Origin of the sequence: Chthonomonas calidirosea T49, from assembly GCF_000427095.1 — a bacterium.
Taxonomy (GTDB): Bacteria; Armatimonadota; Chthonomonadetes; order Chthonomonadales; family Chthonomonadaceae; genus Chthonomonas; species Chthonomonas calidirosea.
Genome location: NC_021487.1, coordinates 2,248,495 through 2,306,044, shown reverse-complemented (window position 1 = coordinate 2,306,044; position 57,550 = coordinate 2,248,495). Strand labels below are relative to the sequence as shown.

At 56.2% G+C, this 57,550-nt stretch carries 48 protein-coding genes, 1 tRNA gene and 1 riboswitch (1 of these 50 cut by a window edge); of the genes, 20 read left to right on the top strand and 29 right to left on the bottom strand.

Features of this window, described 5'->3' with window-relative positions; translation table 11 throughout:
* The 13 genes from CCALI_RS09585 to recF all read right to left on the bottom strand — a co-directional run.
* Positions 1-1,492: the 5' portion of a long-chain-fatty-acid--CoA ligase gene (locus tag CCALI_RS09585; RefSeq protein WP_016483284.1), read on the bottom strand. The gene continues 92 nt to the left of window position 1, outside the view; only the first 1,492 of its 1,584 coding nucleotides appear in the window; its start codon is at positions 1,490-1,492; the stop codon falls past the left edge of the window.
* Positions 1,479-2,210 (bottom strand): endonuclease III domain-containing protein, encoded by a 732-nt coding sequence (locus tag CCALI_RS09580; protein WP_016483283.1) that lies wholly within the window; start codon positions 2,208-2,210, stop codon positions 1,479-1,481. The genes CCALI_RS09585 and CCALI_RS09580 overlap by 14 nt, the downstream gene beginning before the upstream one ends.
* Positions 2,211-2,248: 38 nt before the next feature.
* Entirely contained in the window at positions 2,249-3,340 is a 1,092-nt protein-coding gene (locus CCALI_RS15255; RefSeq protein ID WP_081648351.1) for a glycosyltransferase family 4 protein, read from the bottom strand.
* Positions 3,331-4,395, bottom strand: coding sequence for a glycosyltransferase family 4 protein (locus CCALI_RS09565; protein WP_016483281.1), 1,065 nt, complete (start codon positions 4,393-4,395; stop codon positions 3,331-3,333). The genes CCALI_RS15255 and CCALI_RS09565 overlap by 10 nt, the downstream gene beginning before the upstream one ends.
* An 8-nt stretch (positions 4,396-4,403) precedes the next feature.
* Complete coding sequence (locus CCALI_RS09560; protein WP_016483280.1) at positions 4,404-5,441, bottom strand: glycosyltransferase family 9 protein; 1,038 nt, start codon at positions 5,439-5,441, stop codon at positions 4,404-4,406.
* On the bottom strand, positions 5,441-6,433 hold the full coding sequence (locus CCALI_RS09555) for a lysophospholipid acyltransferase family protein (protein WP_016483279.1): 993 nt from the start codon (positions 6,431-6,433) through the stop codon (positions 5,441-5,443). The genes CCALI_RS09560 and CCALI_RS09555 overlap by 1 nt, the downstream gene beginning before the upstream one ends.
* Entirely contained in the window at positions 6,427-7,575 is a 1,149-nt protein-coding gene (gene lpxK, locus CCALI_RS09550; protein ID WP_016483278.1) for a tetraacyldisaccharide 4'-kinase, read from the bottom strand. The genes CCALI_RS09555 and lpxK overlap by 7 nt, the downstream gene beginning before the upstream one ends.
* On the bottom strand, positions 7,572-8,894 hold the full coding sequence (locus tag CCALI_RS09545) for a 3-deoxy-D-manno-octulosonic acid transferase (protein WP_016483277.1): 1,323 nt from the start codon (positions 8,892-8,894) through the stop codon (positions 7,572-7,574). Before CCALI_RS09545 ends, lpxK begins: the two co-directional genes overlap by 4 nt.
* A gap of 144 nt (positions 8,895-9,038) precedes the next feature.
* Positions 9,039-11,021 (bottom strand): 1-deoxy-D-xylulose-5-phosphate synthase, encoded by a 1,983-nt coding sequence (gene dxs, locus CCALI_RS09540; protein WP_016483276.1) that lies wholly within the window; start codon positions 11,019-11,021, stop codon positions 9,039-9,041.
* Between the two features lie 226 nt (positions 11,022-11,247).
* A complete protein-coding gene (locus CCALI_RS09535; RefSeq protein ID WP_016483275.1) occupies positions 11,248-12,186 on the bottom strand; it encodes a ComEC/Rec2 family competence protein in 939 nt (312 codons plus the stop codon).
* Position 12,187: 1 nt separating this feature from the next.
* Positions 12,188-13,768, bottom strand: coding sequence for a ComEC/Rec2 family competence protein (locus CCALI_RS09530; RefSeq protein ID WP_016483274.1), 1,581 nt, complete (start codon positions 13,766-13,768; stop codon positions 12,188-12,190).
* Positions 13,765-14,382, bottom strand: coding sequence for a DciA family protein (locus CCALI_RS15250; RefSeq protein ID WP_081648349.1), 618 nt, complete (start codon positions 14,380-14,382; stop codon positions 13,765-13,767). Before CCALI_RS15250 ends, CCALI_RS09530 begins: the two co-directional genes overlap by 4 nt.
* Before the next feature lie 100 nt (positions 14,383-14,482).
* Positions 14,483-15,802: a DNA replication/repair protein RecF gene (recF, locus tag CCALI_RS15245; RefSeq protein WP_016483272.1), complete on the bottom strand. Its 1,320-nt coding sequence runs from the start codon at positions 15,800-15,802 to the stop codon at positions 14,483-14,485.
* Between the two features lie 829 nt (positions 15,803-16,631).
* Here recF and CCALI_RS09515 point away from each other — a divergent pair.
* Together CCALI_RS09515 and CCALI_RS09510 are read left to right on the top strand one after the other, a co-directional pair.
* Positions 16,632-20,123 carry a family 14 glycosylhydrolase gene (locus CCALI_RS09515; RefSeq protein ID WP_044949083.1) on the top strand — a complete coding sequence of 1,164 codons (3,492 nt, stop codon included), beginning with the start codon at positions 16,632-16,634 and terminating at the stop codon, positions 20,121-20,123.
* A 44-nt stretch (positions 20,124-20,167) separates the two neighbouring features.
* Complete coding sequence (locus CCALI_RS09510; RefSeq protein WP_016483270.1) at positions 20,168-22,195, top strand: alpha-L-fucosidase; 2,028 nt, start codon at positions 20,168-20,170, stop codon at positions 22,193-22,195.
* Positions 22,196-22,415: 220 nt separating this feature from the next.
* On the opposite strand, the gene CCALI_RS09505 is transcribed toward CCALI_RS09510, so the two are convergent.
* A complete protein-coding gene (locus CCALI_RS09505) occupies positions 22,416-22,871 on the bottom strand; it encodes an SRPBCC family protein (RefSeq protein WP_016483269.1) in 456 nt (151 codons plus the stop codon).
* Between the two features lie 63 nt (positions 22,872-22,934).
* Here CCALI_RS09505 and CCALI_RS09500 point away from each other — a divergent pair, with 63 nt between their 5' ends.
* Positions 22,935-23,384 carry a peptidylprolyl isomerase gene (locus CCALI_RS09500; RefSeq protein ID WP_016483268.1) on the top strand — a complete coding sequence of 150 codons (450 nt, stop codon included), beginning with the start codon at positions 22,935-22,937 and terminating at the stop codon, positions 23,382-23,384.
* Here CCALI_RS09500 and CCALI_RS09495 read toward each other — a convergent pair.
* The 3 genes from CCALI_RS09495 to zwf all read right to left on the bottom strand — a co-directional run bounded on the left by CCALI_RS09495 (position 23,320) and on the right by zwf (position 28,127).
* Positions 23,320-25,503: a peptidase associated/transthyretin-like domain-containing protein gene (locus CCALI_RS09495; protein ID WP_016483267.1), complete on the bottom strand. Its 2,184-nt coding sequence runs from the start codon at positions 25,501-25,503 to the stop codon at positions 23,320-23,322. The two genes, CCALI_RS09500 and CCALI_RS09495, sit on opposite strands and share 65 nt — an antisense overlap.
* A gap of 135 nt (positions 25,504-25,638) precedes the next feature.
* Positions 25,639-26,427, bottom strand: a complete 789-nt coding sequence (locus tag CCALI_RS09490) for an RDD family protein (RefSeq protein WP_016483266.1) — start codon at positions 26,425-26,427, stop codon at positions 25,639-25,641.
* A gap of 8 nt (positions 26,428-26,435) precedes the next feature.
* Positions 26,436-28,127, bottom strand: a complete 1,692-nt coding sequence (gene zwf, locus CCALI_RS09485) for a glucose-6-phosphate dehydrogenase (protein WP_016483265.1) — start codon at positions 28,125-28,127, stop codon at positions 26,436-26,438.
* A gap of 354 nt (positions 28,128-28,481) precedes the next feature.
* Between zwf and CCALI_RS09480 the strand changes: the two genes are divergently transcribed.
* Positions 28,482-29,690 carry a DNA double-strand break repair nuclease NurA gene (locus CCALI_RS09480; RefSeq protein ID WP_016483264.1) on the top strand — a complete coding sequence of 403 codons (1,209 nt, stop codon included), beginning with the start codon at positions 28,482-28,484 and terminating at the stop codon, positions 29,688-29,690.
* Here the strand turns inward: CCALI_RS09480 and folB are convergent.
* Positions 29,687-30,055, bottom strand: coding sequence for a dihydroneopterin aldolase (gene folB, locus CCALI_RS09475; protein WP_016483263.1), 369 nt, complete (start codon positions 30,053-30,055; stop codon positions 29,687-29,689). The two genes, CCALI_RS09480 and folB, sit on opposite strands and share 4 nt — an antisense overlap.
* A gap of 117 nt (positions 30,056-30,172) precedes the next feature.
* Here folB and CCALI_RS09470 point away from each other — a divergent pair.
* The 6 genes from CCALI_RS09470 (at position 30,173) to CCALI_RS09445 (ending at position 34,546) form a co-directional block, all read left to right on the top strand.
* A tRNA-Ala gene (locus tag CCALI_RS09470) sits at positions 30,173-30,245 on the top strand.
* Positions 30,246-30,393: 148 nt separating this feature from the next.
* On the top strand, positions 30,394-31,110 hold the full coding sequence (locus tag CCALI_RS09465; RefSeq protein WP_016483262.1) for a CADD family putative folate metabolism protein: 717 nt from the start codon (positions 30,394-30,396) through the stop codon (positions 31,108-31,110).
* A 261-nt stretch (positions 31,111-31,371) separates the two neighbouring features.
* Entirely contained in the window at positions 31,372-31,836 is a 465-nt protein-coding gene (locus CCALI_RS09460) for a DinB family protein (protein WP_016483261.1), read from the top strand.
* The gene (locus CCALI_RS09455) at positions 31,814-33,307 is read left to right on the top strand and encodes a gluconokinase (RefSeq protein ID WP_016483260.1); all 1,494 of its coding nucleotides are present in this window, start codon (positions 31,814-31,816) and stop codon (positions 33,305-33,307) included. The genes CCALI_RS09460 and CCALI_RS09455 overlap by 23 nt, the downstream gene beginning before the upstream one ends.
* A gap of 74 nt (positions 33,308-33,381) precedes the next feature.
* The gene (locus tag CCALI_RS09450) at positions 33,382-33,657 is read left to right on the top strand and encodes a hypothetical protein (protein WP_016483259.1); all 276 of its coding nucleotides are present in this window, start codon (positions 33,382-33,384) and stop codon (positions 33,655-33,657) included.
* Between the two features lie 37 nt (positions 33,658-33,694).
* Positions 33,695-34,546, top strand: coding sequence for a fumarylacetoacetate hydrolase family protein (locus CCALI_RS09445; protein WP_016483258.1), 852 nt, complete (start codon positions 33,695-33,697; stop codon positions 34,544-34,546).
* A gap of 59 nt (positions 34,547-34,605) precedes the next feature.
* On the opposite strand, the gene CCALI_RS09440 is transcribed toward CCALI_RS09445, so the two are convergent.
* The 7 genes from CCALI_RS09440 to mnmA form a co-directional block, all read right to left on the bottom strand.
* Positions 34,606-36,288 carry a ribonuclease J gene (locus CCALI_RS09440; protein WP_016483257.1) on the bottom strand — a complete coding sequence of 561 codons (1,683 nt, stop codon included), beginning with the start codon at positions 36,286-36,288 and terminating at the stop codon, positions 34,606-34,608.
* Between the two features lie 153 nt (positions 36,289-36,441).
* On the bottom strand, positions 36,442-37,476 hold the full coding sequence (gene tdh / locus CCALI_RS09435) for an L-threonine 3-dehydrogenase (protein ID WP_016483256.1): 1,035 nt from the start codon (positions 37,474-37,476) through the stop codon (positions 36,442-36,444).
* A complete protein-coding gene (locus CCALI_RS09430; protein ID WP_016483255.1) occupies positions 37,473-38,852 on the bottom strand; it encodes an AI-2E family transporter in 1,380 nt (459 codons plus the stop codon). Before CCALI_RS09430 ends, tdh begins: the two co-directional genes overlap by 4 nt.
* Positions 38,853-38,855: 3 nt before the next feature.
* On the bottom strand, positions 38,856-39,137 hold the full coding sequence (locus tag CCALI_RS09425; protein ID WP_016483254.1) for a YtxH domain-containing protein: 282 nt from the start codon (positions 39,135-39,137) through the stop codon (positions 38,856-38,858).
* An 86-nt stretch (positions 39,138-39,223) separates the two neighbouring features.
* Entirely contained in the window at positions 39,224-39,676 is a 453-nt protein-coding gene (locus CCALI_RS09420; RefSeq protein WP_016483253.1) for a hypothetical protein, read from the bottom strand.
* A gap of 39 nt (positions 39,677-39,715) precedes the next feature.
* On the bottom strand, positions 39,716-40,144 hold the full coding sequence (locus tag CCALI_RS09415; protein WP_016483252.1) for a cytidine deaminase: 429 nt from the start codon (positions 40,142-40,144) through the stop codon (positions 39,716-39,718).
* Positions 40,120-41,241: a tRNA 2-thiouridine(34) synthase MnmA gene (mnmA, locus tag CCALI_RS09410; RefSeq protein WP_016483251.1), complete on the bottom strand. Its 1,122-nt coding sequence runs from the start codon at positions 41,239-41,241 to the stop codon at positions 40,120-40,122. Before mnmA ends, CCALI_RS09415 begins: the two co-directional genes overlap by 25 nt.
* 137 nt (positions 41,242-41,378) lie before the next feature.
* Here mnmA and CCALI_RS09405 point away from each other — a divergent pair, with 137 nt between their 5' ends.
* Entirely contained in the window at positions 41,379-42,242 is an 864-nt protein-coding gene (locus tag CCALI_RS09405) for a sugar phosphate isomerase/epimerase family protein (protein ID WP_016483250.1), read from the top strand.
* An 8-nt stretch (positions 42,243-42,250) separates the two neighbouring features.
* Here CCALI_RS09405 and CCALI_RS09400 read toward each other — a convergent pair whose 3' ends face one another.
* From CCALI_RS09400 to CCALI_RS09390, 3 genes are read right to left on the bottom strand one after another with little or no spacing between them, the layout of a single operon-like run.
* The gene (locus CCALI_RS09400) at positions 42,251-45,346 is read right to left on the bottom strand and encodes an efflux RND transporter permease subunit (protein WP_016483249.1); all 3,096 of its coding nucleotides are present in this window, start codon (positions 45,344-45,346) and stop codon (positions 42,251-42,253) included.
* Complete coding sequence (locus tag CCALI_RS09395) at positions 45,343-46,917, bottom strand: efflux RND transporter periplasmic adaptor subunit (RefSeq protein WP_016483248.1); 1,575 nt, start codon at positions 46,915-46,917, stop codon at positions 45,343-45,345. Before CCALI_RS09395 ends, CCALI_RS09400 begins: the two co-directional genes overlap by 4 nt.
* Positions 46,914-48,158 carry a TolC family protein gene (locus CCALI_RS09390; protein WP_016483247.1) on the bottom strand — a complete coding sequence of 415 codons (1,245 nt, stop codon included), beginning with the start codon at positions 48,156-48,158 and terminating at the stop codon, positions 46,914-46,916. The genes CCALI_RS09395 and CCALI_RS09390 overlap by 4 nt, the downstream gene beginning before the upstream one ends.
* A gap of 244 nt (positions 48,159-48,402) precedes the next feature.
* Between CCALI_RS09390 and CCALI_RS15240 the strand changes: the two genes are divergently transcribed.
* Positions 48,403-49,128 (top strand): DUF1559 family PulG-like putative transporter, encoded by a 726-nt coding sequence (locus CCALI_RS15240; protein ID WP_016483246.1) that lies wholly within the window; start codon positions 48,403-48,405, stop codon positions 49,126-49,128.
* A 183-nt stretch (positions 49,129-49,311) separates the two neighbouring features.
* On the opposite strand, the gene CCALI_RS16145 is transcribed toward CCALI_RS15240, so the two are convergent.
* Positions 49,312-49,596: a hypothetical protein gene (locus CCALI_RS16145; protein WP_016483245.1), complete on the bottom strand. Its 285-nt coding sequence runs from the start codon at positions 49,594-49,596 to the stop codon at positions 49,312-49,314.
* Between the two features lie 190 nt (positions 49,597-49,786).
* On the opposite strand from CCALI_RS16145, the gene CCALI_RS15235 reads away from it, so the two are divergent.
* From CCALI_RS15235 to flgM, 8 genes are all read left to right on the top strand, one after another.
* Complete coding sequence (locus CCALI_RS15235) at positions 49,787-50,929, top strand: Nif3-like dinuclear metal center hexameric protein (RefSeq protein WP_016483244.1); 1,143 nt, start codon at positions 49,787-49,789, stop codon at positions 50,927-50,929.
* Positions 50,930-50,951: 22 nt separating this feature from the next.
* Complete coding sequence (locus CCALI_RS09370; RefSeq protein ID WP_016483243.1) at positions 50,952-51,392, top strand: type II toxin-antitoxin system death-on-curing family toxin; 441 nt, start codon at positions 50,952-50,954, stop codon at positions 51,390-51,392.
* Positions 51,393-51,398: 6 nt separating this feature from the next.
* Positions 51,399-52,352, top strand: coding sequence for a Gfo/Idh/MocA family protein (locus CCALI_RS09365; RefSeq protein ID WP_016483242.1), 954 nt, complete (start codon positions 51,399-51,401; stop codon positions 52,350-52,352).
* Complete coding sequence (locus CCALI_RS09360) at positions 52,336-53,235, top strand: sugar phosphate nucleotidyltransferase (protein ID WP_016483241.1); 900 nt, start codon at positions 52,336-52,338, stop codon at positions 53,233-53,235. Before CCALI_RS09365 ends, CCALI_RS09360 begins: the two co-directional genes overlap by 17 nt.
* 50 nt (positions 53,236-53,285) lie before the next feature.
* Positions 53,286-54,392 carry a DegT/DnrJ/EryC1/StrS family aminotransferase gene (locus tag CCALI_RS09355; RefSeq protein WP_016483240.1) on the top strand — a complete coding sequence of 369 codons (1,107 nt, stop codon included), beginning with the start codon at positions 53,286-53,288 and terminating at the stop codon, positions 54,390-54,392.
* Positions 54,393-54,511: 119 nt separating this feature from the next.
* Complete coding sequence (locus CCALI_RS09350; RefSeq protein ID WP_016483239.1) at positions 54,512-55,564, top strand: nucleotidyltransferase family protein; 1,053 nt, start codon at positions 54,512-54,514, stop codon at positions 55,562-55,564.
* A gap of 92 nt (positions 55,565-55,656) precedes the next feature.
* A complete protein-coding gene (gene ahcY, locus CCALI_RS09345) occupies positions 55,657-56,934 on the top strand; it encodes an adenosylhomocysteinase (protein ID WP_075060781.1) in 1,278 nt (425 codons plus the stop codon).
* Positions 56,935-57,031: 97 nt separating this feature from the next.
* A riboswitch (cyclic di-GMP riboswitch) is annotated at positions 57,032-57,119 on the top strand.
* Between the two features lie 57 nt (positions 57,120-57,176).
* Positions 57,177-57,494 (top strand): flagellar biosynthesis anti-sigma factor FlgM, encoded by a 318-nt coding sequence (gene flgM / locus CCALI_RS09340; protein ID WP_016483237.1) that lies wholly within the window; start codon positions 57,177-57,179, stop codon positions 57,492-57,494.
* The last annotated feature ends 56 nt before the right edge of the window (positions 57,495-57,550 follow it).

Sequence of the window (57,550 nt, the reverse complement as noted above, 5' to 3'; positions counted from 1 at the left end):
AGAACACCTTGCGCGGCACCTTGTAGTCGGCTAGCCGGGCCCGACAGTAACGAATGAGCTCTCGATCGAGACCCTCTTGGCTAACCCCCTCTTTGCACACCACCACGGCCACGACCTCCTCACCACGTAGAGCGTCCGGTAGCCCAATGACGGCCACATCCGCCACGGCAGGATGCGTTATAAGCACCTCCTCCACCTCGCGTGGGTAGACGTTTAGCCCCGCGGTAATCACCATGTCCTTTTTTCTATCCACAATATAGAGGTAGCCATCCTCGTCTAAGCGGCCGAGATCGCCCGTGTGGTACCACCCATTGCGCATCGCCTCTCGCGTGGCCTCCGGTTGGTTGAGATAGCCCATCATCACATTGTCGCCACGCACCACGATCTCGCCCACCTCGCCGGTGGGTAAGGGCCTATCTTCGTCGTCCACAATGGCGATCTCCACGCCGGGAAGCGGAGGCCCTACGCTGCCCGGCTTGCGCGGGCCCTCCAGTGGGTTGGCGCTGGTAACGGGGCTACACTCTGTGGGGCCGTCGCCCTCGATAACGGGCACCCCAAAACGCTTCTCAAGCGCTTCCAGCATCGCCACCGGCAGCGGTGCACCGCCGGAAACCAAAAACCGCAGGCTCGAAAGATCGAGGGAGGGATCGGGGGGAAGCTGCAGCAGCGCATAGAACATGGCCGGCACGGCCGGCAACACGGTAACCCAATGACGCGCCACCGACTCCAGCACCTTTCCCGGCGAAAAGCTGTCTAAAAGCACGCTGCTCGCCCCCACCATCATCGGCAGGTTCATGCAGACCGTTCCGGCAAAGGCGTGAAACAGGGGTAGCACCGTGAGGAGCCTATCCTCGTGAGTAAACTGTAGACGCCCTAGCACCTGCTCGATGTTGCGGGTAAGGTTGCGGTGCGAAAGCATGGCCCCCTTGGGATGCCCCGTCGTTCCCGATGTGTAGAGAATGACCGCACAATCTTCTTCCTGTATGGAGGGCAGCGCTGCCGAGGATAGCGGCTCGTGAGTGAGCAGATCGGAGAGGAGGGTCAGGCCGGGAATGGCCTGTGGCGAGAGCGATGGGGAGGTTGGTGCTGAAGCGGTCGCTCCTGCAGCAAGGCATACGATATGGCGCAGCTCTGGAAGCTGCTTGCGGGCTTCAAGCACATTTGGCAGCAGGGGTTCCGCGGTGAGCACGAGCTTTACTCCGGCGTCGCCCCAAATGTAGGCAAGCTCGGGCGGTTTGAGCATCGGGTTGGCGGGCACGGATACCGCCCCCAAATAGGCGGCGGCGTAGTAGCCCATAATAAAGACGGGGCTGTTGGGCAGAAGGAGGGCCACCCTATCCCCGGCCTCCACTCCGAGCGCGGCATAGCCGGCGGCCAATCGGCGTGTCTGTTCGGAGAGCTGCGCAAAGGTGATGGGTTGATCGCGAAAAATAAGAGCTGTCTGATGGGGCAGACGTTGGGCACTGTTTTCTAACAGGTCACGAAGCAGCATCTTTCCTCTTCTCTCCTCGATTCGACATCGAAACGGAGTTCTCTTGGTAATAGACGCACAGATCGGTGAGGGGACAGACCTCACAGCGCGGGCGCAAGGCCTTACACACACGGCGCCCGTGCTCGATGAGGGCCACATGAAAACGATAGATGAGTTCAGGAGGCACCAACGCTTGCAGGAGATCGTGGGCTTTGGACTCGCCAACACGCTTTTCAATAAGCCCTAGGCGCCAAGCTACGCGAAACACATGGGTATCCACAGGAATAACGGGTCGCCCTAAGGCAAAGCAGAGCACGATGGCCGCTGTCTTTGGCCCCACGCCGGGAAGGGCCATAAGCCACCGGCGCGCCTCGTCATCGGGCATCTGTCGCAAAAAGTCGAGATCGTAGGCGCCTACCTTTTCCCGTATGGTGCGCAAAACGGCCTGTATGCGCGCCGCTTTGCTGTCTGCCAAACCGCCGCTACGAATGGTGTCGGCAAGCTCTTTTGTGGGCGCTTGCTCTACTGCCTCCCAAGAACAAAAACGCTCCTTTAACTGGCCAAAGGCGCGAAACGAGTTGGCATCTGAGGTGTGTTGTGAGAGGATGCAGGAGATCAGTTCATCCAACGGAGACATCCGCGGTTGCCATTCGGGCACACCATAGCACGCTTCCAGACGACGCACGATCTCGCGAATGCGTGTTTCTGTAGACGTCAAAGGGTTTTTCTGAGCCTCCATAATGCACATTCTACCTAAAGGCTGCCCAAAACCTGTGATCAGCGCCGCGCTGCTGCAATGGCTTTACGAAAAACGGCCTCAATTTTAGGGACCTGTTGCTCCACGGTGAAGTGGGCGCACACCGTTTCATAGGCCCGCTGACCGAGCTGAGCCCTTTTTTGGGGATCTTCGTACAGCTCCACCAGCGCCTTTACAATGGCCTGAGGGTCGGCCGGGGGAATGAGATAGATCGAATCCACCTCGGCGGCGCACTCCGGCGTGCCTCCCACCGCTGTGGCCACAATGGGCTTTTGTGCGGCCATCGCCTCGAGGATGGCCACCGGAAACATTTCGTCCAGCGATACCAACGTGTAAACATCAAAGGAGGCCAGCAGCTGGGGTACATCCTGCCGGTAGCCTAACCATAGTATCGCCTCTTGAACCCCCAACCGGCTCGCTTCTCGACGCACTTTTTGATAGTAGCTCTCCGTGCGAACGCTGCCGGCAAGCGCTAACCGCAGACGGGGTATTCTCTCTAGAAGCTGGGGCAAAGCCCGAACAAGATAGAGCTGCCCTTTGCGCGGCAGAAAATCGCCAATGGCGCCCACCAAAAAGGTCTCTTCGTCTACACCGAGGTCGGCTCGGGTCTGCAGGCGCGTGTGAGCGTCGAGCCCACGGAAGCGGGTTACGTCCACAAAGCCGTGGACGGTATCTATGCGGCTTGCACGAACCCGGTTGAACCGGAGATGGTAGCGGCGAGTCTGTTCGGAAACGGCGATGATGTGATGGGCAAACCACCAGTGTGGGTGGATTTTGTGAGAGTGCGCCGTGGTGACACAGGGAATGCCGCTGAAGCGCTGCAAAAAAACCCCAAAGTTATGGGCCCGCGACATGTGCGTGTTGATGACCTCGATCTGGCGCTCCCGCGCTAGGGCGGCCATGCGACGCAACTCGTCGAGAGGCCAACGGCGCATGTCGCTTTCAACGACCGTTACGTTGGCGGTATGGGCCAACTGCTGACCGATCCACGCGTTGTGCCGGCACACCAACACCACCTCATTGCCCCGACGGGCCAGCTCCTGCGTGAGCAGCAAACAGTGAACGACGGCCCCGTTAACCCCCACCCCGGAGATGATCTCCATTATTCGCATACGGCCGTCCCAGACTTATGGCAGGCCACTGCCTCATCAAAAACCCGCTGGAGGTTCGCAAAAGCGCGTTCCATGGTAAAGCAACGCCTCACTCGCTCCCTACCGGCAGCGCCAAGCCGCTTGCAGAGAGTCGCATCTTGTTGGAGGCGGCGCAAACAAGCGGCCATCGCTTGCACGTCGCCTGCAGGAGCCAACAGCCCCGTCTCCCCCTCTACTACGATCTCCGGAACCCCGCCGGCTCGAAAGGCCACCACGGGCTTCCCTGCCGCCATCGCCTCCAACACCACAAGCCCGAACGGCTCGCGGAGGGAGGGCAAACAGAACACCGTGAAGCGCCGCATGAGGGCCGGCATGTCTTCCCAAAACCCTAGCAGATGCAGACGTCCTTTGAGAGGGCCTTGGGCCATCTCCTCAAGCCAGGGGCGCATTCGGCCCTCCCCTGCGATCACAAAGTGAGCGCCCTCCAACCGTAGGGCCACCTCCACCAACTCGGCAAAGCCCTTCTTTGGGGAAAGATGCGCTGCCGCCCCAACACAAAACGCCTCCGAGGGAACATTGGCAAGCTCGGCAACCGGCCCTTCTTCGAAAGGAACAGGGTCTATGCCGTTATGCACCACACGTAGGCGCGCCCGTGGCAGCCCTTGACGCTCCATATGCATGGCTACGGCCTCCGAAACACAGACGAGCAAGGGGGCAAATCGGTAGCATAGGGCTGTGTTGAAACCATGAACCATCGCAACGCAGGGAATATGGCACCACCGTGCAGCCAAAGCGCCCCACAGTGTGGCACTGGAGAGGTGGGTACACACCAGATCCGGCTTGAACTGCAGAATGGCCTCTCGTAAAACCTGCAACGCACGCACATTGAACTTGCCGGAAATCGGCACGGCGGCACAGTCCACCCCCTCTTTACGCGCCCGGCTCTCATAAGCAGCATGAGGTTTCGTCAGCACACGAACAACATGCCCTTGTTGCATCTGAGCGCGCGCAATGCCAAGCACCAACAGCTCCGCGCCCCCTACATGTGAGGGCGTAATAAGATGAAGAACGCGCATAGCTATCCCTAGTACCCAAAAAGCTTCAAACGTTCTCTACAAACCCGATAGACCCAATCCGGTTCCATGTTGCGCATACAGTAGTAGCGTCCTTTACACGTAGGGTGACGATAGCACGGGCTACAAGAGAGGCCTAGATGCAGAGTGATATTTTGGGCGCCGTAAGGCCCGAAGCGCTTTGGGTCGGTAGGCCCCATGAGGGCGACGATCGGCGTCCCTACTAGGCTAGCGATATGGGTGGCACCGGTATCGCCTCCGAGAAACAGGTTGCAGCGGCTGATGGTGGCGGCCAGTTCGCGCGGTGTGGTGCACCCTACCAGAGAGAGAGGCCGCCCCTTCATCTGACCTCGGATCTCCTTATCGGCGGCCTCTTCGGCCCTGCCTCCAAAGAGGATCACGCTGAAGCCGGCCTCTAGAAACCGATCGGCCAGGCTTGCCCAGTGGGAGGGTGGCCATGTTTTATTGGGCACCGAGGCGCCTATATGCATGCCGATTCGTGGAGGGGGCGCTCCCTCCAAAAGCTCTTCCGCCCTCGCCACAAGGGCCGGATCGCGGGTGAGGTAGGCCGGTGGCTCTTCCGGCAGACGCTCCACACCTAAAAGCCGCGCGAAGTTGAAAAGGCATTCCACCGCATTGAGGTGGTCGGGTGCGGCAACGATGGGGTTCCCCGTTAAGAGGCCGCTGAACTCGCGCCCGCTCTCCCAAGTAAATCGCCGAGGAGCCCCCGAAAGACGCGCCAAACAGCCGCTGATGAAGAGCCCCTGCATATCCAAGGTGACATCCGGTCGAAACCGCCTAATGGGCTGCCACATGGCCATAATGGCCTTTATTCCGCGAGGGGCGATGAACAGCTCATCTATGGAGGGATTGCCCATGAGGAGATCGGCCAACCCGTTGCGCACCACCCAACCTATCTTCACATGCGGGTACGCTCTGCGAATGGCATCTACCGTTGGCACCGTTCTTGCCACGTCGCCGAGGGCGCTCATTTTAATGACCAGCAGGCGCTCCACGCTCTGCATATCTACCACCGGAGAGACCGACATCACCTCTTCCCCTCTGCAAGGTGTTCTGCAGCCGTGGAATCGGCCTGTTGAAGCGCTCCCTCCTGCCGTTCAAAAACCCACGGAGAGGCACGCCACCGATCGTGCAGCCAGAGCCACTGTGTGGGGTTCTTGCGGATCTGGCCTTCCAAGTGCCGGTTTACTAGGGTCATGATGGCCAAGACGTCGGCAGCGCGATCGCCGGTTGGCTCGTAGGCCACCGGGGGCTCAAACAGAATATGAAAACGCCCATCTTCACGTCGCGTACACCAGCTAAAGACAAGAGGCGCTTTGGTGTGGAGGTGGAGGACGGCCGGGCCGTCCGTTGTGCCTGTGGGCAGCCCGAAAAAGGGCACCACAATGTCGCCCGCATTCTGGTCGGGAAGAATGCCCACTAGCTCATTTTTTCGCAGCGACTGCAACACCGGTCGTACAGCCTCTCCGCGTTGAAACACGTGTGCCCCGTTTTGAAGCCGTGTGTTGGTAAGCAGCTTCTCCGTTTCAGGGTCTTCCGATCGCCGTGCGATGACGTTGAGGGGGTAGTTATGGGTGGCCAGCCATCGCGCTAAAAACTCCCAATTACCGAAGTGCCCGGTAATGATGAAGGCGCCGCGCTGCTTTGCCAAGGCTTGTTGTAGATGCTCCTCTCCCTCAACAACAGCCATCTGGTCTACGGTGGAGCGGTCAAGCTGAGGCAACTTTACGAACTCGGCCACGGCCATGCCGAAATGCAGAAAAACGGCGCGCGCCATGCGATGCCGCTCTCGTTTGGGCAGGTCAGGGTAGACGAGCGCCAGGTTCTTGTGCGCGGTGTTCCGATAGCGCTTCAAAACGCCGTAGAGAAGGAGCCCTATGCTACGTCCTACCCATCTAGCAGCCGGCAAGGGAAGCAGGCGAAAAAGGCCCACAACCGTTGGCAACCCCACACGTCCTGCCAGGCGAGTAAGGCGCTTCTTCAGGGGCAGTGGAGAGAGAACGGCCTCGGGGTTCACCATCGCCTATCCGCCTGTGCCTCCTCCACAGCTTTGAGGACTTCCGTCATAAACTCGTGCTCTGCATCAATGTGCATGCTTACCTGCAAAGCGGCCAAAGGCCGTGCAGAGCGCAGGGGCATCAGCTTCACCGCGTCTTTCTCCGTGGTAATAACGGCCTCGGCATTCACGGTACATGCCTTCTCCATCACCTGTTCGATCTCCTTAGGAGTATACACATGATGATCGCGAAAACGAAAGCTAGCTGCCAGTATACCGCCAAGCTCGCCGATCATGCTTTCAAAAAGCGTTGGGTCGGCGATAGCGGAAACGGCCACCACACGCCGCCCAGCGAGCCACTGCGCCGGCACGTAGACCTGGTCGGCAAGAAAACGCAGTTGGCCGGGAACAGGGTCTGCGGTGAAGATGGGCTTTCCCGGCGCGAGGCGGCGGATGCGGGCTCGAAGGGCTTCCAAAGCCGCGACCGTCAGGCGCCCGGCATTGGTTAGCAAAATGATGTGGGCACGGCGGAGGTGAGAAGGCGGCTCCCTTAACAGGCCGCGGGGGAAGATCCAGCCGTTGTCAAAGGGGTTGAGCGCATTTACCAGCACAATTTCGACGTCACGATGAAGCTGCCAAAACTGCATTCCATCGTCAAGCACCAAAACGTCGGGTTGAAACTGGCCGATGGATAATGCTCCCGTCACACGCCGATCTTTGCCCACAACCACCGGCACGCCGGGGAGATTACGGGCGAGTAGATAGGCTTCATCGCCGGCCTCTTGAACGCTCAGACGAATCTTTTGTCCATCCGAAACGATGGCGCTGCCGTGCTCGAATCTCCCTCGATAGCCTCTGCTGAGCACGGCGGGCTGCAGCCCCTCCTCCTTCAACAGACGGCAGAGCGTGTGGACGGTGGGCGTTTTTCCCGTGCCACCCGCGGTGATGTTGCCGACGCTGATCACCGGCCGTGGCAGGCGGGTGCGCCGCCGCAGGCCTACTTGGTAGATAAGGAGATACAGCTCGAGGCCTACCCGATGGAGCAGCGCCAGCAAAAGCAGAAAGCCCCTCAAAAGAAGCGGCACAACCCCACGCCGCCCCCGTATAACGGAGAGCATATAGGCTTCGAGAGACTTTGTGGCTGTGGGTCGTTTCTCTTTTGTCATCGCAAGGCTCCCGCTTTTAACAGAGGGGCAAGGGCTTCGATACATCTTTGGGAGGCCCCACGATTGGCTTGGATCAGCGATTGGGCGCGGTGAGCGAGCTTTTCAAGGAGACACTTGTCTCCTAAAAGCTGCAGCGCCTTAGCGGCCAGCTCCTCAGCATTTGCCACAGGAAAAGCCACACCGGCCTCTTGCGCCAATGTCACCTCGGCTCGGATAGTGGCGTAGTGAGGCCCATGGAGAACCGGCTTGCCGTGCGCCAGCGGCTGCAAAATGTTCTGCCCCCCACCCTGAACGACTGGAGGAAATGTGTTGCCCAGGAAGGTCACATCCGCGACCGCGTAGACATCCGCCAGTTCGCCCATCGTATCGAGCACGAGACAGTCGGTTACAGAGGCTTGAGGGGATGTGCGTCGTGCGGGGTTTAGGTTTGCCTGGCGGAGAATCTGCAAGGTCTCCTCCACGCGGCTCAGCTGGCGTGGCGCTACGATTAGACAGAGGGAGGGCAGGCGCCGTCTCATCTGGAGAAAAGCCTGCACAACGATTCTCTCTTCATTCGCGCTTCGCGTGCTGCCAGCCACCAAAACCGGGGCCTCTAACGGTAATCGCAATTCGGCCTTCATCTGTTCCCGTCGCGCCCTGTCCAGAGGGTGCAGCTCTTGGTCGAACTTCGTGTTGCCCACCACGTGTATACGTCCTTCGACCGGCGCTCCGCCCAAGACAGCGACCCTCTCCGCATCGGCTTGAGATTGCATGAGGAGAAGGTCTACATTGCCAAGCATCCACCGAAAAAGGCCGGGAGCGAAGCGGCGCGCGCGTTCAAAGCTTCGTGGGGTTATCCGGCCGTTGACGAGGGCGGTGTTGACCCCGTGGCGCTTTAGCATATGAAGGAGATTGGGCCAGAGCTCGCTCTCCAAGCTGACGTAGAGCTGGGGACGCAGCGTTCGGACGACGCGTTTTACCACCCAGGGCAGATCGAAGGGGGCATAGAAGAGCCCTTCAAGCCACGCCGCAGCCTGCTTTACGGCCACCTCATGGCCAGCCGGCGTGATAACGCTGAGAAACAGAGCGTGGTCGGGAAAGCTCGATTTTAACGCGCGCAGAATCGGTAGACTCGCCACCACCTCGCCGGCCGATACCGCGTGAACCCAGATGCGGTTTGGAGAGAGAGAGTCGAAAGAGGGCAGGTGCCCCCAACGTTCAGACCAGCCAGGGCGCGATTTCCCGGAGAGGAAACGCTGCGCCAAGAAGAGGGTTAGAAGGGGTGAGGTGGCAGCAAGCAACAGGTTGTAACGATAGTAGGCCGCGTTCTCGTTGTTCAATCCGCCCCTTCCTCCCCTGCAAACACCTCGTTCCTTGCCCGCTTTCCTTCAGCGCAAAGCCTTTTGCGGACATGGGCCACTCCCTTCTTTTGCCCTCTTTTGGTAGGGCGCTAGCGCCTACCCCCGAATTTGCCAAGACAGCCTTTAGGCCGTGAGCGACTCGTGGCGGGCCTCTCGAGCGACGGCCACAGGTTCAGGCTGCGGTTTGCCCAATAGATCGCGGGCAGCTGCGGCAAAGTCGTGGGCGGTTAGCATGCAGAGCTGATGGAGGATAGGTATGGCGCCGTGTTCAATAAACTTATCGGGTACCCCGAAAAGCTTTACCCTCACATCCGTTACGCCGGCTTCCGCCAACAGCTCCAGGATGGCCGATCCAACGCCACCATGTACCACCCCTTCCTCCATCACGAGCATGCACCGCGTCTTCTTCGCGTAGGTTAGGATGGTCTCCGCATCCAGCGGCTTTGCCCATCGTAGATTAATAAGCGCCGCGTCTATTCCCTCCGCTCGCAGCGTCTTTGCGGCCTCGAAGGCCGGCACCACCATATTGCCGTAGGCAAACAGGGCGATGTCGCCGCCGTCAAGCAACACCTCGGACTTTCCGTATTCGATGGGTGCGCTTTCCACGGGCCATTCCACGGAGGGCGCATTCCCGCGCGGATAGCGCACAGCGATAGGCCCCGCATGAGGCCCCACCACATGCTCCTGCACCATATACCGCAGCATCTGCACCAGCTCCGGCCCATCTTTCGGCGCCAAGAGCGCCATGTTGGGAATGGGGCGCATGTAGGCGATGTCGAAGACACCATGATGGGTTGGGCCGTCGTCGCCCACCAGCCCAGCGCGATCGAGGCAGAAGAGAACGGGCAGGTTCTGGATGGCGACATCGTGAAGGATCATATCGTAGGCGCGTTGAAGGAAGGTGGAGTAGATGGCCGTGATAGGCTTCATGCCTTCGGCAGCCAGCCCAGCCGCAAAACAGACCGCATGCTGCTCCGCGATGGCCGTGTCGAAATAGCGATCGGGGAACTGTTTGCTGAACGGCGTTAGCCCCGTGCCATCCGGCATGGCGGCGGTTATCGCGACGATCTTGGGGTCTTCAGCGGCCAGCTCAAGAATCGTTTTGCTAAAGTAGCTCGTCCACGATTGGCCGCTCGATTTGCTGCTTGCTGCGGTGCCTTCTGCCGTCTCCTTAAACATAGGTGGAGTTACGGCGTGCCATTTGCGGGCATCCTCTTCGGCCTTTTCGTATCCCTTGCCCTTCACGGTGAGCAGATGCACAAACACGGGCCCTTTGATGCTCTTAATGGCCGTGAAGAGGTCTATCAGCAGATCGAGGTCGTGACCATCCACCGGGCCGATGTACTGATAGCCTAGCTGTTCGAACAGAACACCGGAGTTCTCGGTGGAGACGAGATGGGTTAGGTTGTGCTTCAACACGGAACCGGCCGCTCGGAAAACGACTTGCCCAGGGGTTTTGTCAATACGCTTGAGCAGTCCACGTGTCCGGCTCTCCAGGCTCTGATAGAGCGGTGTCACGCGCAGTTTAGCTAGGTATTTGGCCAGCGCTCCCACGCTTTCGGCGATGGACATCTCGTTGTCGTTGAGCACGACCACAAAGTTTCGCCCACTGTGGCCCGCATTATGCAGCCCCTCTAGCGCGAGGCCTGCCGTCATGGCCGCGTCGCCAATAACGGCCAGCACATGCTCTTCGTTGCTCTTTCCGGCAAAATCACGAGCAACTGCAAAGCCATAGGCCGCCGAGATGCTGGTTCCGGCATGCCCCGCGCCGAACAGATCGTACTCACTCTCCTCACGCCGGAGAAAGCCGCTAATGCCCCCGTATTGGCGCAACGTGCTGAAGCGTTCAAGGCGCCCCGTCAGCATCTTATGGGCATAGCACTGGTGCCCTGTGTCCCAAATGATCTTATCTTTGGGAACGGAGTACACCGTGTGCAGCGCGAGAATAAGCTCCACCGCGCCTAGATCGGAAGCAAAGTGGCCTCCCGTTTGCGAAAGATGATCTACAATGGCCTGACGCAACTCGCGAGCGACCTGTTTGAGTTGGTCACGCGAAAGCGTTTTGAGGTCATCAGGGCTTTTTATTTGAGAAAGAATCTCGTACATAGTGTTTATTCCTCGCGGCCCCCGAACCTAGGAGCCGACACTCTCGCCTTAGAGAACCGACAGATTTTTCTAAGTATACACGATTCACACAACGTGTCGTGCACCTATCCCCTTATTGTACGAGCGGAGCTTTGGAAAACGCAACAAGAGGAAGGCACCGACAACAGGTAGCTTCGACAACATGCTAGAGTACAAACGATGATTCTACCCTTTTGTCTTTCCGGTGTCAATGTGAGGCACGGCTGCAGAGCAAAACCATGCGAACTTCGTTTCCATCGGAGAGGGCCTCTATGGCACCGTTCCGATCGGTTCGATAGATTTTTACGCCTGTCTGTCTTAATCTCTCTATTACGAGCGGGGAAGGATGGCCGTAGAGATTGTGCGCTCCCACCGAGATCACGGCGAACTTTGGATGCACAGCCTGTAGAAAACGGGGAGTTGTGGAGGTGTCGCTGCCGTGATGTCCCACCTTCAGCACATCACAGGCCAGGCTCTGCCCCTCGGAGAGCAAAGTCGCCTCCTCTGGCGCCTCGGCATCGCCCATCAGTAGAAAATGTGTCCGGCCATAGTCCACACGCACCACCACGCTGGCGTTGTTTGGGGGGCCGGAGCGCTCGGCAGAGGTTGGCGCTAGAAAATGCAGCGTTACTCCATCGCCGCAATCTATCTGCTCCCCAGGAAGCGGCGTTATGCGTGGGACATGACGGCGGTATGCAGCGGCCAGGTAGGCCGCCTCTTCCACGGAGTTTTCGCTTTGCCCGTTATCTACGAGGGCATCGCAAGGAAGGTTTTCGAGAAGCGTGGCAGCCCCTCCGATGTGGTCGGCATGGGGATGCGTGAGAATCAGGGCGTCTATATGGGTAAACCCTTCGACGTGAAAGAAAGGGATCACCACCTCGCGCCCCATATCCTCACCGGTCTCCTGGTTATCTCGGCCGGTGTCTACGACGAAAATTCGGCCGCTGGGTGTAGCGAGGACGGCAGCATCGCCCTGCCCTACATCCAGAAAATAGACGCGGAGCCCCTTTTCACCCTGCCGCGCGAGGGCGCTCCAACCAAGCAAAATGAGGCTAATGCCCAACAGGAGAACCAGCAGGAGCAGGTAGGTTCGGATGGCGATAGAGATAGCAAAGCGGCGGATGATTACCTTAGAGGAGGCGCGCATCTTAAAACTCCTCCTCGATGGGCAACTGGTGTAAGGGCATGGTGTGCCTGAGGAAAAGTAGGCCTATCAAGAGAAGCCCATAGAGCAACACGATAAGGCCGATTGGGGGTGAGCCTACGGAGAGTTCAGCCCAAAGGGGTTTTGAGAAAAGCGCCGATAACCCGATGAGGGCTTTCAGCCCGATCGAGATGCAAAGCAGAAGGGGATGAGCCAACAGCGGGTGGACGGCAGCGACCAAAACGGCCGCATACCCTAAAAACAGTAGCGGCAGCGCGACGAGCAGCAGGCAAAAGTTGGCCATGGGCGCCGTAACGGAAAGCGTATGGAAGTGATAGGCCACCAGAGGAGCGGCGCCGATCTGGGCTGCGAGCGAGAGGAAGAGAGTGGTGTAAAGGAAACGCCCTAAGGGGATGAGGAGGCGCTCGATGGAGGTTTTGTGTAGGCGGTTCTGAAGCAGGTGTCTGAGAGGGTACTCGATGACGGGTGCAAGGAGCGCAATAGTGATGACCACCGCGTAGGAGAGCTGAAAACCCGGAGTGAGCAGCATCTGGGGGTTCCAAAGGAGCAACAGCAAAGCCGAAGCACAAAGAGCTCCCGTGAAGTCCGGCTCCCGTTCAAAGAGAGGGGCCATGAGGTACAACCCAAGCATGGTGGCGGCACGAAGCACCGCGGGGCGTCCGCCCGCCATAACCACGAACAGGCCGAGGGCGCACACGGTGAGCAGTAGCGCCATTTTGCGCGGCATCCCCACCACTCTTTGAGCCATCCAAAGAAGCAGCAGCGTGAACATCCCCACGTGCAACCCCGCTGTTGCCAGCAGATAGGTAGCGCCTGTGCGATCGAAAGATGAGGCCAGCTCCGGCGCAAGACCTTGGCGGTTTCCAAAGAGTAGCGCGCTGAGCAGCCCCACCTCAGTGCCGGGCAGATAGCCCCTGAATGCAGCGAGAGCGCGCCTCTGCAGGAAGAGAGCCGCCCGTTGAAAAGGCGCTTGAAGAGGGCGCGAGGGAAGCCGTCTCCATGCGAAGTCGCCTCGCGCGATGAGCACCAAACGCGAGTCGGAGCCCTCATCGGAACAACAGGCTGGGCTGCCCGGATCGCGCAGCGGCATGGAGGGAGCGATCTTGCCGTGCACCTCGATGCGATCGCCGTAAAGGGGAGAAGCGGCGATGTTCGGAGGGGCCGGCAGATAGACTCGAATATCTTGAGAGAGAGGTATCGAGCTATGCGGGCCATCCAGCCATCGCTCAACGTGCATGTCGGCCCGCAGAAGCCGAAAATGGCTGGCCGTGAGCAGCAGTTCCGGATCGGTTTGGAGCGTTCCTTGAAGAGTTACAAGGCCGCCATCGGGCCAAGGGGAGGGCGTTTGCCTTGAGGCAATGTGGGCGCGAAGACCTCCCAGAAGGAAAGCGAGGGCCATAAAAGCCGCTAGAACGCCCGCAGAGCGCCGCCAAAAGAAAAGGCAGCAATCAAGTACCAAAAACGCGATAAAGGCCGTGAAAAGGGCATTTAGAGGCCATAGAAGGCCTATTCCCGCTCCGGCGGCGAAGCCCACTGTAATCCAGCCGATGGGGCGTGGCCTCACGACTCCTCCAATCTACAAAGGGGGCAGAGCGCGTAGGGCGTTTTATGGAGCACTTGGCACTTTTTGCAGGCTTTCCAACCGCGCTCTAAACGCCAGTGGTAGAGCCGCGCTTCCATTTCGAGCCGGTGCGCTATCGCCTGGCGAACGCGCGCATTCGAGATGCTCGCTAGGGAAGCGAGGCGCGCTTTGAGAAGCTCCTGTTCCTCATCGGTTAAAACGACTTTGCGCAGCTCCTCCGCGGTCGGCTCCTCTTCCTCAGGGAAGGAGGGGTCTTCTCCATCTACTCCCTGAGCGCGGAACACGATATCCGTGACGACTCCAGGGCCGAGAAGTCGGGCCAGCTTTTGAAGCAGCTTGTGTTTGTGCAGAGCCAACTCTTGTGACCAGGTGGAGCTGCGCGTACGCACAAAAAGCACGCCGTTACGGATCATCTCTGCGCGGGAGGCTTTGGCCGCCTGCTCTCCCGCGACGCGTGGCCAACAGACCAAAGCGAGGCTCTGCCGAATGAGCGGCGCGCTTTCTAGAGGGGCGATGGCCTGCATAAGCGCCTCGGCCAAAGGGCCCCCTTTCAGTAAAGGGATGAGCGGATCGTCTGGCTTATCAGGTCGCCTCATAGCAAAATTCACGCGAAACCACCGGCCTTAACCGCACAAAGGGGTCGCGCCTCTCCTTTCTCTACAGTGTCTTCTTATGCTAGAAACGGTGCCAAGCTGCCTACCGCGGCTCTTTTTTTAAGACGGCCGCGTCTTCCGGTATCGGTTGTTCTGGCGCCTCTTTCGAGAAATGCGTCCCGAATCCCTCAAAACAGACGGTTCCCGCCCTCACGTGAAAGACGGCGGCCTCTCGCAGAATCTCTTTTGGAAAGCTGCGTAGGTTGGTGCAGGTAAGAAAAGTCTGACATCGCCCCTGCACCCATTTCAAGAGCCTTCGGCGCCGAACATCGTCGAGGTCGCTCATCACGTCATCAAGCAGCATCACGGGAGGCTCCCCTATGAAACGCTCCATAAGGCAGAACTCTGCCAGCTTTAGGGAGAGCGCCACGGTGCGCTGCTGCCCCTGCGAGGCATAGATACGGGCATCTACGGCGTTGATCAGAAAGACGAGATCGTCGCGCTGCGGGCCGATAAGGGTTGTGCCTCTTCGTAGCTCCTCATCGAGTACCCGCTGCAAATGGCGCTCAAAAAGGCTCCTTAGCTGGCTCTCCTCCGCATCGTACACGACGGTAAAGGGGGAAACCGTCCCTGTGGAGACCTCACCCCCAGCGTCCTTTCCCTCAGCCGCCATTAGAGTTGAGGCTCCTGACTCTTGCGTTCGCGGCAACTCCTCGGAAGTAAGGTCAATTCCGGGCTGGTAGCGCAGCTCGAGCTTCTCTTTGCCGTCGGTTAGCTCTGCGTGGATCTGGGCGGCTAAGGGGGTCAGGCGCTCGATGTAAAACAGCCGCCTCCGGATCAGCGAGGTTCCATAGCGAACCAGCTGTTCATTCCATACCTCCAACCCAGAATCCTTTCGCGGCAGGCGCATCTCTCGCAGATCGCGCAGCAGACGGTTACGCTGCTCCAACACCCGGCGATAGTGAGCGAGATCGTATACATAGCGCGGGCTGATCTGCGATATCTCCATGTTGAGAAAGTGGCGCCTATCGGCGGGCTCGCCGGAAATGATGGCAAGTTCCGATGCTCCAAAGAAAACGGCGTTAAACTGACCGAGAAGGTCGAGCACACGTTCGCGCTTGAGATGGTTGATCTGAACGCTTTTGCGGTCGGTTGGAAGGATGGTCAGGAACAGGTCCACCTCTCCTTCGCGCTCACGAACGATCTCGGCATGGATTTGGGCCCGCTCGGCGCCGGCGCGTATCATCTGCGAGTCGCGCCCAGCACGCATGGAGCGCGTCGTGGCAAGCAGCACGATGGCTTCGAGCACATTGGTTTTGCCTTGCGCGTTCTTGCCGTAGAGGATGTTCATGCCCTCTGTCGGCTCGAGCACAAGTTCAGCATAGTTGCGAAAGTCGGTTAGGTACAGGCGGCGAATGTGCATTGCAACTGTAATTGTAGCAGAATGCTGGGGCGAAGGGTTTTTTTGTACCGTTTTTTATCGTCCGACCGCGCTCTTATAGAACAGGCACTATTATTATATATAAAAAGAATCTTATTGTTATTATTATAGCGCCCCATTTTGGTGGAAAACTTTGTAATAAACTGTTCCTTTGTATTCTCAAAATTTCGTTATTTACACTTATTTCATCTTAACATACACTACTTCAACTTCAAAAATGTAGACAGAGTTAAACTCACTTCCATCCCAGTTTTCCACCAAGAGGCCCGATTTTTGGTGGAAAACTTGGTGGAAAACTGCCGATTTTGGTGGAAAACTGCCGTTTTTTGGTGGAAAACTTCGGCCTCAAAATCTTGGTGGAAAACGTTTTTTTGAGGTTTTGGTGGATAGTTTTGTTGTACAACGACGTTTTGTTAACTTCGGTTTTTTATCCTTCTCTCATTTTTGGGTAATTATGCCCTATTTTGGTTTACTGGTTATTGGTGGATAGTTTTGCTAGTTTGGTGGAAAACTCGCCAATTTTGGTGGAAAACTGCCTGGGTTTTGGTGGATAGTTTTGTTATTCAGTTAAAAATGAGAGTAAAACTTTCGTTCGCCCAGAGTCCTGTCCCATAACTCTATTATCGGACGTTGGAACACGCCTCTTCACCCCTCCCAAGGCATACTTAGAAACCGCCTTTGGGCGCCTCCCCATAGCTTTTTTCCGTAATCTCTATGGCGAAAGTGCTGGGTTTTAGGACGATGATGATTATGATCGGGCGTAAAGCGCCTCAATGCAGGATTCTGCCGCGGGAAAGGCGAACACCAAGCTATGTTTTGCACTCGTAGAGCCCTTTTTCCCATGCTCTTCCTGCTCGGCCTCTTTCTCACATTCTGGCCGGTTGCAGGCCAATCGAACCCCAGTGGGTGGAGCTGGATATGGAGTCCGGATGGCAACCACCCACCGGAAACGCTCTTTTTCCGGCTTCGTTTTCGTCTTCCGCGCCGACCTTCCTCCGCGGTGCTTTACATAACGGCGGACGATGCCTTCGAGGCCTACATCAATCAGAGCCGCAAGCCGGTGGCCACGGGCGATGACTGGACCACCGTGCGGAGCTTCGATGTGACCTCTTACCTACGCGCCGGACTAAATCTGCTGGCGGTAGAGTGCCAAAATCAGCGTGGTCCGGGCGGGCTGCTTTTCAAGCTGGTCGTGACGATGGGCCCCAACAACGTGCTGACGCTGGTCTCCGACGGTAACGTGCGGGTAAGCCGACACCCGCCGGTCGCCTGGAACTCCTTAAAGTTAAACGACGCGAATTGGCAGCATGCTCTGGTCATCGCCCCGGAGGGGGGAGGGGTGTGGGGGCCACTGCACGGTGCGCTCTCTTTCGATTACTCTCGCATCGTGCGCATCTGGGATCTCACGCAGGGGCTTCCTCAGGGGGCCGATCTCTACCAGGCGCCACGTCCTCTTGGGGCGCGTATGCCCATGATGTCCAGCATGGCGGGTGTAGACGACATGAAGCTTGTGGCCAACGCCGGCTTCACGCTGTTCCAATCCAATTCGGATAACCTCTCAACAGAGGAGGAAGCGCCTGGCAAATGGAACTGGACGGTGCCTGCACAGGCCTGCACAACGGCCCATCGGCTTGGCTTGGACTGGAGCTACTTCGAGCACGAAGCCTTTCCGCCCCCGTGGTATCGAGAGAAGGTGCCTTTTACTCGCATAGAGTGCATGGAGCATCACCTGCCCGTGCAGGCCTTTTCGCCGTGGGACCCCTCTTGGAAGACGTTTATTGAGCAGGGCTATGCCGCTTTGGCTAAGGAGTTTGGGGGGGCAAACAAGCCTCAGGAAGCCGGAGCCAACTCAGGCGCCCTCAACGTGCTCTGCGTAGGCATCCACGGCGATTATGGGCAGGCGGGCCTGCTTACGGGCGGCAGAGTGCGCGTTCCGGAACAGCGGGAAGACTGGATAAAGCGTTTCGGAAATGCCCACGATCACCTCGGTTTTTGGTGCGCCGATCCTCTCGCCCAAGCGGACTTCCGTAAGGCTATGCTGGAGAAGTACCATACGCTGAGCGCTCTAAATGCGGCATGGCATACCCACTACCAGAGCGTCAACGACATCGCCTATCCTCCTGACCTCTACGACCCACCCGATTTTCTCGATCGCCAGCACTATCTCGATTTTATCGAGTGGTATCGAGATAGCGTGGGGCGAGCCATTCGATGGAACCTAGAGGCCGCCCGAAAGAACTTTCCTAACACCCTCCTGCTGCTGCCTGCCGGCTTTGCTGATGAGGACCTACGAGGTGGAAACGATAACAGCCTCATCCCAAAACTGGCGGCGCGCTACAATGCCGCCGTGCTTTCGTACCATGGCGGGGCAAAGCCCTTTGCGCAAAATGCGGCCACGGAGTTGGGGCGCTTAGGGAGCGCATGCCGCTTCTACGGAGCCCCGCTGTGGGTGGCCACGCCAGGAAGCCTTACACCCGATCAAACGGTGGAGCGCATCTATGAGGCCGCGTCGCAAGGGGCCGCCGGTTACTTCGACTGGGCAAGCAACGTGCTCTCCGACGCCAACCGAAACGTCTACTACCGCTACGGTCGCTTCCTGCAGATTGACCGGCCCATCGTTGACGTGGCGATGTTTTATCCGGCCAGGGCTCAGGAGATAAGGCCTCAGGAGGGCTACAACGAGACCTTCGCACGGGCCTGCGCCGAGCTAAGAGACTATGCCGACTTCGATATCGTGGATGATCGAATGGTGGATGACGGCTGCCTTAGCAACTACCGCATTCTTGTCCTGTGGGAAGGGACGATCTGCCAGCCGCAGACCCTCCAAAAGATCAAGGAGTGGGTAAACAACGGCGGAGTACTTATTGCCTACGATTTCGGCAAAGTGACCGATTTCAACGGCGATATCTCCTGGTTTAAAGATCTGTTTGGGTATGTTCAAGACCTACAGCCCGCCTATATGCGAGAGCGCTACTTGGGCGATTTGCCCAGTACCTATCGCATTCCGGTGGGAGACCCGGAGATGGCCGGATTTTTAGAAGGGCAGTGGGCCGAGCCGGACACCGCCGATGGTATCGTGCGAAGGTGGACAGGCGAAACAGCCACCGTGCGTCTACCGCTCGACGTACAGAAACGCTATGTGTTGGTGGTTCATGCCAGCGTTCCACCAGAAGCCGCCGATCTTAAACATGAGCTTTTCGTGAACGGTCGGAAGCTAGGCGACCTCGACACCGTGGGCGACGTGCGCTATCGCTTTCTGCTGCCTAGCGACCTTTTCGACGACAACCTACAGGATCGCATCGCTCTGGCCAGTCTCACCTTTCGCTCGCAGACCTTTCTACCAGCAAAGGGTGCGGCGGGTACTGCCGGGCCAGGCCCTCTAGGTATCCATGTGGAATCGGTGGGCGTAATGGCGCTGGAGGGTACCGAGACGGAGAGCCCAGAGGATGCCATAGAGAAAGCGCCAGTACCCCCTGGACGCATTCGCTCCTATATTAACCTTAGTCACCTTACTTCACCTACCTCATCCCAGAGCTGGGTGCGACGCTATGGCAAGGGGCTAACCATCTACTTCCCTGCAACCCGCGATCTCCTTAAGGGCTATCTTCAAGTCGTCTGTTTTGCCATCTATCACCTAAGTCAGATCGACCCTGGGCGAAAAGATGCTCTGCCCATAGACGATACTGAAGACGGCGTCTATGCGACTCTCTTCCCCGACAAAATTCTCTACTACAACTCCACCGATGAGGAGAAGACAGAGCATGTCGTCATCCCCGCCGAGGATTTTGCTATGTGGAAAGACCAGGTGATGGTTCCGCAGCAAAACGAGTGGACGCTGCACCTTCCTCCGCATAGCATCGGTGCCATCTATTTTGGCACGCCGCCTCAGGAGCTTCTCTACGAGTGCGAGGGATTCACGCAGCCGAACGGCATGAAACCGCGCTCTTCACCTGATTGCAGCCCTGGCACCGGCCCCACCTGCCTCTTTGTGGCTGCTGGGAAGAGCATCGGCACGCGATTCCGCATTGAGGTGCCGGGAAACTACAAGGTGTTCTATCGTGTCCTCCATGGAGAGCAACTCGCCACCGCCCAAATCCAGATAGATGGCCAGCCCGTCGTGGGTGACGATAGCCTCCACGGCCAAACACGATTGGCAGGAACGGTCAATCTAACGGCAGGAGTCCATACGCTGACCCTTACGGCTCCTTCCAATTTAGCCGTGCGGGCCGATTTTGTTCTGCTCTCTAACGACCCAGATGTTGCTGGCTACACCTTTGCCCTTCAAACCAGCCCGTTAAACTAAACGCTGCTGTTAAAGCAAAAGCTAATGAGCTAGGGAGAACGATCATGTCATCTAGACGACGTTTGTCTCCTCGTTGGAGATGGCGCGAGATCGGCGCCGCCGCTCTCTTCCTTCTCCTGCCCTGCCTCGCCTGGGGACAGGGAGAGGGGTCCACGCAAAACCAACTCATCAATCCATCGCAGCCCTATTGGCTTCAGTGGAAGAGCATGTACCCCAGCCGTGTTGAGGCCATTCTGCAGAAGGCCGATGCGGTAATTGCTCGTGGCCCGTTTCAAGCAAACTGGGCCTCCCTAGTCCGCTATCAGATTCCCAAATGGTATTTGGACGCCAAGCTGGGAATTTTTATTCACTGGGGAGTCTACTCCGTCCCCGCTTTTGGTAGCGAGTGGTATCCACGAGAGATGTATCTCCAAAACAGCGCCACCTTTAAGCATCATGTGGCAACCTACGGGCCACAAAATAGGTTTGGCTATAAAGACTTCATCCCGATGTTTAAAGCAGAAAAGTTCGACCCAATGGCCTGGGCAAAGCTCTTCAAGGCGGCCGGGGCCAAGTATGTCGTTCCTGTTGCAGAGCATCATGACGGCTTCGCCATGTACAACTCCGATCTCACCACCTGGTGCGCCGCTAAGATGGGGCCCAAGCGTGACATCATCGGCGAGTTGGCACAGGCTGTGCGTAAAGAAGGGCTTGTTTTTGGGCTTTCTACACACCGGGAGGAGCACTGGTGGTTTTACAATGGGGGGATGCAGTTCGACTCAGACGTGAGAGACCCTGAGTACTACTCTTTCTACGGCCCTGCAGCTCCGGAGAACGTGCCGCCCACCAAAGCCTTTTTAGACGACTGGCTCGCACGGGATTGTGAGTTGGTTGATAAGTATCACCCACAGATTGTTTGGTTCGACTGGTGGATCAACACGCCGGCTTTTCGTCCTTACCTACAGCGCTTTGCAGCCTATTACTACGACCGCGCAGCGCAGTGGCATAAAGGGGTGGTCATCAACTACAAATACGCTGCTTTCCCCTCGCAAGCCGCCGTTCTCGACCTGGAGAGAGGGGAGATGGGAGGCATTCGCCCTCAGTTTTGGCAGACCGATACCTCTATTTCAAATAACTCATGGGGCTATGTGACTCAGCAGAATTTCAAAACCCCCGAGCAGGTTGTGCACGAGCTCGTGGACATTGTGAGCAAAAACGGCTGCCTGCTGCTGAATATCGGGCCGAAGTCAGATGGCACCATCCCGCAGGAAGAGGTGGACGTTCTGCTAGACATGGGCAAATGGCTACGAATAAACGGTGAGGCGATCTATGGCACGCGTCCGTGGGTGATCTATGGCGAAGGCCCGACCAAGATCAAAGGAGGTGCTTTTAGCGATACCAGCCACGGTGCCTACACGCCAGAGGATATTCGCTTTACAACAAAGGGCAACACGCTCTATGCCATTGTCATGGCTTGGCCACAGGATGGCGAAGTACGCATTCGCTCTCTTGGCGCCAATGCACACTTCGCCACAGGAAGCGTCCACTCGGTGCAACTGCTCGGTAGCTCGGCTCGGTTGCATTGGGAACAGACTCCAGATGCTCTCGTAGTTCAGCTTCCCCCTCAAAAGCCTTGCGACTACGCCTACACGCTGAAAATAACCGGTCTCCGGCCAGCTTCCCAGCCGCCCATTACCGCCAACGGCCTCATGCTCGATGCCGATCACGCCCAACTTCATGGAAATCAGATACAGGTGGAAGATAACTACGGCAAGTCGGATGTAGGCTATTGGAACGATCCCACTGATTGGGTGTCTTGGAAGGTGCATCTGCCGGCAGGCGTTTATCGCATAGAGGCGCGCGTTTCGGCGGTGGCGCCCTCGGCTATCACGCTAGAGATGGCCGATAAACGCTTTACGCTGCAGGTGCCTGCCACCGGTGGCTGGGGCGATGCCAAGGATGTGCCTGTAGGAACGCTTACCGTTCCCCACGCTGGGGATTATGAGCTTACCGTCCGCGCTGCCGATGCCGCCCATTGGAGGGCTGTCAACCTCTTTGGAGTGCGCCTTGTTCCCGAAAAAGGAGCTACCTAGACAGGGCGAAAAAAATTTTTGAAAAAGTTTCCCAAAACACTTGTCAAATCTGGCTAACCTGTGTTATAATATAATTGTACATCGGCCGCACGGTGCGTTGGGGGGACGCCCGTGTGGTCTGGGAGGCCTCGCTTCCGCAGACCGGAAAGGGAGACCGGTTCTTAATGCGGAGCTGGAGCCGCAGTGCAGGGCAGCAATTGGGGGGATTGCTGCCCTGCTTTTATGTTTGCTCTAAGATCTCCTTCGTGCGCCGATGCCGATAGGCAAATAACGCCTCCACATTGCGCCTTACAAAAGCGCGATCCGCTATCGTTCCAAGCCATCCCATAGGCACCTCATATTCCACGGAATCGCTTAGGCGCGTTTTATTCGGGTCAAGCGCCTCAAAGCGATGCCTATGCTGCCATCGGCGAAACGGCCCTGCCTCCTGCCGATCGGTAAAGCCATAGGGCGGCTCGTACACCACAATGCGTGTTTTCATGATAACAGGGATAAAACCGAAGAGGAGCACGCGGATCACGTAGAGTGCGCCCTCTTGCATGGGAGGACGTTCGCCTAGAATGCGCGCCCGCAGTTGTGGTGGAGTTAGTAAGAGAAGGGAGTCAATCTTGTTGTGAAACTCCCAAACGCGCTCTAAAGGTGCATAGACTTCACAAACAAACTCGCGTCGTGGCACGATCTTCCTCTTCTTTGCAAAGCAGGTACACTGTTACTACGAACAAGAGGAAGGAAAACGGAGATGCCGGATCGCATTGCGGTTTTAGAGACAACTAAAGGCACCATTCGCTTTCGACTTTACGAAAGCCTGGCGCCTATTACGACCAAGAACTTTATCGAGCTGGCCGAAAAGGGTTTCTACAACGGGCTAACTTTTCATCGGTATGTGCCAGGGTTCGTCATTCAGGGAGGTTGTCCACTTGGCACGGGGACGGGGGACGCTGGACACACCATCCCCTTAGAGGTCACGCCAGAGTTAAAGCACAACAAAGTGGGAATGGTGGCTATGGCACGCGCCCAGGACCCCAATAGCGCTTCCTGTCAATTCTACATTACGTTGGCACCGGCCTCCCATCTCGACATGAAATATGCTATTTTTGGAGAGGTGATAGAGGGTTTGGAAAATGTCATGGCTCTGCGCCAGGGCGACCGGATGTTGAAGGTAACGATTGAGTCGCCGAGCGAGGAGTAGCAACAGGCCCTCTGTAAAAGATATCTATGATCCCGAGATTCACGGTCTGGTTCGCATAGTGTAGGGAGAAGGGCAATGGCGGGTTCATCACCCGGATGCGGGGGTCGAAGGGGGGATTGAGTTGGATGGAAGGGGGCAGCTCCACAACCACACGATACTGCCCTTCCGTGAGATTTTGGATGCGAAAAGCGCCGTTGCTGTCCGTTACATCCGAGCCGCTGATCCATCGGAAGGCAAAGGGAATGGGGTGGAAAGGTGGGAACAGTGGCCCATTGCCGCTGGGGGCGAGTACCTCGTGGAAGGCGTTGGCCAACAAAACCTCTTGCAGAGGCGGTAGACCGTTGAGCCGCCAAGGCATGATGCCTACCCGTACTCCCGCCAAAGGCCGCCCATTAAGCCGGAGGATGCCGTAGACCGTTCCGGTATGAAACAACGGGCGTTCGGCCCGAATACGCGCCATGAAGGTGGAGGGCATGTCGGCGGCACGATACCATTTCAAAGCGTTCTTAACGTCCCCAAACCTTCGGTAGAGGTCGCCAATAAGACGTTTGCTGAAACGGTCGGGGCAGGCGAAACTCTGCGGGTTTGCCCACTTATCGAGCAGGGCGTGATTCTGAGGTGTCGCCGCGCAGATAAAAAAGAGCGTTGTCACCACCGACCCCACTCGGCTGAGATGAGGCCCATTGGAGAGGTCGCTCAACAGCACGTCGAGAGCGCTGGTGGTATCAAACCGTAAGGTGCTGCAGTCGCAGAGATGTTCTGTGGCGATCCACGAAAGTGCCGAATGATAGCGCCTCTTCAGGAGGAAGTCTCTCGCTTTTAAAGCCGATTCGCGCGTGGCGCTGAGGCCGTTGATCGTATAGCCCATCTGTGTCACGTTGATAACGTTCCCGCTGGGCTGAAACAACAGCACACTTCGCATCGGCCGGGCCGAGTTTTGCCCCATCGGAAGATAGAGCCGTCTGGCTAAAGCCTGCGCGGCAGCCAACCCGTCCGGCACGCCGGAGCCGGGGCGACGAGGGCTGTAGGGAACTGAAATGGCATTGAGAACATCGGGCTGAAGGTCAAAGCGCCGGGCCAACGCGGAGGCGGAGAAGGGTCTTTGAATCCAGAAGGAGATGCAGAAAGCGACGACGGCCAGCGCCGTTAGCCCAAAGCGAGCTTTTGTTGCGAGGCCAAGCCGACCCAGAATCAGCAAAAACAGCCCCGCGGCAAACCACGCAGCACCAACAGAGAAGAGGTAGTGCGAAACCACCCAACGCCATTCCGCTGTGTTAAAGGTTCCCAATGCCTGTAGACGGGTGAGCAGCGGCTCAAGACCACTTGGCACGGTAAGGCGCGTAAAAACCCAGGTGATGATCCCCCAGAGCGCCCCACGCACAAGCAGTTTTTGGTAAGAGAATAGGCGTTTCTTCTCCGTGAGAGAATCGTTCCAAAGAAGCCCGTCTGGATGCAGACCAACCCACAGCGCCATTCCAAGCGCCATAAGACGCAGTGCCCATAGGGGTGACCAAGGTGCAGCCACTAGCATATATTTACTGACGGGAGTCGCTGGCGGCATGAGCACTCCGATGAGAAGCCAAAATCCAAGCAACGGAACCCCGCACAACAGAGCGACGTACCAAAACCTTTTTGGCTGCTGAAGACGCAGCGTGCCCGACAGATGGTTTGCACCGGCAAGAGAAGGGTTGGTGGCAGGTTCAAGCACAAGCGGACGGTAGATTGGGTTGAAGAGGCAAAGCGCGATACAGAGAAGGAGGATGCCACCGACCACGCCGAGAAGAATGAGGAGAGGGAACGGCATGTCCCGTAGATCCAGGAGGTTTTGAACGATTGTGAGGTTCCAGTTGAGCAGTGCTGGGATGGGGAGCCTATCCGTGACCTCTTGATAGTTGATGCCGGGGTCGGGGGTAAGGATGTGAGGGAGAGTGGCAACGGCGACCGTGCGTAACCCGACGAGCAACCCAATCAGTGGCAGGAGCAGTATAAGCAGCCCATCTCGTAGTCGTAATCTATCGCAGGAGGGGGAAGCAATGGGTTCGGCCGCCGTTGATTCAACGGCAGCTTCTTCGATCTCTAGGCTGGATTCCACCTTATCACGGGCTGGGTCTATTTCCATGGAAAAGACGGCGAGAACACCGCACCTCCTTTCTGACGATAGGTTCGCGCCCTATTGAGAACTTCCCATATGTGTCCTATGTGGCGCCTTCTTGTTGTACCACTTCAACTCGCTCTCACGCAATTCGGCCAACTGTTAAAGCAGTCCGCGTTCGTCGGCATAGCGTCTCACAATGGCTTCGAGAAGGTGAGCAAACTGCAATTGATAGTAGATGGGGGTATCTATCTCTAGCTTGGCGAGGAGCGGACGTGCGAGCCCATCCGCGGTGCCCGCAAACGCCGCTAGCGACATCGTTTCGCGCCGCGCGAGGAATCGGCGAATAAGCTGGTACTCTTCGGGAGTAAGCCGATCTAGGTTTTTAACGACGCCCATAAACCGTTCAACCTCCTTCGAGACGGTAGGCTGAGTGTTGGCGGTCAGGGTAAGGTCTTCTTCAACGATCACGAGGGTGCCAGCGGCGTAGTCCCCGATCCTTTTGCAGGAGGGGCTAAGAAAGAGAAAAAGGAAAGCCGGAAACCCCACAACGTAGATGGGAGGAAGAATGCCGAGATCCACAAAGAGCAGGGCATTACGGATGACGCTAGCTAAGAGCGTGATAGGGCGTCCTCCATCGCGCACGACCCGCAGCCCCAGAAGGCGTTTTCCGGGAGTTCGGCCGCCCCACAGCATTTCGAAGAAAACGGCATAGACAAACACGATGGCGAACATGAGGAGGGCGGCAATCGCGTCGGAAATATCGGCAAGCCCCAGGTGCAACACGTTGAGCCGTTTTTGTACAAGTAACAAAAGACCGTAGACAACCACGAGAAGGAGAAACTGAATGAGGACATCTATGAGCCGTGCAAGAAATCGAGAGGCTAGACCTGCCACGCGATAGCGCACGTAGATGTTCTCTGGAGTTAACAGCGCGACCTCACGCTGCATAGTCTCTTTTACTCCTCTTTCTGCCCCTTTTGCGGCGTCTGTGCGCGGCGCACTCCAATGGGTTCTCCCGTTAGCTCCACCGAGACCTGAGGCGCTTTTTGCGGGGCGGTGGAGACTGGCACATTATGCCAGGCTCTGCCGTCGCGCGCAATAAGGGCGTCAGCTGCTGCCGGACCCCAAGTGCCTGCCGCGTAGTTGGGAAACGGCTGGAAGGGGCGCGTGGCCGACCAGACCTCCAGCAAGGGCTCGATGATGGCCCAGGATAGCTCCACCTGATCGGCACGGTTGAACAGGGTGGTATCGCCGATCATGGCATCTAGAAGAAGCGTTTCATAAGCTGTGGCCGGGCTTACTTTGAAGGTCTCGGAATAGCTAAAGTTCATCTGAACGGAGCGCAGTACCATGTCAGGGCCGGGCACTTTGGCCTCAAAACGCAGGGCGATGCCCTCATCCGGAGCGATGCGGATGATCAGCAGATTCGGCTCTATCTGGTCTTCTGTAGAGAGTTGGAAGAAAAGGTGGGGAACGCGTTTGAACTGAATGACCACTTCGGTGCATTTGGCGGCGAGACGTTTTCCGGAGCGAAGGTAGAAAGGCACATCGGCCCAGCGCCAGTTATCCACGAAGAGCTTAAGGGCAACATAGGTTTCTACGTTAGATTGGGGGTTTACGTTAGGCTCCTGGCGATAGCCCACTACCGGCTGCCCATTGATGAATCCCGGCCCATACTGCCCTCGTACGGCGATATCGGCCAGGTTCTCTGGGTTGATGGGCACTACCGCACGCAGCACATCGGCCTTCCTATCGCGCAGGCTTGTGCCCTCGTAACGCACCGGCGGCTCCATGCAGATCACGGAGAGCAGTTGGAAAAGATGGTTTTGCACCATATCGCGTAGGCAGCCCGCCTTTTCATAGTAGGCGCCGCGATGCTCAACGCCCAAGGTCTCCGCAGCGGTAATCTGCACGTGGTCAATGTAGCGCCGGTTCCAGATCGGCTCGATGATGGAGTTGGCAAAGCGAAACGCCAAAATGTTCTGTACCGTCTCTTTGCCAAGGTAGTGGTCAATGCGGTAGACCTGCTCCTCCTTGAACACCTTATGAATGCTGGCGTTGAGCGCTTGAGCGGAATGCAGATCATGTCCAAAAGGTTTTTCCACCACAATGCGCGTCCACTGGGTTCCACTGGCATAGTCTGGAGTCACAAGGCCGTGCTCGCCCAGTTTGCTGACGATCAGCTCGTAAAAGGAGGGCGAGGTGGCGAGATAGTAGAGGCGGTTATCGGGGACGTTCTTCTCTTTGACATAAGCCGTTATCTTCTCTTGAAGCTGCTTATATCCCTCCGGCGCCTCGAAATCGGCGGTGATATAGTGCAATCTCTTGGCAAAGCCGTGCCAAACCCTTAGGTCAAATGGACTTGCCTCGTTGCTGTTGCGCACGGCCTCTTCCATATCCTTCCGGAACGACTCGTCGTTCATAGGGGTGATGGCGAAGCCATAGACCTGGAATTCGGGCGGAAGCAGGTTGTCGCAAGCGAGGTTATAGAGGGCAGGAATAAGTTTGCGATGGGTGAGATCTCCGGAGGCGCCGAAGATAATGAAGCTGCAAGGCTCTTCAGGCCGCTTCATAATGGAGCGCGCATTGACAACGTTGCCATTGAAGCCATCTTGTGGAGAGGGCACCTGGGCGGCAGGTCTGTCCATAGCCAGTTCGTCCTTTCTTCTAGGGGTTTCCCCCCATCCTTAGCAGAAACAGCGATTCTGTACCCATTCTCTATTTTACCTTCTTGTGGGATGGTCTCTCTAGGTTGGCACTTTTTTGCAGACTCTATCTTCCGGAACTGAATTGGCCGATAAACCCTGAAGCGTTTAACCGCTCTGGCACAGAGAGCTATTTGCCAATGGCCTGGGCTGTGCTGCCGACGGGTGAGTCTCTGCAGAAAGAGAAAACAACGAAGCCATCGCTAGCTCTGCGTGGTGTGGGTAAAAGTCAAGCGCAGGTTTGGCTGGAAAGCGGTAGAATAAGCGTGAACGCTCGTTTTGGCATGGAGCCCGCTTATGCTCGATTTTCGGCAAGTGGCCGCACAGTTGCAGAACTTCACCCTAGAGGTGTCTGAACTGCGGCCTAAACGCCTAACCGCTTTGGAAGAGGCTCTGCGACGCATGGAGAGTGCGGCGGCCGAGTGGCAGAGATTGGATCAACGCCTGCAGTCGAGCCGAACCTCCTGGCTGTTGCCGACTCTACTCGATGTGCCGCACAAGAGCTTCGCTCTATCCACTACGCCGTCTGTCTATACCGCGGTCGCTGTGGATGGCTCGCAGATCTTGCCCGAACGGCATGACATCCTACCCTGCTACCTGCTTAACATCGGTTCGGCCATTATTCGCTATCGCCCCAACCCTCATGTAGAGCTTCGCTCCTGTCCTTCTCTCTCCTTATTCGAAGGCAATGAAGAGATGCAGACCGACGAACTCGAAGCGTTTCTTGGTGCTGAACAGGGTGCGATTCTACCGCGCCGTTTCGCCGTCTATCGGTTTTTAAACGAGATCGAGCAACTTGCGACCCTTGCCGAGCAGGAAACGGAACCGCCGTTTCTGATGGCGGACGGTAGCCTCATACTTTGGCCCATCGAGTCGGAGGCTCCTCACTTTCGAGAAAACGCCTTACATCGCTTCATGGAAGCACTCGAGCGGATGCAGGCCAGGCGCGCACCGATAGTGGGCTACATCAGCGCGCCTCAAAGCCGCGAAGTTGTCAACATGTTGCGTGTTGCTCGGTGCCCTCATCCCAAAACCGACTGCGACCGTTTCTGCCCCAAGAGGTTGCGCACGGCCCCGCAGTATGAAGAGCCAGCTTGCGCCGGCGTGGAGGTGCTTACCGATGCCGACCTCTTTGCCGCACGGTTACGTCCTGGCGAGCGCTCTGCTCTTTTCGGCTCGCGCTCGAAGGTTTTGCAGTTCTATGGAAAGCAACAGCGCATTTACTTCTTCTACTTGCATACAGGGGCGGAGATCGCTCGCATCGAGCTGCCGGCTTGGGTGGCGGAAGAAGAGGCGCTTCTCGAGAGGGTGCATGCCCTCTGCTACGATCAGGCACGAAAAGGATCGGGCTATCCGGTGGCGCTCGCAGAGGCGCATGAGCAGGCCATTGTACGCGCCCCAGAGAGAGAGGTCTTCTTTAGGTTGCTGGAGGCCCAGCTCGTTGCCAAACATGTTCCCGTGGAATCGAGTCGCAAAGCGATGAGTAAACGCATGCGGCGTATCTAGGTGCGTCGGCGCGTTATCTCCACCCCGACAGATGCAACGACGCAGGGAAAGGGCGGCAGCACCTTTCGGACGGTCAGCGTCACCTCTTCCACAGTTGGGAAGCCTTCCAGAAGTCTGTTGCAAAGAGTTTCGGCAAGCGCCTCTACGAGCAAAAAGCGCTCCTTTGTGGCGGTCTCTACAATCGTTTGTGCTACCGAGGCATAGTCCACCGTGCTTCGAATGCTATCGGTTTTTCCTGCCTCGCGAAGGTCGAGCCGAAGCCGTGCATCTATGCGATACCGATGTCCAATTTCGCGCTCCGCCTCCGGCACACCGTGATAGGCATAGAGCTCCAACCCTTCGATGAAAATGGTGTCCTCGTTCAATGTGCAAGTGTTTCCTGCTGAGCGTGTCACTGAGATTGTACCCCTCATTACCGATGCAGCTAACAGGTGAAGCTTGACAATTTCCTACACGCTGTGTATACTACATAAAGTTGACAAGGGGCTGTGGCTCAGCTGGGAGAGCGCTTCGTTCGCATCGAAGAGGTCGGGGGTTCGAATCCCCCCAGCTCCATTTCATCTCCTCTTGCCCCTCGATGTACCCTGTTTCGCCCAACAGGGTCGGTTTCTAGTGCCGCGAGCCATCCTTCGATAGCATCGAGGTCTATGCATGGATGCTCGCCCAAACGTTATCCTCTCACTGCTAAAGGAGACTTTCAGATATGACGTCTAGTGCCCAACGGCCCTACACAGCCGAGTTGTTCCTCCGCCGTCTCGATGCGGCCATCGCCGCCAAACACGTGCTTACCCATCCCTTCTATCAGGCATGGAACCAGGGAACGCTGTCGTTGGAAGCGCTACAAGATTACGCCTGCCAATACTATCGTCATGTAGCAGCCTTCCCCACCTATCTCTCCGCCCTCCATTCTCGCATCGCCGACCCGGAGCTGCGCAAGCCGATCTTGCAGAACCTTATGGAAGAAGAGGGCGGTTCTCCGAACCATCCCGAACTGTGGCTTCGATTCGCTGAGGGGCTTGGCCTAACGAAGAGCCAAGTGCTCAACACGGCCGTTCAAAGGGAGACCGCCGCGTGTGTGGCAACTTTTCAGGCGCTATGTGGCCGTGGTCATTTCACTCGTGGGCTTGCAGCGCTCTACGCCTATGAGAGCCAGATTCCAGAGGTATCCGAGACGAAAATAGAGGGTCTAAAGCAGCACTACGGCATTCGCGATGTGGAGACCTTGCGCTATTTTGCCGTGCATGTCGAGGCAGATAGAGCCCATCGAGCACAGGAGAAACAGCTGCTTGCGCAAACGGTTTGCGATGAAGCGATGGCTGAAGAGGCGCTAGACGCAGCTCAGCAGGCGCTCGAAGCCCTGTGGAACCTGCTTTCGGGGGTGTGTCGGCGCCACAACATCCCCTGCGAGGCAGGGAATTAGACGGGCTCGATGCCGAAGGGCGTTTTTGGGTGCTCAGCCCGCTAGGGTAACACCTCATCTTCTCTTACGCGCTCCATTTGCCATCTAGTGGCCGGTGAATCGTGGGCCGTGACTAGCGGGCTGGAAAGTCCCCATGCAGCTCCACTCCATTTGCTACTCTCTATTGGCTGCCTAGCTCGCCGAAATGTGTGCGCGGTAAGCTCAGGACGATTCGGTAAAATAGGGTTGTTCTGCTGAGATTGTCAAAGGAGTGGAAAGATCATGCGTGTTCAGGATTATGTTGCGGAGCATACTCGTGCCATCGCCGAATCGCTTGCGCATTTTGTAAGAACCACAGCCCCCGATAAGCTCAATTGGCGCGTGCCGGTTTCTGATGGCGTCACAACACGCTCCGTGCTCGACCTAGTCGCTGAGTGCGTGGCTGTAAACTACTCGTTTGCATCCTATCTTCACGGCGAGCCGCACGATATGGAGCCCCCTGTGTTTCAGGAGGCGGAGCCCGCCCTCCAGGCGCTGCTAGAAAGCGCTGATGCCTTGGCAAAATCGATCGAGAGCCTGTCGGATGCCGACCTCGAACGGGAGTATGAACGTCGCAACGCGCGCATCCCTGGGCATCGTTTCATCCTTATGGGCTATCGCAACATGGCCTACCATGCTGGGCAGGTCAACTTCATTCAAACGCTGTACGGAGATACCGAGTTTCATGTGCCCCCCAACTGGCGGTAGTGACCCCTTGGCCCTTTCCATAGATGTCGGGACCTCCTCCGCCCGTGTGATGCTGTGGGACCTCCAAGGGCGTGCCGTTGAGAACGTCCATGCGCAGGTGGCCTATCGCATGAAGATGACCTCAGAGGGCGGTGTTGAGATGGACATGGAGGAGCTTGCCACTTATGTAGAACGCTGCCTCGACGCCGCCCTGTCCAACGCAGGGGAGAAGGCCCAGCAGGTGGCGGTGGTGGGCGTATCTACCTTTTGGCACTCCTGTTTGGGCGTGGATGCGCGAGGACGCCCTGTAACGCCGCTTTATAACTGGGCCGATATGCGAGCCGCCGCCGCGGCCCACCGTCTGCGTGAACAGCTGGATGCACAGAGCATTCACGCGCGTACCGGCTGCCCTCTTCATCCCTCCTACTATCCGGCGCGCCTAGCCTGGCTTCGAGAGAGCTTCCCCGATACGTTTTCGAAAGTGGCTCAATGGATCTCGCCAGGAGAGTTTCTTTACCGGCGTTGGTTTGGCCGGGGCGACGTGCCGATCTCCATCTCGATGGCTTCGGCTACAGGGCTCTTCAACCAAAAACGCTGTGTTTGGGATGAGGAGTTGTTGAACCAGTTGGGCCTTTCCGTGAAGCATTTCGCCTCGATTGCCGCTGATGGCGAACGGCTGGAAGGGTTACCGTCTACCTATGCTGCGCGGTGGCCAGCGTTGGCGAATAAGCCCTTCTGTTTGCCCTATGGCGATGGTGCCTGCAGCAATGTGGGAAGTGGGTGCATGGATAGCACGCGTATGGCCCTCAATTTGGGCACTTCGGGCGCGTTACGTGTTTTATGGGATATCCGTCAGGAGGCTTTGGATCCCGACCCGCCCGCAGGGCTCTGGCGCTATCGGGTGGATAGGTATAGGCCGCTTATCGGGGCGGCTTTCAGCGATGGTGGGCTTGTGTACGACTGGATGCAGCGCACCTTACGCCTTCCCGAAAATGCAGAAAACCTGCTTTTGGAGAGAGCACCCGGCGACCATGGCCTGCTGTTTCTCCCCTTTCTTGCCGGAGAGCGGAGCTTTGGTTGGAGCCTATCCGCTAAGGCCTCTTTGCTAGGGCTACAGCTCGACACCACTCCCTTAGACATTCTTGCGGCTGGGATGGAAGCGGTAGCCATGCAGTTTGCCGAGGCGGTCGAACGCTTGAGCCCCCTCTTTCCAAAGGCAAGCCACATCGTGGCTTCTGGCGGAGCGCTTGGGCGTTCGCCGTTGTGGGCGCAGATGATGGCGGATGCGATAGGGCGTCCCATTGGTCTGTCGAAGGAGGCCGAGGCCAGTAGTCGTGGAGCGGCGCTTTTGGCTTTGGAGACGATAAAACTGCTCCAGCTCCCTCATCCCACGGTGCCTGTAGAGCGAACTTTTGAACCTCGTGCGGCTTATCATGAGACCTTCCTTCGTATGAGAGCGCGCATGCGAGCAGCACGTGAGCAACTTCTCTAAATTGTGGTCGGTCACGATGATGGTGTGCAGGTAGAATAGAAGAGATTCTTTCAATTCGTCTAAAAGGAGCATGCATGGAACGTATTCGCTGTCCCCATTGCGGGGCGGTCAATCAAGATGCAACCCCTCAAGATCCCTGCTGGCAGTGCGGCAAAACTTTAGGGGACCCTCCTGAGGAGGGTGCTTCGCCACCCCAAAAGGAGATGCCGGTAAAGCTTACCCTGGAGGAGCGCGTTGCGCTTCGGAAGGCTCAAAAACAACGCTCGTCGGCTCTACCGACCCTTTTTCTCATCGTTGCCCTTCTGGTGATCGTGCTGATCGTTCTTTTTCTTCTACATCCCTGGCGTTAGTCGGGCATTTTTTACCTTTTTCTGTGGGAGATAACCGATGAAACTCGTGCGTTTTCGCTATCAAAATGCGGTTCGGCTGGGCGTCTTGCGAGATGAGGCCACCGTGATACCGCTCTCCGTGGAGGGGGCGAGTATGGCAGCCTTCCTTGCAAAGGGAACGCCCGTGTGGCAATACGCGCAGCAGGCCCTTGAGCCCGAAACCGTACCGCTTTCAGAAGTGCAACTGCTGGCCCCCATTGCCGACCCTCCAAAGATTCTCTGCGTAGGACAGAACTATAGAGATCATTGCGAAGAGCAGAATCAACCTATTCCCGAACGACCCATTCTCTTCAGCAAATATGCCACGGCCATTAACGACCCCGAAGGCATTATTCCCCTACTTCCCGGCGTTTCGAACCAGATAGACTATGAGGCCGAGCTAGCCGTGGTTATCGGAAGACAGGGACGTAACATCCCCGAAGCGGCTGCGATGGACTATGTAGCTGGCTACCTCTGCGCCAACGATGTTACGGCACGCGATATTCAGTATGGCGACAAACAGTGGGTACGAGGCAAAACACCCGATGGGTTTTTCCCTATCGGGCCCTATCTGGTTACTGCCGATGAGATACCGGACCCGCATGACCTGCCTATTTCTCTTACCCTTAACGGGCAGACCATGCAAAGTTCCAACACATCCAATCTCATCTTTCGCATTCCTTACCTTATCTCCTACTTCTCGCGCACTATTACCTTACAGCCTGGCGATATTCTCTCCACGGGCACGCCTGGGGGCGTCGGGGTTTTCCGAAAACCACCGGTTTTTTTAAAGGAGGGCGATGTTGTGGAGGTCACCATCCAAGGCCTAGGCACACTGAGAAATGTCGTGCGCAATCCATCCCCAATGTAGGCCAGCCAGCAAAACCTCCGCGGCTTGTTCACCGAGATGAATTGCCCGTCACTGTAAACTCAGACCTCCATCACCACAGGGATGACCACGGGATGCCGATTGGTGCGCTTACGTAAGAATCGGGCGACCGTATCGTGAATGGTGACACGGAGCGTATCGAGATCGAAAAACTCGTCTTCGTCAAGCTCTTCGATAGCTTGGCGTACGCGCTCGGCGGCCTCCTCGAACAGCTCGCTGCTATCTTCTGGGTGCAGAAAGCCGCGCGAAAGGAGGTCGGGGCCGGAGACGATCTCACCGGTGTCGCGTTCTAGACCAAGGGTCACGATAACCGTACCACCTTGAGAGAGGTGCTTGCGGTCGCGCAGCACCACATCGCTCACACCCCCTGTAGAGATGCCATCTACCAGCACGCTGCCATGCGGAATGGTCTCCTTACAGTGTCGCACCCCCTCCGCATCCATTTCTAGCGCCTGACCGGTTTCAAAGGTAAGAATCTGATCCTCCGGATAGCCCATTTCACGCGCTAAACGAACATAGGCGGCATAATGTCGCGGCTCCCCGTGATAGGGCACCACGAACTCGGGGCGCGTGAGCGTGATCATCATCTTCAGCTCTTCTTGGTAGGCATGACCGGAGACGTGCACGTTGTGAATGTGGTCGTAGATCATACGGGCACCGATACGACAGATGCGATTGACCACGCGCCACACACTATCCTCGTTGCCGGGAATCGGGGTGGAGGAGAGGATGACGGTGTCGGAGGGTTGAATGCGAAGTGGGGAGTGCTCATCGCGACTCATACGGGTTAGCCCGGCTAAAGGCTCTCCTTGGCTTCCGGTGGTAAGAATGACGATCTCATTGGGGGCGTAGTTCGAGAGGTCTTCCACGCGAACCAGCAGCGAGTCTTCAATTTTGAGGTAGCCAAGTGCGCGCGCTGTGGCCACATTTTGCTTCATGCTGCGCCCGTAGATGGCCACTTTCCTTCCCAAGTTTGCGGCCACATCGCACACCATCTGTACCCGATGGAGATTTGAGCCAAAGGTGGCCAGGATAAAGCGGCCTTCGGCCTCACGCATGAACTGCTCGAAAGTGGGGCGAAGCGTACGCTCCGAAGGGCACCAGCCTTTGCGTTCTGCGTTTACACTGTCGGAGATCAGCAAGGTGACGCCCTGCTCTCCCACCTCAGAAAAGCGCGCGAGATCACAGATGCGGTTATCCACTGGGGTCTGATCAATTTTGAAATCGCCGGTATGCACCACCGTGCCGACTGGGGTGCGCAACACGAGGCTGACCGTGTCGGGCAGGGTATGGGTCACGTGGATGGCCTCCACAGAGATAGGCCCGAAGGTTACCGGCTCTCGATCGGGATAGTTGTGAAGCTCCGTTGCTGCGGCGAGACCGTGTTCGGTAAGTTTTTCGCGTACCATGCCAAGGGTGAGCGGGGTTCCGTAGATGGGCACGGGCAGCTGACGAAGCACGAAGGGAAGCGCACCGATATGGTCTTCATGACCATGCGTGAGGCAGATAGCCTTCACTAGGTCGCGATGCTCTAGGAGATAGGTGATGTCGGGGATAATGAGATCAACGCCGGGATGCTCTTCTGTGGGGAACATCACCCCCGAATCCACCACGACGATGGCATCCTCTAGGCCGGCTTCGTCTGCGGTGTAGTGAAAAACCAGCATGTTTTTCCCGACCTCACCGCTGCCACCAAGAGAGATGATCTTTAGTTTTGACGGCATAGTCTCTTTACTATAGTTTCTTCCTTGTTTCTCTATTTGGAGTCTGCTGTACCTTTATTGCGCATTCAAGTCAATTTTGCATTATCTATAAATACGAACATTTCGAGGCAAACATAGGCGCAGAATGCACACAAAGCCTCCTCTTGAGGAAATCTATTCCATGAGGAATACAACCTTTCCGCAAAGCCCCTCGCGCATGAGGGCCATGCCCTTATCGAACTCTGTAATAGATAGCTGGTGAGTGATGGCCGGCTCAATATTAAGACGTCCCGACGCCAGCAGCGACTGCATAGTGTTCCAGGTCTCGTAGAGGCGCCGCCCCACAATGCCATAAACGGTAAGGCCCTTAAAGATCATCTCTTCGGCCAGATCGAGTTCCACGGGTTTGGTGGGAATGCCCATTAGTGAAACACGCCCTCCACGACGACAAATGCGAAAGGCTTGTTGAATAGCGGAGGGCGCTCCCGACATCTCTAGGGCCACGTCAACACCCTGTCCATCTGTCTGTCGGTTTATGAAGTCTTCTACATTTGTTCGCGTCACATTCATAACCGCGTCGGCGCCTAGCGTTTTGGCCAGTTCGAGGCGATAGTCATGGGTATCGGTGGCGTAGATGGTCGCCGCACCCGCCGCTCGTGCCACCGCCACGGCAAAGATACCGATGGGGCCGCAGCCTAAAACGGCGACGGTACGCCCGACAACCTCCTCTACAAGGGTAGCATGAACGGCGTTCCCAAGCGGGTCTTGCACGCAAGCGAGGTGAGGCGGCACAGAGGTATCGGTTTTCCACAGATTGCCTTCTGGTACAACCACATAAGGGGCAAAACAGCCATCCACATCCACACCAAGGATGCGTGTGTTGGTGCACACATGGCGCTGGTTAAGGCGGCATTGTAGACACTTGCCGCAAACAAGATGGCTTTCGCCGCTCACGTAGTCTCCAACCTTCAGCTCGGTCACTTCGCTCCCGACTTCGATCACCTCACCGGCAAACTCATGCCCCATAATACGTGGTGGTCTCACGCGATGGGCCGACCAGGCGTCCCAACTGTAGATATGATAGTCGGTTCCGCAGATGGAAGTGGCCAGCACGCGAATTTTTACCTGATTAGGAGCTGTCAGCTGCGGCTCTGGCACCTCCACAAGACTCGCTCCAGGCCCCGCAGTTGCCTTTACGATGGCCTTCATTCGCCCTGTCTCCGTTCACGAAAACTTTTCCACATACCCGTCATCTGTGCTACTGCGGCTTTGAACGCCCGCATCAGCCTAGGAGGCAGCAACGAGTGCACTGTGACGGCAGATTTGGGGGGGATATCTTCATAGAGGTGATAGGGAGGGGCCTGTGCGAGGCGAGGGAAGAGGTAGCTAAAAACGATTTGGATAGAGGCGGCCACCGGCGTTGCCAGCAACATGCCCCATATTCCAAAAAGCGTTGCCCCTGCTGTTAGGGCAAACAGGCTTAGCACAGGATGCAGCCCCACCGAGCCTCCAACAACCCGTGGGTAGACGAGTTGATCGAAAATAACCCCAGCAAGAAGCCCGAAGCTTCCTCCTACGATGAGAGCGAACGGAAACGAATTGGCGTGTATGTGGAGAATGCCGAGCACGTTGTGAGGGCTTAGAAAAGCGACAACAGCAGCGCTGAGCGCCGTAATAATGTTGCCGATATAGGGAACTGCATAGAAAAGCCCAGCTAGCAAGCCAAGGAACAGAGCATACTGCACGTCGAGAGCGGCGAAGAGAAGCGTAGCGCAGATGCTGAGAAGGATGCAGATTTTGACCAACCCACGTAGGTAGGCGCTGAACACATCTACGACCTCGCGTGAGATGCGATCCACCTGTTCTTGGAGAGATTCTGGGAAAAACCAGATGAACTTGGCGCGTAGCTTGGGATAGTCACGCATGATGAAGAAGGTAGCGACGGGTATGATGATAAGCCATGTGATCTTGTCGAGAAGCGCCTGAATGATATCACGAACCCCTTTTAAAAAGGCAGTAATGGCTTTTTGAGCCGGCCCAGAACGATCGTTGAGCAGGCTTTGCAGATTGGTCTGTTTAACCCCGAAATAGCGGAGGAGTTTCTCATGATGGACAAGAAACGTGTTAACGCTACTCTGAATGTTGGCATAGTATTGGCTTAGGTTATGGCTGATAGAGGTGAATTGATCGCTCGCCAAAGGAAACACCTTTATTGCAAGAACGATCAAAACCGCTGCGGCAAACAGATAGTAGGCGAGGATGATTTGTGTTCGTGAGCGAAAGAGGTGTCCGTGCTGTTCTTGGTGGCGGATAGAGGGTTCAAGCAGAGCGGCCAAGAAGAAGGCAATAAGAAAGGGCGGTAGAATGGCACGCACGGCGTACAGAAAAGCAAGGACGACAGCAAAAAGAAGTAACAGACTAATAAAACGTCGCAGGCTTTTTCTTGACCATCCAAAAGGGTAGGTAGCATAGGAAGGCAAAAACGACCCTCCCTCAAGAGCCCCTGTTTCCGCCGGCGCGGGGAAAGTGGGGTTGGGCGGAACAGGGGGCTCGTTCTCAGGGAACTCAGGCACAGGCTCGTTCATAACTTAGCCGGCAGCCTCTTCTTCCTCTTTAACGACCTCGTCAATTTTTTGCGCCATTTGGGAGCGCAGTTTATCGCTGGCAGCGGCCACTTTTTGACTCAAGGTGCGTCCTAAGTCGCTGATTTTGTCATTAAGGTCTTTCACCGCGCGCGAGAGATCGTCGCGGGTCTCTTCACCCGATTTGGGCGCGAGTAGCAGCCCCACTGCAGCGCCAATAAGCACGCCCATGCCGATGCCGGCAAGAACGCTCACAAGCACACCGCGATCATCGCTATTGTTTGCCATTCACTCTATTCCTCCTGTATCTCTATTTTACTTGAGATGGACTAATGAACCAAACGGTTCCCGAACCCAAGCGTGCTTTAGGCTTTCTATTTGCCTAAGAACCATCGCCATTTTGGTTTACGGCTTTTCTCCTCTTCAGGCTTCGTTTTTTCAGCTGCCTGACGCCTGCGCTGAAGCAGGGCACCTGCTAGGGTTCCCCCCGCGGCCAAGAGGCGCCCCACGCTGGCCGAGGCCTCGGCCCGAGCCACCATGAGACGTAAAGAGGCAGCGCTCTCGGCCACCGAGCGTGTCGCCGATTGCACATGCTCTACGGCCTCCTGAGCTGTGTGCAAGGCGGGCTCGATGCGTTCCTTCAGCATGGCATCTACCTGATCTACGACGCCGTTAGCCCTCTCTACTACCACCGTTATCTGCTGTCGCGTCTCCTCAAGGCCCTGAATCGTCCTCTTAAGGGTGCCTAGAAGGTCCCAGAGACGATAGGCCACGAAGAGCAGAGCAAGGAGCAACAAAAAGGCGACTATCTGTATCGCTTGTGTCATCGTGCATTTCTCTGTGGGAAAAGTGATCGCTCTAAATGGTTAACGAAATGGGTATGGAAGCAGCTCCTTCAGCTGCTTTTTGCCCACTCCATCAATCAGCAGCGGTGTCTCTAAAGGAAGGAATTCGGAAAGCACCTGAAGACAGGCACCGCACGGCATGCGCGATTCCACAGGAGCGTCGGGAGCGGTTGCTGGGCAGGAGAGGGCCAGGCGTAGGAAGCGGGTAGCTCCCTGAGCAACCGCGGTGAAGAGAGCCACACGCTCGGCACAGCATGAGAGACCATAGCTTGCGTTCTCTACATTGCATCCAAGCACAATGCCGATATCGGTTTCTAGGGCGGCACCCACAGCAAAGTGCGAGTAGGGACAGTGAGCGCGTTTTGCCGCTTGGCGTGCCGCCGCGAGAAGCGACAGCTCCTCTTCCGAGAAAAGACCGGCGACGTTCATGGCCTCTGATATCGTGCGCATCGGATAATGCCTCCTCCCAAAACTACCTGACCCGCATCCTCTCCTTCCCCGCCGTAAAACACGGCAGACTGTCCCGGTGTGACGGCGCGCTGAGCTTGCTCAAACCAGCCTTCGACCGTTCCTTCCTCCCTACCGGCCACAATAGAGGCTGGTACCGCATGCCCATTATAGCGGATTTTTACCTGAGTGACAAGAGGCTTTTGTGGCGGCTCCGCCAGAGCGATCCAGCAGCACTCTTCCACAAGCAGGCCTTCTGCATAGAGCTCCGAATCGCGCCCAACAATAACGGTGTTGGTATCGGCGTCAAGCGCCACCACAAAAAGCGGCTCCTTTTGCCCTGCCGGCAGGCGCTTACGCTGCCCAATGGTGTAAAAGGCGACTCCGGGATGCTCGCCGATCTTGCGCCCCGACGTATCTACGATGGGGCCGGGACGTAGAACTGAAGGAGCCTTTTCCTTCAGAAAAGCGATGTAGCCCTCTTTGGGAACAAAACAGATCTCCTGTGAGTCGGGCTTATTAGCAAGCGGCAAACCAAGCTCTCTTGCAATACGCCTCGTCTCTTGCTTGCTTACAATATGGCCTAAAGGCAAAAGGGTTTTGGCCAACGCCTCTTGACGCATGGTGTAGAGAGCATAGGATTGGTCTTTACTCTCATCGCGTGCACGTAGGAGCTCGTAACGCCCAGTGCGCTCGTTGAATCGGACGCGCGCATAATGGCCGGTGGCCAAATAGTCGGCGCCGAGCTGCTCCGCTTGGCGCAGGAGCTCCTCAAACTTCACGCTCCGATTGCACTCCACACAGGGGTTTGGGGTCCTACCCTGCTGATACTCCGCGATGAAGCGATCGATCACCTTGTTGGCAAAATAGTCGCGAAAATTGAGGACATAGTGCGGAATGCCGATCTTGGCAGCGGCACGACGTGCGTCCTCTACCGCGCCAAGCGAGCAACAACCTCCGTACTTGCCCTGCTCGCTATGCTCTTGCCATATCTGCAGTGTAATGCCGATGACCTCATATCCCTCCTGCTTTAGGAGGGCTGCTGCCACCGCACTATCCACTCCGCCGCTCATGGCGGCCACTACAACTCCCTTACTCATAGCAGTTAAGTTTACTGCTTTTGTCGTTGTGTTGTTCCTGAAAAGGCTCAAAATTTTGGGAGAGCGATTGGCAGGAAATAGAGGAGGCAAAGAGGAAACTCTCCACCGTAATCTCAAACCGCAGAGGAGATTCGGATATGTCGGTTTCACGTCGCACTCTATTGCAAGGCGCCCTTGGTGGCGCAGCGACCCTCGCCTTGGGCGCTTCCAAAAGCGAGGCGGCGCAGAGCGCCAACTCCCCTTACGGTCCCTTCAAGATGGGCATTCAATCGTACTCTTTGAGGCACTTTAACCTCGATGAGGCCCTCGACATCACACAGCAGCTCGGCTTGCACTACTGGGAGGGCTTCATGTCGCACATCCCTCTGACAAACGACTCGCAGCAGATCGCCTCCTTTAAGCAAAAACTGGCCGCCCATAATGTCCGCATGCTGGCCTACGGTGTGGTGGGCTTTAACAACAACGAGGCGGAGGCACGACGCATTTTCGAGTTTGCTAAGGCCATGGAAATCCCGGTTTTGTCTGCCTATCCGGCGCCGGACTCCCTGCCTCTGCTCGACCGGCTGACCCGCGAATACCGCATCGCCATCGCCATCCACAATCATGGGCCTGGCGACACGCTTTATGGCCATCCCGACCAGGTTCTAAAGGCGGTGGAGGGACGTAACCCACTCGTAGGAGCTTGTGAGGATACCGGCCATATGATCATGGCTCAAGAAGACCCTGTTGCTGCGGAGGTACGCTATGGCAAACGCCTGCTCGATGTGCATCTCAAGGCCGCAAAGGTGTCGCCTAATGGGGGGCGCGAGTTCGCCGATATCGGCGATCCGGACAGCTTGCTCGACACCATCGGCTTTCTTGATATCCTGCTGCGGCTTCGCTATAATCGGCTTGTAGCGCTCGAATATGAGCTGCATGAGAGCGACCCCGTGCCCTCCATACAGAGCTGTTTAGAGTCGGTACGCCATGCTTGGGCGCTTTTGCAGACCGTGGTTGCCTAAGTGGGAGCCTACCCTTCCACGATCGGCTCGATGAGCTCTGCTGGTGGAGGCGCTTCATGGTTGGCTTGTAAGCGCAACTGGTAACGCCGAAACACGACATAGAGCGTTGGGGCAAAGACAAGGGTGAAGATGGTAGAGAAGCTAAGGCCCCCGATAACGGCGATGGCCAAGGGCTGCTGCATCTGAGCGCCAGCTCCAATGCCGAAAGCAAGCGGCACCAGGCCAAGTAAGGCGGTGAGCGTGGTCATAAGAATGGGACGGATACGAATGACGCCGGCCTGCGCCACCGCCTCTTCTGGCGTTAAGCCCTCTCGCTCAGCACGTTGCGCTTGGTCGAGCAGAAGGATGCCGTTTTTTACCACAATGCCCACCAACATAATGGCGCCCATGAACGAAGAGACGTTGAGCGTGGTGCCCGTGGCCCAAAGCCCAAAGCTTACCCCGAAGAGTGCAAGCGGCATGATAAGTAGAAGCACGGTGGGTGAGGTAAACGACCCGAATTGGAACAGCATGACGGCATAGACCAGCACCACAGCAAGCACGAGCACTTCAAGAAGATTGCGGAACGATTGTTGTTGGCTCTGATATTGCCCCCCAAGTTCATAGGTAATTCCGGCCGGCAGCGGCGTACGTCGCATAAGCGCTTGTACATCCTTCATAACGCTGCCGAGGTCTCTTCCGGAAAGACGCGCTTCAATGGAGACCATGCGTCGCTGGTTCTCATGGGTTATCTCCACAGTGCCCGCTACCCTTTGAATAGTCCCCAAAGTAGCCAGAGGCACATTGTAACCATCTGGGGTATGGATGGGCAACATCTCGATGGCGCTTTTGTCGGAGCGATAGGCCTCTGGAAGGCGCACCCTCACCCCAATTTGGCGTTCACCCTGCAGTATCTGAGTAGCAACGTCTCCGAACATGGCGGCATTCACCTGGTTGGCCACATCTTCGGGTGTCAGCCCCACGACGCCGGCCTTTACCGGGTCTACCCGCACGGTGAGCTCCGGCCCCAATTCGATCACGCCGTTTTGAACATCCACCACGCCCGGAATCTTGGCAAGCTTGTCGGCCACCGAACGCGCAACACTGTCCAACTGATTTTGGTCTTCACCAAACAGCTTCACTTCAATAGGAGCCGGTGCACCCGACAGATCGCCGATAAGGTCTTGTAACACTTGGGAAAAGTCGATATTCACGCCGGGAACTTGGCGTTCTATCCGATCACGTACATCGGCGATCACCTCGTCAATGCTGCGATGGCGATGCGAATGCAGCATGACGGCGAAATCACCGCGGTTTGGCTCGGTAATGGCAAAACCTAGCTCGGTTCCTGTACGTCGCGAGAAAGACTTCACCTCCGGTGTTGTTTCTAAGATATGTTCGATCTGCATCAGTAAGCGGTTGGTCTCTTCCAAAGAGGTGCCAGGAGGTGTGCGATAGTCGAGGACGAAGGCGCCCTCGTCTATAGAGGGCATAAAATCGGAGCCGAGATGGGTCGCAAAGAAGATGGTAGCCACAACCAGCAAGCCGGCGGCCACAGCTAACCAACGCGGATGTCTTACGCAGAACTGAAGGCCTTTTTTATAGCCTTCGATGAGTTTCTCAAACAACCGGCCGTGCTCTGGAGTGCCCGGACGCACTTTGAGAAAGGCGGCGCAGAGACTTGGGCTTACGAAAAGCGCCAGCGCTAGAGAGACCATCAGCGCGATGGTAAGCGTGACGGCCAGAGCGGTAAAGAAAGCCCCGGCCACGCCCTGTAGCAACACAAGGGGTAAAAACACAACGACGGTCGTGAGTGTAGACGAGATCATGGGAAGCGCGATCTCAGAGGAGGCTAGCCGGATCGAATCGAAACGAGTCGCTCCCTCTGTAAGGTGTCGAAACACATTTTCTACAACGACAATCGCATCGTCTATCACTAGACCGATGCCAACCGCGAGAGCGCCCAAAGTCATTAGGTTGAGCGTGAGGCCTGAAAGGCGCATAAGCAGGAACGTGATGAGTACGGTGGCCGGGATGATAACTGCCGTAACGAGCGTGGCCCGTAGATTGCCTAGAAAGAGCATAAGCACAACCACGGCGAGAATGGAGCCAATGATCACCGCGTCACGCACGCTGCCTACGGCCTCTTTAATCAGCTGGGACTGATCATAAAACACATGAAGTTGAGTACCTGGCGGCAGTGTGGGTTTTAGCTGCTGAATGGCCTGTTCTACGTCGTTCACCACCGTCACCGTGTTGGCGCCCGGCTGACGTACAATGTTGATAAGCACCGATTCAGCTCCGTTGGCGGTTACAATGGTCGTGCGATCTTGAACAGAGGGATAGATGTGGGCTATCTGCCGCAGCAGAATGGGCACTCCTTGCCTTTGAGCCACCACCACGCGGCCAAGTTGGTCGGTATCGGTGGCTTCGGCGGAGACGATGGCCTGATACTGCTGAAACTGACGGTTGAGTAGGCCAACCGATTTGAAGACGTTTGTGTTAGCAATGGCCTGCTCAACCTCTGGTAAGGAGAGATGATAGGCCATAAGACGCTGCGGAGAGATGTCCACGGCGATCTCCGGAATCCGTCCCCCCTGTACCTCTACCAAGGCAACACCTGGCACACGACTGAGGGCGGGGCGCAGCGTATAGGTCGCCAGAGTCCAGAGCTGGGCTTGGGAGAGGTTCTTGGATTGGAGGGAGAGGCCGAGGATGGGAAAAACCGTGGGGTTCATGCGCTCGACCTCGACATCGGTTTCCGGCGGCAAAGAGGAGCGAATCTGGTTGATTTGAGTATTAACGAGTTCAAGAGCGGTGAGCATATCGGTACCCCAAGCAAAATCCACCGATATCTCTGTGTCTCCACGTTGTGTTTTGGAACGAATACGAATGACCCCTGGAACGGTAGCGATGGCCTGTTCGATAGGGCGTGTCAGGGCGACCTCGGTCATGCGAATGGGGCGTTCTCCTGCATGGGCGATCACAACGAGGCGCGGAAAGGTGACTTCGGGCAGAATGGCAACGGGAAACGACCCCACAACGCCCACCCCGATAACGCAGAGCGCTATGGTAACGAAAAGAATGGCTTTGAGGTTCTGTGAGACAAAGCGACTAAGGTTCACGAGTTGTTCCCTCCCGATTCGTCTTGCCCTTGTGAGATCACCTTCACCTTTTGTCCATCAGAAAGCTCATACTGGCCGAGCAAGATCACCTGATCGCCAGGAGCTATCCCCCGACGCACCTCTACGAGGTTGCCCTGTTCTGAGCCCAGAAGAACATCTCGCTGATGTGCTTCCCCATCGTTGCCTACCACAAAGACCACGGACTTGTTCTCTTGAGTAAGAACGGCCTGCTTGGGAACCACCACAGCGTGTGGGGTAACAGCAAGAATGATGTCGGCAGAGGCAAAATCCCCCACCTTCAGAAGCCCTTTCGGGTTAGATACAGCGATCTGTACCTCTTGAAGGTTGGTTTGTGGATTCACCTGTCCCACGCTGATCACTCGACCGGCAAGCGTGCGTGCAGATAACACTTCGGAAGTGACTTTAGCCTCCATACCCTTACGCACACGCGCCCCATCTTCCGCTGGCAGTTGGGCCACTAAGATAAGGCGATTAGGGTCGGTTATCTCCAATACAGGCGTGCTCGGATCGGCCATATCGCCGGGATTGAGATTTCGAGCGGTTACTACTCCGCTGAGTGGAGCGCGAAGCACGGCATAGTCCGCTGTGGCCTCGGCGGCTAGAAGGTCGGCCTGTTTCTGTTGAACGGTTCGCTGCATGGCGAGGGCTTCCTGTTTTTTCGCAAGCACCTGAAGTGCCCCTTGTTCCGCTTGACGTAGGGCGGTCTTGGCCTCTTGAACTTTCGCATCTCCATCCGCTTGGGCGCGCTGCAAAGCCTGTTGCGCTTGCTGAACGCGCAAACGCGCGGCCTGGATGTCCTCTGGCCGTGCTCCTGCGCGGATGAGGCTATCCTGCTGCTGAGCGCTCTCTAAATTGGCCTCAGCCACTTGCAGCGCAGTTTGTGCATCGTCGAGGTCGCGCTTGGAGTCGATGCCGTGCTCATAGAGGAAGCGAACCCGTTCTAGCTCTGCGGCATCTCGATCGCGAGTGGCTTTCGCCTGAACAACGGCCTGATCGGCTTGGGCGATCTCTTGTGGACGGGCGCCGGCTAGCAGCTTCTTCAACTCTGTTTGCGCGGTTTCTAGGTCAATCTTTGCTTGCTGCACTGCGTTCTCTCTATCGAGTTCAGCGGATTTAAGGGCGAGTTGCGCTAGCTGAACAGCGTTGGCCTGATCGGCCTCTGCAGCTTTCAGGGCGAAATTGGCCTGCTGGGCCTGAGCTTCTGCCGCACGCAGTGCAGCGGCGGCGCTGAGCGATTGGGCTTGTTGGGGCCGCTCATCTACGATAGCAACGACCTCCCCGGCTTGCACCAAGTCGCCCTCGCGAACAAGCACGGCTCGCAGTCTTCCGGCGATAGGAGAGGCTATTTTCGCGTCGGCCCCTGGAGCCGGCTCAAGCCGTCCGTGGGCATGAACGACAGAGGCCATAGGATGGATGGTCGCCAAGGTGGTTTGAACAGCAACGGCTTCAAGTGGAGGGCTTGAGTCGCTCTCGTCCGTGCTGTTGTGCGAGCAGCCGGCCAAGCCGATGAGGAGTGCCATGCCTAGGAAAGCAAAGTCGCGGATCTTCATCTTATATCGCCTCCTACGGCGTGTTGTAAAGCGGCAACGGCCAAATTACAGTCGGCCAAAGCGTGTGCGAAGTTCTCTTCCTCTGTAAGGTAGGTTTGCTGCGCATCTAAAAGCTCGAGGTAAGAGACGGCTCGATTGGCATATCCCGTACGTTCCATGTCTAAAAGCTCCTGCGCCCGCTGTAGACGGCCTGTTTGAAACGAGGCCAGCACGGTAAAAGCCTCTTGCAGATTTCGGTAGGCCGTTTCGACTTCCAGCCGCACGCCACGCTCTTCATCGGCCAGCAGCGCTGCCTGTTCATTATAGGCCGCTAAAGCGCTTTGACGATCGGCCCGGTTTTTGCCCCAATCCACTAGGGGAAAGGTGACGCCAACGCGCACCGAGTCGCCTTCTGGGTCGGGGCCACCGAGCGGGTTGTGCCGAAACTCCACGAAGAGATCGGGCTGGGTTTCTATACGTGCCCCATGCAGTGCGGCAAGCCGGGCCTGCAGGAGCGCCTGAGCCGAACGAATCTCCGGTCGGTTTTGTAAAGCCATTGTTTCCAGATCCGCTAGGCGAGCCTGAATAGGAGCGGGCGCCACCAGTTTATCGGTCAGCAATAGAGGGGTATTGGCCGGAAGGCCAATCACGTTAGCCAGAGCCGCATAGGCGTTCGCCTTCTCGGTTTGCGCCACGGAGAGCGTTTGTTGGGCACTTGCCAGGGCGATCTGGCTTCGAATCACGTTGCTGTGGGCGACATCGCCAGCCTGGAACTGGGTTTGTGCGGTTTTAAGGAACTCCTGCGCTAATTGAAGCCCTTCGGCAGCGATATTGCTGTCGGCATCGGCGCGAAGCGCTTGATAGTAGGCCGTCGTTACGTTATAGATGAGGTCTCGGCGAACGGCTGCCTGGTCGGCAAGTGCTGCCTCAAGCTCACTGCGCGCCACATGAATCGCTTGGCGTCGTTTATCCCCTAGTGGAATCGTCTGTGTCAGCAGCACGTCCTCATCGAGCCCTCCTGTATTCCTGCCTTCATGATGCACAAGGCTCAGCATAGGGTCGTCAAAAGAGGTAACCCCGGAGAGGGTGGCGCGGGCTTTCGCGACACGGGCTGTGGCAGCCAGTGCTTGGGGATTATGTGTGAGTGCCTGCTGAATAGCCTCCTGCAAGGAGAGACGCATTGGTTCTTGCGCCCAGCTAAGGCAGGGCAACAAGCAGCATTCTACTAAAAGAAAGACGGCGGTTCGTAGATAGACTCGCAAGAGACCCTCCTCAAGGACGGTTAGAGCGTGATGTTGAAGCTCCTCATCTCTTCAGATGCCAACAGTATAGTACTCCTATCCTTAAAGAGGCCTAAAAAGCAACTTAGAGTTTTCTAAGAGAAGAGATGAAATGGGCGGTTGTGCGAGCTTGCGCATTCAGCTAGAAGTAGGGTACAATCCCTCCGCGTATGTTCGACCCTTGTACGAAGAAATCATCCATATTTCATCCTCAAGGAGGTAGATTTTGAAACGAGCTTTTACTCTTATCGAATTACTAGTTGTTATTGCCATTATAGCTATTCTTGCAGCTATTCTGTTTCCTGTGTTCGCTCAAGCCCGCGAGATGGCTCGCAAAGCCACCTGTGCTTCCAATCAGCGACAGATCGCTCTAGCCTTTAAGCTTTACACCCAAGATTACGACGAAGGCTACCCGAACACGGCCGATCCCTATCTTTTCGCGGGACGGCACTGGCGATGGCCTATTATGCCCTATCTCGGCATCGGCCAGAAGCAACAGAGCGGAAGCTTCAATGCTGCTAACGGTTCCCCATCTATCTTGTTGTGCCCTTCCGACACGCTCTCGTTAAGTCAGTTTAACGGCACCTCTTACGACTATTCCGCCAGCTTCTACCATACTCCAGACCAGATTAACCAGATGCACTTTAGCGATCTGCTCAACAATCCTTCTTGGCTTACGTGTGTGACGCAAACGGAAGCGGCCGTCGTCTATCCTGCACAGAAAGTGTTGATAACCGAGTGGTACAACAGCCACGATCATACTGGTGCACCAGTAGGGCTGTGGGGCAGTTATCCCTTTCCAGGGCCTGACTGCTGGGATGGCGGTCGTATCTTTGCTATGGCCGACGGACACGTGAAGTTTTTGAAGTCGCGCCAGATACATCCTTCAGCCGACGATTGCCCCGACATCAACCTCACCCACGATGGCGTTGCTGGCAAGGATGTGGACTAGCATTAGACGGCCATATCGCCCTTTCGGAGAGGGGGGAGTCTAACCTCCCTACAGAGGGGTGGCAAACTAACGAGATTTTGACAGCGTATTCCAAAAGGCGGTATACTTTCAAGCCGGTTTCAACAGCTGTTTGTTTAAAATTTGCTTCTACGGTTTTTGCCCTCTATTGGGCTAATACCTGTTTTAGGAGGAAGGAGTGCGTATTCGAGCAAAAGAGATTCGCCGCATGCGGAAGCGCCAGGAAGAACGGATAAAGGCGCGTATAAAGGCGGCGAAAGCGGCCAGCAGTAAGTCCTCTGCACGAACATCAGGACGAACCGCTACTGCTGCCCCAACCACCACGGCACGGCCGAGACCTCGACCGACAGCTCCAGAGCGACGCGAGCGTGAGCGACCTAAGGCCTCTGAGGCGGCCGTAGCAACGCCCTCTTCGGCGGTTGCGGAAACCCCGACAGAAAAGGCATCCACCGCTCGGGCCTCACGACCCCGGAAAAAAGCATCGGAAAAGCCAAAGGAGATGGCTTCGGTCGCACAAGAGGCTCAGGCGAGCACGGAAGTGACCTCTTCAACACCGGAGGAGACTCAGGCATCACAACCGCCTCAGGAGGAGAGCAAGGAAGAGGGGTAGGGAACGACACAAACTTCCATTGAAAGAACGATGACTCGACCAGTGCGCCATAGCGTTGTGGCTCCGTCCATACAAGAGATTGTCTCGTTTTTGGAAAGCCTGTGTCCCTCTCTCGACCCTTCTGCTGCACTCTTGAGATCTATCTCGAACTTACAGGTTGGGACACCCGCAGACCTTGTGGATCAGATATATGTGGTGCCTCAACCCTCGGATTCTCTTCTCGCCACGCTTCCTTCAGACAAAAGGGTTCTCCTCATCTCTGCGACACCGCTTTTTGAGACGCCTCCTATTGTGTTCAATTGGAGGACACCGGCTAATCGGCTGCTGCTAAAGCTTCTTGAGAGGCGGATCGCTCTCTACGTATTACCCTTAAGCTACGCTGCTGCGTCAGAAGGTTACGATGTGTGTTTGGCAGAGGCGGTTGGATTTCCTGAGTCGCAGCCTCTATGTAGAGCGGGTACAGAACAGCAGTGCAAATTAGTCGTTTTTGTGCCACCACAGGCCGTATGTAAGGTGCATCAGGCGGCGTCCGAGGCCGGAGCTGGAACCATCGGAGAGTACACCTACTGCTCTTTCCAGCTGCTTGGCAAGGGCACCTTTCTCCCTTCAGAACGGGCGAACCCGGCCATTGGCCAGAGGGGAAACCTCGAAGAGGTCGAAGAGGTGCGTTTGGAGATGGTCGTGCCGCAGCATGCACTATTTGCGGTGGTAGAGGCCGTTAAAGCAGTCCATCCCTATGAGGAGGTTGCCTACGATGTCTACCCGCTATACCATTGCGGAGTGCCCTGTGGACGAGGGCGCAAGGTTCACCTGGAGAAGCCGGTGGCATTCGATGAGCTTCTTTCTACCCTCGAACACGCTTTGGATTTAGGGACGGCATACCGCTTAAGATACACTCCTCCTGATCCACAGATAGCTAATGCCGAGGTAAGACATGTGGCCATCGGGGTAGGAACCGGCGTTCATAGTGATCTTCTCGGTGCTGCTCGAGAGCAGGAGGTAGAAGTTTATATCGCTGGCGGAACTTCGCCCAGCGACTGGATAGGGGTACCCCCTCCTCTACTTGTAGACATCGGCTTTCTGCCTGCCGTAGCACCAGGGCTAAAGCGACTGACCGAAAGACTACGGCAGGTTTTCGGCGGCAGAGGCGTAACAATAGAGTACGCTCCCTAAAGAGCGATGAAAGGTTAGCCTTATGGAGTATCTAACAACACATGACATAGCTTGGATCAACACGGTAGTCACCGGTGAGATGCAGCCGTTCAACTATATCGCCCTTGAATCGGCAATGGCCGGCCAGTACCGCTACGGTAATAGTCAGGAAGTGCTGGCTCAGGCGGCTACCTTTCTACGTCGGCTGCTCTTTTCTCCGCCTTTCGCCAAAGGGAACCGTCGTACGGCCCTCATTGCCACCCTAACTTTCTTGAATCGCAATGGCTATCGCACGGCTGTCTCCGATGAGGAGTTGGTGCGGATTCTACGCGATCTAGAGCGTGGTGTTATTGACGCTCATCAGGCCATTGAGCAGATGGTGGTGCCTGCCGAAACGCAGATCCAGGAGGATTTGCGCATCTTTGTTCAACACCAATGCTTGCAGCATACTAAGGCACTTCAATTGGCTTTACCGGGGGACTAGAGGTTTATGCAGGCCCAGAGGGTGGCGATTCTGGGGTGTGGTGCCGCTGGGAAAGCGCATCTGGAGCGCTGGCTAGCCCTCGCCGGTGTGGAGGTGGTGGCTTTATGCGACAGAGATGTTGCCAAAGTCGCTCCGTTGGCAGAGCAAATTCCGAACTGTGCGGCCTTCACAAGCCTAGACGATACGTTGCGAGACGCCACCTACGATATTGTGGATGTTTGCCTGCCGGCACCTGCCCAGTTCGAGGCGGTTTTGGCGGCCTTAAAGGCGCGCGCGCACGTTGTATGCGAAGTTCCATTCACCGCTAGCGTAGCACAGGCGACCGAGCTCATCCGTATGGCTGAATTGCAAGAACGCCTTCTCATGCCCCTCTTTACACAGCGTTTTCATCCACCCTGTCTTTTTCTGCAAGATTTGATCGAGAATGACGATCTTGGTCGTCCCTTGATGTTTCGATGCCGATTTGGCAGCTCCATGGGAGAACTATCTGAACTCGGTGTCGTTGGATCGCCCAATGATGGGTGTGCTTCCTATGTCAATGCGGCCCTACACGCCATCGATCTTTTTCGCACGTTCTGTGGAGAGATAAGAAGAGGGGTTGGCCGATGGCGCGACAAACCCGGTAGCCCTTATGCGATACTTGTGCTCCTGTTGGAATCGGAGTTAGCTTTAGGTACTGTTGAGATTATGGTTGCACCGCCTGCTGGCAAAAGTGCGTTCGAGGTCTACGGTTCTGCGGGGGCTGCAGTGCTCGATTATGAAGAGGGGGTACTCCATTTCACAACCGCTGATCATCCGCTTTGGTATAGCCGTCATGAAGAAGGGCGCGACCGGTTAGAGCATGCTCTTTCCCACTTTTCTGAAGCCGTATTCGGCCTACGGAGGTTAGAAGTACGTGGTGAGGATGGAGTATGCGCTCTGCGGGTTTTAGAGGAGGCGCTTCATGATCGCTCCAACTGAAACTTCAGAAGCAGTGTCATCGAGTATAACCCGCGCGGTTGTGCCGGTCGCTGGCCAAGGCAGCCGTCTGCGCCCCCTAACCCATCTACTACCTAAAGAGCTGCTGCCGGTAGGTCGCAAACTCGTGTTAGATTATGTGATGGAGGAGCTGCATGCAGCGGGTATTCGCGAGGCCCTGTTTGTTATCTCCCCGCGCAAGCCGCAAATACGTACCTATCTCGAGGAGATTGTGGGAGCTAGCACTGGTTTGCATTTTGCCTTTGCTGTTCAGGAGGAGCCAAAAGGTTCGGGGGATGCGCTGCTATATGCTGCGGAGTGGGTTGGTGCGCAGCCTTTCGTAGTGGCCTTTGGAGACTGCATTCTCGATTCATCGCCTGTAGGTGCTCCACTGAAACGTCTTATACAGGCCTTCGAACAGCACCAGGTCGAAGCGGCTGTTTTGGTGGAGGAGGTGGAGAGGGAGCGTCTCTCCCGTTATGGGGTAGTAGCTCCAGTAGAAACGGTATCACAGGCGACCCCATTTCTCATTCACGATATTATAGAGAAGCCTGGGGTAGATGCGGCTCCAAGCTCCTTTGTAGTGGCCGCACGCTGGATACTCAAACCCACCATTTTCGAGGCCATTCGCCGAAGCTCTCCCGACCCTCGTGGCGAGTGGAATATCCCGGATGCGCTTCATCATCTGCTAGGTTCTCAACCACGTGCCGTTGCGGTTCCTCTGTTAGAGGGTGAAGCGAGGCGGGATATCGGGAGCTGGGGCAGTTTTCTCATGGAGACGGTGCGCTCGGCGATGAATGATCCGGAGTACGGAGCGCAGATACGTCGAGTGGCCGCCAAAGAATTAACACGTTTTTCAGATTCGGGTATAGTAGTTGGCAAATAAACAGCGAGGGCCTCTGAAGCCATATTCGAAACCCGCTGGGGAGGAGTGTTTTGAGAGTACCGCTTGTGGACTTACGCGCGCAGTATCTAAGTTTGAAAGAAACGATTGATGCTGCTATAGCTCACGTTTGTGAGACCGCTTGTTTTATTGATGGAGATGCTGTTCATAAGCTCGAATCGGAGATTGCCGCGTTAAGCGGTGCTCGTTTTGGTATCGGTGTAGCCTCAGGCACCGACGCCCTCGTTTTAGCCTTACGCGCCTGCGGTATTGGGCCTGGAGATGAGGTCATAACCACACCTTTTACCTTTGGGGCGACAAGTGAGGCGATTATGCTCGTTGGAGCTCGCCCCGTGTTCGTGGACATCGATCTCTGTACCTTTAACATAGACGTTGCCCGCATTGAGCAGGCGATTACACCTCGTACGCGTGCGCTTCTTCCTGTAGATCTTTTTGGCCAAATGGTCGATCGAGGACAACTTCAGGAGCTATGCAAGCGATATAATCTTAAACTTATTATAGATGCGGCTCAAGCCATCGGAGCAAAGCAGCGCGGCATTCGAGTTGCGGAGACGGGAGATGCAACGATTCTCTCCTTCTACCCCACAAAAAATCTCGGCGCTTTTGGGGATGGTGGCATGGTGCTTACGAACGATGCCGAGATTGCGAGCACCGTCCGTATGCTGCGCGTACATGGTCAAAGCGGTTATGGCCACTACGAGGTCATCGGTTATACCAGCCGACTAGATACTCTGCAGGCTGCAGTGCTGCTAGCAAAGCTCCCTATGCTAGAGGAGTGGAACGAAGCAAGGAGGCAGCATGCCGCTCTCTATCAGACGTTTCTTGCGGGCACAAGTGTAACGTTGCCCGGCATCGAACCTGGAAACTACCATGTTTACCATCAATACACTATCCGCCATCCACAGCGCGATGCACTGCAAGCATATCTTCAGCAGCATGGGGTAGACAGCAAGGTGTTCTACCCACAACCGCTTCATATTCAGCCTCCTTATGCGAGCCTCGGCTATCATTTAGGTGACTTTCCCTGTGCAGAACGGGCTACACGTGAAGTGCTTTCCATTCCTGTTGTGCCGGAACTTACTACGGAGCAGGTTGAGTATGTGGCCGAGTGCATATGTAACTTCCTTGATAGTGCCTAACATTGCGCAGGTTATGTTCAAGAACGCACCTTTAGGATGCCGAAAATAGTCTAAAAATGAGGAGGCGATAACTGCCTCTACATTTGGAACTTCCTTGCTAAGGAGCTGAAACAACGAATATGAGAGCGATGATTTTGGCAGCTGGGGTTGGATCACGCCTCGATCCCCTTACCCGTAATGTTCCCAAACCGCTCGTTCCCATCGTCAATCGTCCCGTGATGGAGTATCTTATCGAGCTTTTGGTTCGTCATGGGTTCACCGAAATTATGGTGAATCTGCACTATCTCGGCGACCAAATAGCCGCCTACTTTGGGGATGGATCGCGTTGGGGGGCCCGCATACACTGGGCCTATGAAGATCAGCTTTGGGGAGATGCGGGCAGTCTAAAGCGTGCCGAAGATTTTTTCAAAGACGAGACGTTCTTGGTGATCGGTGGAGACGACTTAACCGATATGGATCTCTCTCGACTGCTCAAGACTCATCGGGAGAAGAAAGCTCTCGCCACCATCGCCCTTTCTATTGTAGATGATCCCAGCGAATATGGGATCGTTCTTATGAACGAGGAAGGGCGCATTACACGGTTTTTAGAGAAACCCAAAGGCGAGGTGATCTTCTCTAACACCGCCAACACGGGCGTTTACGTTTTCGAGCCGGCCATCTTTGAGCTGATACCTCACGATGTTTTTTACCTCTTTGGGAAGCAAGTTTTCCCGATGCTGCTCGAACAAAAACTGCCCCTCTTCGGTCACCTTACCGCGGCCTATTGGCGCGATGTAGGTAACCTTAAGGTGTACCAGCAGACGCATCGCGACATGCTAGAAGGTAGGGTTAAAGCGCGTATTGCCTTGCAGGAAGTTCGTAAATTTGTGTGGATGGGCGAAAATGTGGAGATCGACCCGACTGCTGAAATAGGCTATCCGGTTGCAATTGGCAACAATGTGCAGATACTAGCCGGAGCGCGCGTCCTCGAACATACCGTCATCGGAAACAACTGTGCCGTTGAGGAGGGCGCGACGGTTCAGGAGAGCATTTTATGGGATGGTTCTGTGGTCATGCGCAACACACATCTCGAGCGCTGTGTTGTTGGGCGCAACTGTCGAGTAAAGACGAACGCAGCCATTTTTGATGGTATCATCGTGAACCCACAACGCCATGAAAACGGTCAATCATGATGAATCGTTCTTATTAGAATTTCTACACAAAAGTGCTGTATAGAAGCAACAAAATATGAAATGGGAGAGAAGGATTGACGAATTCGACCAATATGCAAAACAACACTGTTTCCATTCCGCACGATGTACGGGATTTGTCCCTGGCCGCTCAAGGTAAGCGCCGCATCGAATGGGCTGAGATGGACATGCCCGTTCTACGAAGCATTCGCTCTCGTTTCGAGCGCGAAAAACCCTTGCGTGGTGTAACTATTGCAGCCTGCCTCCATGTTACCACGGAGACAGCCAATCTTGCCATCACGCTGAAAGCTGCTGGTGCCGAGGTCTATCTCTGCGCATCGAACCCGCTGTCCACCCAGGACGATGTGGCCGCAGCTCTCGTGGCAGAATATGGCATTCCCACTTTTGCCATCAAAGGGGAAGATCACTCCACCTATTACCGGCATATTCACTCAGTGCTTGACGCGCGTCCAACGATCACGATGGATGATGGAGCCGATACGGTTGGAGTTATCCATAGCGAGCGAACTGAGCTTATACCTAACATCATTGGTGGTACCGAGGAGACGACGACGGGAGTCATTCGTCTGCGCGCAATGGCGGCTGAGGGAGTGCTCGCCTACCCCATCATTGCTGTTAACGATGCGGCAACCAAGCACCTCTTTGATAACCGCTACGGAACCGGTCAATCCACGATAGACGGCATCATTCGTGCCACCAATCGCCTTTTGGCCGGTACTCGTTTTGTCGTAGCAGGCTATGGCTGGTGTGGCCGTGGTGTTGCCATGCGCGCTCGTGGTGCTGGGGCTCAGGTCATCGTTACAGAGGTGGATCCTGTGCGTGCTCTCGAGGCCGTTATGGACGGTTATTCCGTCATGCCCATGTTGGAAGCGGCAAAGGTCGGCGACATCTTCTGTACGCTCACTGGTGATACTCACGTCTTGCGCCGTGAGCATTTTGAAGTCATGAAAGACGGGGCGATTTTGGCGAACTCGGGTCATTTTAATGTGGAGATTGACATTCCGGCACTCGAAGAGATGGCGGTTTCCCGTCGTACGGTTCGTGATTTCGTCGAGGAGTTCACCATGCCAGATGGGCGACGTCTTTTTCTCCTCGGTGAAGGGCGCCTCATCAACCTCGCAGCAGCGGAAGGTCACCCTGCGGCCGTTATGGATATGTCCTTTGCGAACCAGGCGCTTTGTGCCGAATATATGGTGCGACACGGCCATGAGTTAGGCAAAGCCGTTCACGCCGTACCATCAGACATTGATGCCCAGATCGCTCGTCTAAAACTTGAAAGTATGGGGTATCAGATTGATGCACTTACACCCGAGCAAAAAGAGTATCTCTCCTCTTGGAAGTTGGGTACCTAAGTGCCCCTTGACATCGCTATCCCCCATAGAATATTCTGTTGTTAGCCGATGTCCCTAAAGATATTACAGCAAAGTTCCAATAATTAGGAATCGGGAGACGTAGAAAAGGCAAACCCATAGAAATGTGGGGGCGCAAAGCCATGGGCCTGTAGGGGGTTGTCCCCCATGGTTGCCAGGTTGCCGTCCTCGACTCAGTCTGGCGCGATGTTCGCGTCCTAATAGTCAGGAGAGGAGGCAAAACAATGCAGATATCTACTGAGGAAGTGAATCGTCTGTTGGCCACAACACCCATACGTGGTGGGAGCGCCAAAAGTCGCATCGCGCGTTCTCAAAACAGTGATTCGTCCTCGATTAGTTCGGAGGCTGTATCCGTTGAGATATCCGCCAAGGCGCAGGATATCCAAAAGGTCAAACAGGCTATCGAGCAGGTTCCTGATGTTCGAATGGACCGTGTGATGCAGTTAAAGGCTCTTGTAGAGAGTGGTCAGTACCACGTGAGTGGAGAAGATGTTGCAGACCTCATGATCCGACGCACCCTTGCCGACAACACGGCACTGTGATCACTGTTGACTCCAGGCAACAAAAGGGGCAGGAGTTTTCCTGCCCCTTTTAAGTT

What these genes read in the sequence shown, in the direction of transcription:
- CCALI_RS09580 (WP_016483283.1), bottom strand. Translation starts at nt 2,210, where the DNA reads ATGGAGGCTCAGAAAAACCCTTTGACGTCTACAGAAACACGCATTCGC.
- CCALI_RS15255 (WP_081648351.1), bottom strand. Translation starts at nt 3,340, where the DNA reads ATGCGAATAATGGAGATCATCTCCGGGGTGGGGGTTAACGGGGCCGTC.
- CCALI_RS09565 (WP_016483281.1), bottom strand. Translation starts at nt 4,395, where the DNA reads ATGCGCGTTCTTCATCTTATTACGCCCTCACATGTAGGGGGCGCGGAG.
- CCALI_RS09560 (WP_016483280.1), bottom strand. Translation starts at nt 5,441, where the DNA reads ATGTCGGTCTCTCCGGTGGTAGATATGCAGAGCGTGGAGCGCCTGCTG.
- CCALI_RS09555 (WP_016483279.1), bottom strand. Translation starts at nt 6,433, where the DNA reads ATGGTGAACCCCGAGGCCGTTCTCTCTCCACTGCCCCTGAAGAAGCGC.
- lpxK (WP_016483278.1), bottom strand. Translation starts at nt 7,575, where the DNA reads ATGACAAAAGAGAAACGACCCACAGCCACAAAGTCTCTCGAAGCCTAT.
- dxs (WP_016483276.1), bottom strand. Translation starts at nt 11,021, where the DNA reads ATGTACGAGATTCTTTCTCAAATAAAAAGCCCTGATGACCTCAAAACG.
- CCALI_RS09535 (WP_016483275.1), bottom strand. Translation starts at nt 12,186, where the DNA reads ATGCGCGCCTCCTCTAAGGTAATCATCCGCCGCTTTGCTATCTCTATC.
- CCALI_RS15250 (WP_081648349.1), bottom strand. Translation starts at nt 14,382, where the DNA reads ATGAGGCGACCTGATAAGCCAGACGATCCGCTCATCCCTTTACTGAAA.
- recF (WP_016483272.1), bottom strand. Translation starts at nt 15,802, where the DNA reads ATGCACATTCGCCGCCTGTACCTAACCGACTTTCGCAACTATGCTGAA.
- CCALI_RS09515 (WP_044949083.1), top strand. Translation starts at nt 16,632, where the DNA reads ATGTTTTGCACTCGTAGAGCCCTTTTTCCCATGCTCTTCCTGCTCGGC.
- CCALI_RS09510 (WP_016483270.1), top strand. Translation starts at nt 20,168, where the DNA reads ATGTCATCTAGACGACGTTTGTCTCCTCGTTGGAGATGGCGCGAGATC.
- CCALI_RS09500 (WP_016483268.1), top strand. Translation starts at nt 22,935, where the DNA reads ATGCCGGATCGCATTGCGGTTTTAGAGACAACTAAAGGCACCATTCGC.
- CCALI_RS09495 (WP_016483267.1), bottom strand. Translation starts at nt 25,503, where the DNA reads ATGGAAATAGACCCAGCCCGTGATAAGGTGGAATCCAGCCTAGAGATC.
- CCALI_RS09490 (WP_016483266.1), bottom strand. Translation starts at nt 26,427, where the DNA reads ATGCAGCGTGAGGTCGCGCTGTTAACTCCAGAGAACATCTACGTGCGC.
- zwf (WP_016483265.1), bottom strand. Translation starts at nt 28,127, where the DNA reads ATGGACAGACCTGCCGCCCAGGTGCCCTCTCCACAAGATGGCTTCAAT.
- CCALI_RS09480 (WP_016483264.1), top strand. Translation starts at nt 28,482, where the DNA reads ATGCTCGATTTTCGGCAAGTGGCCGCACAGTTGCAGAACTTCACCCTA.
- CCALI_RS09465 (WP_016483262.1), top strand. Translation starts at nt 30,394, where the DNA reads ATGACGTCTAGTGCCCAACGGCCCTACACAGCCGAGTTGTTCCTCCGC.
- CCALI_RS09460 (WP_016483261.1), top strand. Translation starts at nt 31,372, where the DNA reads ATGCGTGTTCAGGATTATGTTGCGGAGCATACTCGTGCCATCGCCGAA.
- CCALI_RS09455 (WP_016483260.1), top strand. Translation starts at nt 31,814, where the DNA reads ATGTGCCCCCCAACTGGCGGTAGTGACCCCTTGGCCCTTTCCATAGAT.
- CCALI_RS09450 (WP_016483259.1), top strand. Translation starts at nt 33,382, where the DNA reads ATGGAACGTATTCGCTGTCCCCATTGCGGGGCGGTCAATCAAGATGCA.
- CCALI_RS09445 (WP_016483258.1), top strand. Translation starts at nt 33,695, where the DNA reads ATGAAACTCGTGCGTTTTCGCTATCAAAATGCGGTTCGGCTGGGCGTC.
- CCALI_RS09440 (WP_016483257.1), bottom strand. Translation starts at nt 36,288, where the DNA reads ATGCCGTCAAAACTAAAGATCATCTCTCTTGGTGGCAGCGGTGAGGTC.
- tdh (WP_016483256.1), bottom strand. Translation starts at nt 37,476, where the DNA reads ATGAAGGCCATCGTAAAGGCAACTGCGGGGCCTGGAGCGAGTCTTGTG.
- CCALI_RS09430 (WP_016483255.1), bottom strand. Translation starts at nt 38,852, where the DNA reads ATGAACGAGCCTGTGCCTGAGTTCCCTGAGAACGAGCCCCCTGTTCCG.
- CCALI_RS09425 (WP_016483254.1), bottom strand. Translation starts at nt 39,137, where the DNA reads ATGGCAAACAATAGCGATGATCGCGGTGTGCTTGTGAGCGTTCTTGCC.
- CCALI_RS09420 (WP_016483253.1), bottom strand. Translation starts at nt 39,676, where the DNA reads ATGACACAAGCGATACAGATAGTCGCCTTTTTGTTGCTCCTTGCTCTG.
- CCALI_RS09415 (WP_016483252.1), bottom strand. Translation starts at nt 40,144, where the DNA reads ATGCGCACGATATCAGAGGCCATGAACGTCGCCGGTCTTTTCTCGGAA.
- mnmA (WP_016483251.1), bottom strand. Translation starts at nt 41,241, where the DNA reads ATGAGTAAGGGAGTTGTAGTGGCCGCCATGAGCGGCGGAGTGGATAGT.
- CCALI_RS09405 (WP_016483250.1), top strand. Translation starts at nt 41,379, where the DNA reads ATGTCGGTTTCACGTCGCACTCTATTGCAAGGCGCCCTTGGTGGCGCA.
- CCALI_RS09395 (WP_016483248.1), bottom strand. Translation starts at nt 46,917, where the DNA reads ATGAAGATCCGCGACTTTGCTTTCCTAGGCATGGCACTCCTCATCGGC.
- CCALI_RS15235 (WP_016483244.1), top strand. Translation starts at nt 49,787, where the DNA reads ATGACTCGACCAGTGCGCCATAGCGTTGTGGCTCCGTCCATACAAGAG.
- CCALI_RS09370 (WP_016483243.1), top strand. Translation starts at nt 50,952, where the DNA reads ATGGAGTATCTAACAACACATGACATAGCTTGGATCAACACGGTAGTC.
- CCALI_RS09365 (WP_016483242.1), top strand. Translation starts at nt 51,399, where the DNA reads ATGCAGGCCCAGAGGGTGGCGATTCTGGGGTGTGGTGCCGCTGGGAAA.
- CCALI_RS09360 (WP_016483241.1), top strand. Translation starts at nt 52,336, where the DNA reads ATGATCGCTCCAACTGAAACTTCAGAAGCAGTGTCATCGAGTATAACC.
- CCALI_RS09350 (WP_016483239.1), top strand. Translation starts at nt 54,512, where the DNA reads ATGAGAGCGATGATTTTGGCAGCTGGGGTTGGATCACGCCTCGATCCC.
- ahcY (WP_075060781.1), top strand. Translation starts at nt 55,657, where the DNA reads ATGCAAAACAACACTGTTTCCATTCCGCACGATGTACGGGATTTGTCC.
- flgM (WP_016483237.1), top strand. Translation starts at nt 57,177, where the DNA reads ATGCAGATATCTACTGAGGAAGTGAATCGTCTGTTGGCCACAACACCC.